The sequence below is a fragment of the Microcoleus sp. B3-A4 genome, from assembly GCF_036705385.1.
GTDB lineage: Bacteria > Cyanobacteriota > Cyanobacteriia > Cyanobacteriales > Microcoleaceae > Microcoleus.
Genome location: NZ_JAUBUI010000039.1, coordinates 1 through 56,952 on the forward strand (window position 1 = coordinate 1; position 56,952 = coordinate 56,952).

Genomic DNA, 56,952 nt, shown 5'->3' on the forward strand with positions numbered 1-56,952 from the left:
TGGTCATTCTTTAACGTTATATGCTTGCATAGCAAGCATTCTAACGTATTTTCACCGTATTTTTTGTTTAAGTCCCGATAGTACCCTATCTTTGTGCCCGTGGCGTCCAGCAATGTTTGAGATTTGAGATTTTTAATTTAATCTCAAATCTCAAATCGCTAATTATTTAATAGGTTGAGGGGTAACTCGGGCGCTCTATCCATCCTACTAATAATCATGACCCCTAGTTAAATCCCTTTCACGAATCCTTGACGATGGGTGTGTTGGAACTATTATTAACTGCTGACAGTGTATACGGCGATTCCGGTTCGGGATATAACTTAGAATATTTGCTATCGTAATGCCTGACCTCAAAATAGTTTAAGTTGGACGGGTGAGGCTTATATATGGAGAAACATTCCAAAAGACAAAAAGTTGCGGCACTCTCTAAAGGCCCGACATTCACTACTTGATTTTTGAAGATGCGACCGGATTTTATCCACTGTTTCATCTGCTTTCTTGACAAACAGTAAAATGCGGAATGAGGATTGCTAAACTCAGCAAATTTTACACCTTCTATCTGTACACTAGATAGCTGATTCCACGATAGCTGCGAATCTATGGTCAAATCAATATATCTCTTGGTTCCTTCATACATTTCAAAACGGTTTGGGTAAAGAATAGCCTTCTCATACCCGCTTTGTAGGTTAAACTTTTCTAATTTTTCTATAACGAAAGCATCGTACAAAACAATGTCATCTTCTAGGAATAAAAACCAGTCAAATTTTTCTACTCTTTCGACAAATTCTTCCTGAAGTCTAAACTCTACAAACATGGGGTCGCATTCAGGGCCTTCTTGTATCTGAATGCACTTAATTTGATATTCAGGTAAGTAGGCTGTAACGTGCCTGTTCGGTAGAGTTTGGATAGTAATACTCAGGTCGCAATGAGCAAAACTCGTTAACAGTCCATCTATTGTGTGCCTGAGTCTCTCTATTTTTGCTGCGGCTTTTTCTGGATTTTTAGATTCTTCAACTGATGTAATGTGTGCGACAGCCGCAAAGACTTTGGGGCGTTTTTTTTCGGGCTGTTCGTTTTCTTTGAATAAATTTATAATGCGATTTCTTTGATAAAAAAACATCAGTTTAGTATACCTCGTCGCCACTCGCGATATTTGTTGTAGCAGAGCCATTTGTAAGAAGATAAAGTGCATTACTTTGCTTCTTGTATTTTGTTCGGCTGACATAGAGACAATCTCCTTTTTGTTTTTTTTGTTTACTGAAATAGTTGATTGATTGGGACTAAATCCATCGGTGATATTTTATCGATTGGCAGACCCAAACCAAAAGCCACTCTGCACCAAAGTATAGTTGCCAGTACCCCTACAAACAGCCCTGTTAATTGAATATCCTGCCAAAAACAAGTTAGTCCTTCTTTCCACAAACCGTAGTTAGTTACTGCATAGGTAGGAAGGTCGCCGAGAGCTACAGCAATCACGGCACCTAAATTACCTTTTAAGTAGTATCCCAGCGGTATACTTATACATAGATTAACAAAAGTCAGCAGATTGCCAATAGCTGGGTACTGAGACTTTCCTACGGCTAGCAGACAAGAACCCATCATATTGTGGAGGGTGGTGTGCCAGATACCTAAAGCCAAGATTGGCATCATCCAAGATGCAGCCTCATACTCTTTCCGATACAGTATTAAAATTAACTGATCTCCCAAGCTCACAAAAATTGCTAAACCTACGGCTAATGGTATTAGAATTAGCTTGCGGTTCTTGAGTATCTTGGCGCGCAACTCCTCCCGCGGCAACTCTGCCAGCATAGAAATTGAGGGAAAAATCACCCGGCCACTAATTGCGATGATGACTTGGCGCGGCATATCCCCCAGGGTAAAAGCGATGCCGTAAATGCCCAACATTGTTAAAGTAAATATTTTCCCGAGAATGAGTCGATCGGCTTGAGAACACAGAAAAAATAAAATCGTAGACAAAAATATCCATTTGCCATAAGAAAATATTTCTTTTACTGCTTCTTTATCCCAAGCAAAGCGGTTTGACTTGCCGGGAATCAAAAAATGGCTCCATACTAACTCCACTACAGCTCCAGTCCAGCCGCCTGCAACGATCGCCCAGATGCTGCGATCGAAGAAAGCCCACAAAATCATCACTGTAGTAGAAATTATCTGTGTACCCAACTCAAAAAGCACTACTTTCTTAACGCTCATTTTGCGTTCTAGGGTGGATACGGAAGTCGATTTAAACCCTCCTATTAGGGTATTTATACTTATGGATGGAATCAACCACATCAGACGGGGTTCTTCATAGAATTGAGTAACTGGCCAGGTTATTAGAATTAAACACAACCAAACAAACAAGCTGCGAATAACTTGCATTGTCCAAGCAGTGTTGAGAAATTGAGGATCGTCCCCGCGCTTGTTTTGAATGATACTTGGGCCCAGACCTATGTCTGTGAATAAGTTAATGCCTATGATGAAAACGTAGGCTAGACCCATTAGACCAAATAATTCAGGCAAAAGCAGGCGCGTCAGGATTAGGTTGCTACCAAATCGGATAATTTGACTGCTTCCATAACTTGCGATCGTCCACGCAGCACCTTTGATAGCTAATTTTTTTTCTGATGACATATACTCAGAATTTATTTCCTAATTACGAGTGTAGTGGCTGAATTTGTTATTTGCAACTCCTCCAGGATGCTGCTGCCACTTTTATTGCTGACTTTACTCTATCTTCATATGTATACCCAAGTTAGAGCTGGACTGTCCCTCTCGCAATAAATGTAAAATTTAATCTGATACTTACTCCCCATCTAATAATCATAAGGGTTTTTTGGTTCGGGAATTGGTTTGAGGGAGGATGCTTGAATGATTAATTTGCGCTTGCCTTGAAGTTCTTCTACGATCGTTTCTCCTTCTATTTCTAGCCAACTGTCTGGGGCAAAGGTGGTGCGACTTTGACCGATCAGTAATTTTACGGGTAACCCGATCGGATAGGCGTCTGCCGCGCAGCAGGTAATGATAAAACGCCCGATCCACATATATTGTTCTGCTAGGTTAGGGGGATGAATTACAAATCCTTGAACTTTGACTTTTTGACCTCTGTATGTATCCGGTTCGGGGTTGAAATTTAACAGCCGCACCCATTCGACGAGCGATCGCTGTTCTGGTTTTGTAGTATTGCGAAATTCTTGGGGTTGCAGTCTGGTGATTGGCAGGGATTCGGTGAGGCCTCGTTCTAATGCTGTCTGGCTGGTAAAAGTGCGTGGCGTTGTTAGTAAACCTATTAATGCGACGCTCAACATTAAGGTGCTGCCGATGCTGGGGGGAAACAAAGTAACGTGTTCAACTTCTGTAATTCTGAGAGAGTTATTTGCGGGTGATGTCCGCGATTGCTTTGTGGTGCGATCGAGTTTTAAGAGTTCCCAAGTTTTTAAACCGCCAATAACCATTAAGCCGATTCCTCCAGCTAAAGTCAAGCCAAAGTAATTGGGGTGAATGAGAATGCTTAATTTGCCTGTGATCCAATATTTAAGAAGAAGTATTCCCCACGCTAAAATAGCTAGGGCATCCAGCCAGGGGCTAATTTTTTTAAGATTCATTTTTTAAGAGTCATTGAGAGTTTGAAACTAGAAAGTTGCAGGAAGAGAAAAGGAAGAAGAAGAAATAAGGAACAAGGAAGAGGGGAAAAATAGCTATCTGTAGATTGATTTCCGTGCCGCAGCTCAAAATAATTAAAAATCGAAAATCGAAAAGGGTATTACTTGTCTGTCCCCGCTCATTTATTAACCTAAATGCAAGTTTACAGCGAGGGTCATTAAAAAGGTTAACTGAGCTGCCAAGACAATGATGTAAACTACGGCTCTACTTTTAAAAATTGACAGCATTAAACCGATGCCTTTGAGGTCAATCATCGGGCCGAAAACGAGAAATGCTAACAGCGAACCGCTGGTAAATGTGGAAGCAAAAGATAGGGCAAAAAAGGCATCTACTGTAGAACAAATCGATACGACTGCGCCTAAGAGCAGCATGGCTAGAATCGAGGAAACGGGGCCTTGGCCGAGGTTGAGAATTAGTTCGCGGGGGGCGCCAACTTGAATGATGGCTGCGATCGCACTTCCGATTACCAACACTCCTCCCAATTCGCGCAACTCCTGTACCATAGTATCTAAAAGCAGGCGCAGACGCTCTTTAGAAACGCGGTGGAACATGGAGGAACGTTTCGAGGTTTTTTCTGTTTGGTCTGTTTGTAATGGCTTCCAGTCGTCTTGTAGCAAGGATTCGATCGGCACCGCTCCACCAGGCTGACCCAGCATAAAAGTTCCCGACTGCAACAGCAGCGGAGTGTTGGTTTGGACGAGTTTTTTTTCGGAAAACTCTGGTTTTGGCAGGGGGATAGCGCGGGCTACAGAGGGTTGCAGCAGAGGCCGCAAGTCTTTTTGGGTGCTGAACACCCAGCCTATAATTGTGGCTGTGATTAGGGAAAATACCACCCGCAAAACTACAATTTCTGGCTGATCGCGAAATGCCGTCCAAGTCGCCCAAATTACCACGGGGTTGATGGTGGGGGCCGCGAGCAAAAAGCCGATCGCCGCTGGTGCGGGCACTCCCTGCATCAGTAGCCTGCGGGCTACGGGCACGTTACCGCACTCGCACACGGGAAACAAAAAGCCGATCGAACTGCCCATCAAAGCCCCCAGTAGCGGGTTTCGCGGGATGCGGGATACGAGTTTGCGTTCGTCTACAAACCCCAGCAGCAAACCTGAGAATAAAACTCCCAGCAGCAGAAAAGGTATTGCTTCTACTAACAAGCTGAGAAAAAGGGTAAAAGCATTGTTTAACTGGTTCGTGAGGGCGGGTTGCATCGATCACCTACTGGTAGATTGCTATTTAGTTATACGTCTTTGGTAGAACTCCTTGTAGATCATACCAAACCATAGCACTAAGTTAAGAGCCAGTTAATTTTTTTTAGCCTTTTTTTTGCTGGATTTTGTAGACCTTCTAATTTAATCAATGCTGATGCCTTGAATGATTTGGACTGGTTAAACTTGTTTAAATTTGACTGAATTTTTCTTCATATCCGCCTCGTACAGCCAGTCAATAATTGACTCTGCAAACCGTCGCAGATTTGATGGATCTTTCGGTTAACAATAATTGATTGTAGAACAAATGCCAAGGCAGATTTTGCAGATTGCGGGCGAGGCTAACTTTTGGGAACATCTCAATGAAAGCAGTCAAGCCCAAAATTGGAGTTAGGAGCCAGGAGCTAGGAGCCAGGAGGAAAGACTCAGAAGGAAGGAGGAAGAAGAAGTGTTTTTACAAATATGAGATGCTCCCTAACTGTTTTATATAACTATTGCTATAAAATTGGTTTGTAGCGATGACTTTAGTTTTCACTACAAACCTATAGGGGGCGCACTGGCAGGTGTGTCGCTGGCTGAACGTTACGGGGGGTTGCGAGTACCGGATCGGGGAGATGGGATGAAATCGCCTCAAATGCCCTAGCTTGAAAGGCGTCCCGCCATCGCGATTGCAAGCTAAAACTCCGGGACGCGATCGCCCCAATTTCTGCTTTTAACTTGTCTCCTGACGGCGTGCATCGGGTGGGCGATCGGGCAATTCCGATTTTCCTCTCTTGTCCATTAATTATATTTTTATATATTTTTCAGTTGAATAATTTTATTAACACAAGGTTAAAAAAATAACTCAAGGTTAATGAATAATTAAATAGTCGAACCAAGCGTTAATACCCCTCAAGTCAGTCTAAAATAAAGTCAGGCATAGCCAGGGCGCATTTATCTCGGTGATACTTAATATTGCTTCATACTTTAAGTGGTAAAATCCCATTTACTACAGTCAGTTTTTTGTGTAATTAAAAAAGCAGTTTGTCAGGATGATCCCGGTCAAAGCACTCAGCAACTTACCTGCTGACCTTTGGTAGCTGAATGTCTGCTAGCAAATATAACCCCAAAAAAGCGTACTGATGAATTTATGTTGAATACCTCCTGCGTAGAAAGACCAGTTCGACCCATCTCCGAGGCTGACCTAGGAGCACTTTGTTTAGACTCTACTCTCCAAGAATTGTCGCTTTACGATTTTCAGGTAGAAGCGACGGATTGGGGAATGCGAATTTCTCAGATGTTAGAAGCTAATCCGCTGTTACCGGGAGTCATTGTGACCCATCAAGGTGAATTTGCCGGTATGATTTCCCGGCGGAGATTTTTAGAATTTATCAGCCGTCCTTTTGGGCGAGAGTTATTTTTAAAGCGACCTGTGAGGGCTTTGTACCGCTTTGCCGAAACTGAGAGTTTAATTTTTCCCAGCAATACTTTAATTGTGGATGCAGCAAGGAAGTCGCTGTTGCGATCGAAAGAACTGCTTTACGAACCTATTGTAGTTCAAGTGTCGCCTCAAACTTATAGTTTGCTAGACGTACACGAACTGTTAGTAGCCCAATCCAACATTCACGAACTAGCGACAAAATTGCTGAGGCAGCAAACTCAATCTCAACTAATTCAAACCGAAAAACTAGCCAGTTTGGGGCAGATGGTAGCTGGAGTCGCCCACGAAATTAGAAATCCCGTCACCTGCATCAGCGGAAATATCGGCTTTTTGTCTAACTACTCGAAAGATATCATGGACTTGCTGTCTGCTTACGAAGAGATTGTGGGTGACAGCGAAAAAATTGACAAACTCAAAAAACACATAGAATTTGATTTTTTGCAAGAAGATTGGGTGGAAATTCTCAAAAGTATGAAAGTTTCATCGCAGAGGCTGACCGAACTCGTCACCAGCCTGCACACCTTTTCTCACATGGACGAAGCCCACTTGAAACAAGCTAACATCCATGAATGTATTGACAGTACGCTGCTAATTATGAAAAACCGTCTCAAGTACAGCATTGAAGTAGTTAAAAGCTATGGTGATTTGCCTTTACTCAAGTGTTACTCGGGTCAGTTGAGCCAGGTATTTATGAATATCATCAGCAATGCGATCGACGCTTTGGAAGAGGTAAAAGAAGAAAAAGATTTTGTGCCTGCGATTACTATTGAAACCGAGGTAATAGACAGTTCTGACGGAGACTGCGTGAATTCGGAATTAATTCAAAATTATGTTATGGGCGATCGACAAAATTCAAAACAGCTATCCTGCGCCACCCAAAACACCGGTTTCAGCCCAGAAGCAGGGGAAAAAAATCCAAATAACGCTTGGATAGCCATCAGAATTGCCGATAACGGGCCGGGAATTCCGCCAGAAATTCAGCGGCGGATTTTTGAGACGTTTTTTACTACTAAACCCGCAGGCAAAGGTACTGGTTTGGGGTTGGCAATTACCCATCAAATTGTTACGGAAAAGCATAAAGGCAAGTTGAATTTGCATTCAACTCCCGGTACGGGTACGGAATTTGAAATTTTGTTGCCATTGATTTGAAGGCCTGGGGGACTGGTCGATATCGATTTACCGTTCAAGCGGGGGCGGGTTTATTAGACGAGCAATTTTAGCCGGAGATTGTTTGTAAAACCCGCCCCTATTAATCGGTTACGCTCGAAGCTGAACTGGCATCACCAAGAATGTAGCATTGACTCCACCCAAAGGCTGGAAAATTACGGGGGCTAAAGCACCGTTTAATTGCAGTTGAATTTCTGGGGATTGAGCCGTTTTTAAGATATCAATCAGATATTTCACGTTGAAAGCAATATCTATGCTGTCTCCAGAAATTTGTGCGGGCATTGACTCTTTACCGCAGCCGACATCTTTAGCATCTACAGACAAAGTAATTTCCTGATTCTCCTCGTCAATGCTGCATTTGAGAATATTATTTTTTTGGTCTGCAAAAACGGCAATTCTTTCTACTGCGGCTAAGAACGATCGCCTTTCTAAAGTAATTTGTCGCTCAAAGGAGGGCGGAATCAACTGCCGGTATGCGGGATACTGCCCTTCCAAGGTGCGGGTGGTCAGCCGTTGGTCTGCCCATTCAAACACTACTTGACCGTGTTCAAAATGGAGAGTGACAGGTTCAGTCCACTGGCGCATCACCAGCATTCTTTCTACTTCCCGCAATGCTTTAGCGGGGACTGTCACCTCAAATTCTTCTTGCGTTTCTTCGCCTTCAGCTTTTTCATTGGCAGTTTGAACTACTGCCAATCTGTGGCCGTCTGTAGCTGCAAATTCCAGGCAATCTTGCAATACCTTTAAATGCACGCCTGCAAGTACCTGTTTTGCCTCGTCGGGGCTAGTAGCAAATAAAGTTCCTTTGAGTCCTTCTATCAAGGCTTCCGGCGGCAATTTGAGGATTGTTCCGGCTTCGATTGCGGGCAATTCTGGGAATTCTTCCGGGCCCATGCCTCTAACTTGGTAGCTGCCAGAACTGCAAGTCAGATATGCTACGGTGTCCCCCGCTTCGTCTTCTAAAGTAATCTCTCCATCCGGGAGTCTCGAAACAATATCGTTAAGCAATTTAGCGGGTATTGTAAAACTGCCGCCGCCACTCACTTCTGCTGCGAAGCTGGTACGGATGCCCAAACTGAGATCGAAAGCTGTCAAGCTAACCCGCTGATTTTCCTCATCGGCTACTAAGAGCACGTTGGCTAGTACCGGATGTGTCGGGCGGGAGGGAACGGCCCGACTTACCAACGAGAGGTTGGCGTTGAGGTCACTTTGGGTGCAAACCAATTTCATGGTAGGAAGGTTAATTAACCGGATTTGAAACAGAAACAAATCGTATCACAGAAAGCCAGCGGGTCGGTTTTTCTGGGTGTAGGGCTTAAGCATGGGGCGCTTATTCCCGGTTTCTACGCAAAATTGTGTCTGTAAAAATGAGAAATCTTCCTAGAAACCGGGTTTCCGATCTCAGCGCGCGTGGCGAACTATCTGTGTAGGGTACGCAGGGATCGCCAGTGTTTTTTAATTTATTGAATTATTTTTGTATCGATCGCCCTGTGGAAACTGTGGAAAAAAAAGCTAACTCCTGGCGGGGCGTCACTTATAGGTAATAAATACCTGTGGAAAACTTGTGGAAAAGCTGGTGCGGTCGATCGCCCATTTTGCTACAAAAACTGTTTCGGGCCAAGCAGTAATGTTTTCCACAAAATAAGGGCTAATTTTCCACAGGTTTTTCCACAGGCAATATCGAATCCGGTGGCATCGAAAGTGTGGGTTGGTTTACGCTCACTATTCTGCACCGGTGCGTCGCTCAAAGATTGTGGATACTATTTAAGATTTAAGGGTGGCGACGCACCCTACGATACTGACAACAGTGATTGTATGGTGCGTCAGCCGGCTGAATATTTTGACAGCAGAGTGAGAATATTTCCGGCTGACGCACCCTACGCCATGAGTGAATGTGTGAAAAGAGGTTCAAGTTTTACGGCTGACAACATTAATTCGATCGCTCAACTGACGCAAAGTTTGGGCCAAATTCGGGTCAGTGTTCCGCAACTGAGCAATTTTGTCACAACTGTAAAGCACAGTCGTATGGTCTTTTCCGCCGAACACTTCGCCAACTTTCGGCAAACTCAAACCAGTATGCTGCCGAATTAAATACATCCCTATTTGACGGGCGAGACTAATTTCTCGCCTCCGGGAAATGCCTTTCAAATCTTCAACAGAAACATCAAAGGCCTCGGCCACAACTGCAATTACTGCATCGGGAGTCGCCTCTACGCTTTCAGTTTGCGGGTTCAAAACAGGGGTGATATTCTCCACAGTCATCGGTAAACCGGTAATTGAAAGATATGCTACCGCCCGAATCAAAGCACCTTCTAATTCCCGAACGTTGGAAGTGTAACTAGAAGCAATGTATTCAATGACATCTCGCGGCAGACGCATATTTTCATACTCGGCTTTTTTCTGCAAAATTGCCATCCGAGTTTCCAAGTCTGGCAATTGAATGTCGGCAATTAATCCCATTGAAAATCTGGAACACAAACGCTCTTGCAGGCGGGGGATTTGCTGTGGCGGACGGTCGGAAGCTAAAACTACTTGATTCCCGGCTTCGTGCAAGGTATTAAAAGTGTGGAAAAATTCTTCTTGAGTGTATTCTTTGCCTTCAATAAATTGGATATCATCTATTAATAAAACATCGGCTGCTCGATAATGATCGCGGAAAGTTTGCATACTATCTTTCCTAATTGCGGCGATTAAATCGTTAGTAAATTTCTCAGTAGAAACATAAAAAATCTTGGCGTTGGGGTCAATTTCCAAGCGATAATGACCAATCGCCTGCATCAAATGAGTTTTGCCCAAACCGACGCCACCGCACAAAAATAGGGGATTGAATTCTCGGCCCGGAGACTCCGCTACGGCGAGGGAGGCTGCGTGGGCCATGCGGTTGTTAGAACCGACGACAAAGCGGGAAAATACGTATTTCGGGTTTAAATTGGCGGGTTTGGGGGGGTGAAGCGAGTGGCTTTCCACATCGGCGATGGCGGAGGGCCAAATCATGGCGGAATCGCTGCTGCCGCCTGTTTCGTTTCCTCCGGCAATGGTCAAGTAAATGTCTACGGGATAGCCGAGAATTTCGTAGACTGCATCGGCAATGGTTTTGACGTAATATTTTTGCAACCAATTGCGAGCAAAGGGGTTGGGGGCGCTGACAATCAAACAGTTATTTTCGAGTTGTTCGGCCCTGGCAGTTTTGATCCACGTCTCAAAGCTAGGTCTGCTAAGTTGTACCTGGAGACGTTCAAGTATCTGATTCCACAGACTTTCGAGGGGAATGTCCACTGCTTACCTCTGCCGATCGGCATTCAAGATATTAATTCTACAGTCTAGAGAGTTTAGTCCTCAGATGCTAAAGTTTAAGGGAGTCTGCCGTAGCTTGCGGGGCGGGACGCCATCGCCCAAAATTTTTGCGGCTCTGCAGCCCAAACCAGGTATCGGGGAGCTGTTCAGCAAATATTTAGATTTGGCAGGAAAGCCTAAAAACGTGGCAATGAAGAGTTCTACTGGCAAATTTTGGAAGCAACCGGCAATTTACATATTGCTGCTGGTAACGGGAGCCGGGGCCGCCATGTTGGGCGATCGTCTGACGGTTTCTCAATTTCGTGGAAATTCTGGGGATTCGGGACAAAGGGCGCTGGAACCGAAATTGCAACTGCCTCCTAATACAAAGAATCAAGCTAGCAAAGTCTTGCCGCCTGCTTCTTTGTCGGGCGACGGGACTAATGTGAATTTTATTGTGGCTGCGGTGGCAAAAGTTGGCCCGGCAGTGGTTCGGATCGATGCTTCGCGCCGGGTGAAACCGGGAAATAGAGGGGTGTCGCCGGAAGATTTTTTTGGCATAGAACCGAATTCGGGTGGCCGGGGCGGGATCGAACGCGGCACTGGTTCGGGTTTTGTCATCGGGGCCGACGGCCTGATTCTCACTAACGCTCACGTTGTAGAGGGAGCCGATACGGTAAATGTAACTCTCAAGGACGGCCGCAGCTTTCAGGGGCGGGTGTTGGGGGCGGATAAGGTGACGGATGTTGCTGTGGTGAAGATTGAGGCGAATAATGTGCCTGTGGTGACGATCGGCAATTCGGATAAGCTGTTGTCTGGGGAATGGGCAATCGCCATTGGCAATCCTTTGGGTTTGGACAATTCCGTAACTGCGGGGATTATTAGCGCTACGGGGCGATCGAGCACTGATGTGGGCGTGCCCGACAAGCGGATCGGTTTTATTCAAACAGACGCTGCAATTAATCCGGGGAATTCCGGCGGCCCGCTGCTGAATGCTTCGGGCCAAGTTATTGGCATGAATACGGCGATTATTCAAGGTGCTCAAGGATTGGGGTTTGCGATTCCCATTCAGGCGGCCCAACAGGTGGCGAAGGAACTGATTTCGACGGGGAAAGTCGAACACGCTTATTTAGGCATTGAAATGGCGACGCTGACTCCAGATGTTAAGGAGCAAATTAACAGCAACGCTAACAGCAGCCTGCGAGTTGCAGTCGATCGGGGTGTGGCTATTGTTAGCGTTGTTCCTAATTCTCCCGCAGCAGCAGCCGGTTTGCGGGCTGGAGATGTGATTCAAAAAATTAATAATCAGCCAATTATTCAGTCGGAAGCTGTTCAGGAGTTCGTGCAAAATGCTAAGGTTGGCGGTCAGTTGCAAATGGAAATCAACCGCAACGGGCAAATAGTTAATTTGACTGTTAAACCGGGGAGTTTGCCGATTCAAAAAGTTGGATAATGTGTTGATGGTTGACAGTTGGCAGTTGACAGTTGACGGTTGTTACCAATTACCAATGACTAATTAATATGACAGAAATCTTGCAAATTTCTCAATTAGGAAATCCCGTACTGCGCCGCCAGTCGCAAGTTGTCGAGAATATTAAGGACGATCGCATTCAACAGTTGATTGACAGCTTAATATTTACAGTACAGCAGGCAAACGGAGTGGGGATTGCCGCCCCTCAAGCGGCTCAGTCCGATCGTCTGTTCATCGTCGCATCCCGCCCCAACCTGCGCTATCCCCAAGCACCGAACATGGAACCCACAGCGATGATTAATCCCCGGATTGTGGCTGCATCAACAGAGACAGTCAAAGACTGGGAAGGCTGTTTGAGCATTCCGGGGATTCGGGGATTGGTGCCAAGAAGTAGGGCGATCGAGATAGAATACACCAGTAGAGATGGCAAACTCCACCGACAAGAATTGACAGATTTTGTGGCCCGAATTTTTCAACACGAACACGACCATTTAGATGGAATCGTGTTTTTAGACAGAGTGGAAAATACCCACGAACTAATCACAGAGGACGAGTACCAAAAGCAAATTGTCAACTTACTATAACACTTGATATAATTGCTAGTAGTAACGCCAGTGATGTTGTCAATAGGAGGGCGAATGTCTATCAATTTGGAAAAAGGCGGGAGAATCAATCTCTCTAAAGAAGCACCCGGGCTGAAAAATGCCGGGATTGGTTTGGGATGGGATACCAATGCTACAGACACAGGCGCAGCATTTGACTTAGATGCTTCCGTGTTTATGTTGGGGGCTACTGGCAAAATTCCCGGCGAAAAATACTTTGTTTTCTACAACAACAAGGAGTCGCCGGACAGTTCTGTAATACATCTGGGAGATAGCAGAACTGGAGAAGGATTTGGCGATGATGAAACCGTTACAGTCGATTTAACCAAAGTCGATCCGGCGGTGGAAGAAATTGTGTTTGTGGTAACTATCCACGAAGCAGAATCGAGAAGGCAAAACTTCGGTCAAGTGCGGAATGCTTTTATCAGGATTTACGACACTACTACTAGCACAGAGGTAACTAAGTACGATTTGGACGAGGATTTTTCTAGGGAAACTGCGGTAGAGTTTGGCAGACTTTACAAGAAAGACGGCGAGTGGAGGTTCCAAGCTGTAGGACAAGGCTATAATTCAGGTTTGCAAAGCTTTGTAGATAAGTATGCCGCATAAAAAGGCGATCGCTACTAGCTAAATAAATCGAGGGGAAATTCGGAAGCAGGAATATTTCCCTCGATTTTAAGCCCGACTCATGAGGTGACCAACCAGATGGGAATTCAATTAAAGAAGGGCGAAAGATTTAATCTTTCTAAAACATCTCCAACTTTAACAAAAGTTGCGATCGCCCTGGGATGGGAAATAGCAACTGAACGAAGTTTCTCGGACTCAAACCCGCAAGGCTGCGATATCGATGCCTCGGTTTTTGCATTAGGTTCCGACGGCAAAATTCCCGATGAAAGATACTTTGTCTTTTATAATAACTCGCAGTCGCCGGACGGAGCGATCGCCCATTCGGGAGATAATCAAACTGGTCAAACTCAAGGAGATGACGAGACAATTTATGTAGACTTAGAAAAAGTAACGGCTGCTGTTGAGGAAATCGTTTTTGTGGTCACGATTCACGACGCACAAGCTAAACATCAAAATTTCAGCCAAATCAGAAATGCTTTTATCCGATTGTACGATCGAACAACCGGCAGCGAATTAGCGCGGTACGATTTAACAGAGGCTTTTTCTGAAGAAACCGCGATCGAGTTTGGGCGGCTGTATAAAAAAGATGGAAACTGGAGATTTCAAGCAGCCGGACAGGGATACAAAGCAGGATTGCAGAGTTTTGTTGACAAATATCATTCGGAAATCAAAAACTCAAAAAATTCCGGAGAAATGCCACAAATAAAGCAAGTCACCCTGCCTAAAATAGAGAGGAATGAAGCCAGCAAAAAAACTCCAAAAGCTAGAGCAATCAAACTCGAAAAAACAGGCGATTCGCACAAAATAAACCTCAGTAAATTAGGGAGTTCGGAGTTGGTGGTAGTTAATGCCAATCTCGACTGGGAAGAACTAGAAAATAGGAGTGAAGTTTGGGGAAAACAGCAGGGAGAAAATGGCACTCCAGATCTCGATCTTGGTTGTATGTACGAGATGGCTAACGGCGAAAAAGGAGTAATTCAAGCATTAGGAAAAAACTTCGGCTCAAAAACGTCTTCACCATACATTTTTCTCGATAAAGATGACCGCACCGGTGCAACAGAGGGAGAAAATATGTATATTCTTAGACCGGATTTGATTAAACGGGTGCTGTTTTTTGGTTTCATCTACTCAGGGGTTGGCGATTTTGAAACTGTGCGGGGACGAATGTTCTTCAAAATTAGCAACGGCGAAGAAGTACATATCGAACTCGACAACCCAAATAGAAATAGAAGTTTTTGTGGGGCGGCAATGATTCAGAATACAGGTTCCCAGATTGTAATTGTCAAAAAGGAAAGATACTTTAAGGGGCATGAAGAAGCCGATCGCTACTACGGATTTGGATTTAATTGGCATAGAGGTACTAAGTAGAGGTGGCAGTCGAGGAGAACTCATGGTGTTAAATAAAATGCTAGATTGGGAGTAAGCTTTGATCTCGAACGTCAACCTTAGAAAATCACAAAACTATGGCTATTAACTTGACAAAAGGACAATCGATAGTTCTCAGCAAAAGCGAATACGACTTATCCCGATTAACAATGGCTTTGGGCTGGGATGTTGCACAAGCTAAAAAAGGTCTTTTCGGTCGAAGCAGCGGTGCCAATTTTGATTTAGATTCCTACGCTATGCTGCTGGGAGAAAATGGTAAAATAAAGAACTACAAAGAGGATGTAATTTATTATTCTCATTTGGAGTCAAAGGACAAAACAGTTGTTCACTCAGGCGACAATCTCACGGGGGCTGGAGACGGAGACGACGAACAAATAGTGGTGAAGCTGAGTTCTTTGCCAGCAGAATATCACAAAATTATTTTGGGCGTAAATATTTACGATGGAAAAGAGAGAAAACAGCATTTCGGCCTGGTAGAAAATGCTTTTGTGAGGGCTGTAGATGCCGCCGGGAAAGAAATCGCTCGCTATCGCTTGTCAAATGACCCATCTTATGAAGGAAAATTAAATATGTTGATGGGAGAAGTTTATCGAGAAGGCGGCGAGTGGAAGTTTAAGGCTTTGGGAAATCCTTTGGCTGAAGATATGAACGGTGTTGTCGGTTCGTTTATGCGGTGATCTTAAAAATGTTTTTTTAACCGCAGGTAAACGCAGATAAACGCAGATGAAATTCCATCTGCGTTTATCTGTGTTAATCCGCTGATATCTGCGGTTAAAACCTCCCCATGTACTTATTAGACATCTGCTGCCAAAAACCTACTCCAATCAATCTTTGACCGGCCGCATTGTCGGGAACATGACGGCATCTCGGATGCTTTGAGTATTAGTTAAAAGCATCACCAATCTGTCTACGCCGATACCCATTCCCGCACAGTTAGGCATTCCCAAAGATAGCGCTTGAATAAAGTCTTCATCCATTGGATGCGCTTCGTCATCGCCCGCATTTTTCTGCGCCAACTGTTCCTCAAACCGCTTTCTTTGTTCTTTCGGATCGTTCAATTCTGAGAATCCGTTCGAGTATTCTGTACCGTTGATAAATAGCTCGAAACGTTCTACAAATCCGGGCTTGCTGCGATGTCCTTTTGCTAAGGGACTGACTTCAACAGGATAGTCGATGATGAATGTAGGTTGAATTAATTTGGGAACAACTAATTTGTCAAAAACTGCATACAGCACGTAACCTAAACTCTGTTGTTCTAACTTAGACAGGTGCAATTCTAACTTGGTTGCAGATGCGATCGCACTTTCTAAGTCCAAACTGTCAAAATCCAGCCCAAACTCGTCTCTGACAGCTTCTACCATCGTTTTCACTTGCCAGTGTTTGCCTCTGAAACCGGGATACTTTTCGCTGTAGTCGAACTTGCGTTCTAAACTAATCGTTTCCCCCTGGTTTTCAATTTCTTTGACATCCCCAAATACCGCCGCCGCCGCGAAACACATCACGTCTTCAACAACTCCTAAAATGTCGAAAACATCAGCATAAGCTTGGTAAACTTCTAAAGAGGTAAACTCAGGATTGTGGGTGCTGTCAATTCCCTCGTTTCTAAATGCTTTCCCTAGCTCAAATACTCGCTCGAAACCACCGCAAATTGCTCTTTTTAAGAATAATTCTGGAGCCACTCGCAAATACAAATCTACCTCTAAAGCATTGTGGTGAGTGATGAATGGCTTAGCAGCAGCACCGCCGTAAATAGCTTGCAGTGTTGGCGTTTCTATTTCGTAAAAATTGGCTTGCCAGAGATAGGAACGGATGCTTTGGACGATGCGGCTACGCAGCATAAAACGGTTGAGCGCATCTTGGTTGCTTGCCAAATCCATTTCGCGGTGACGGCGGCAAACTTCGGGGTCGTTAATTCCATAATAAGAATCGGGAAATTGAATGGTAGCTTTTGATAAAAGCTTTAATTCCCTCACTAAAATAGAAAGTTCTCCCCTGGGGGTGCGGCAGCCGATACCTTCGACGCCGACAAAATCGCCGACATCGAGCAATTTTTTAATTTGTTCAAAGCTCAAACCGACTTCGCCGGTGACGATTGCTTTCTCGATTTTGAGTTGAATTTTGTCTGTGGCGTCTTTTAAATCGATGAAACCAATTTTGCCGCTGTCTCGCTTGGAAGTGATGCGGCCGGCTAATCGCAGGGAAATTTCTTCGGGGTCACTTTGTCCGTTTTCGAGTTCTTTTCCCGGCTGACTAAATATTTCGCGAACTTGCTTGGCTGTGTGCGATCGCGCGTAGGATTCACTGGGATACGGTTCTATGCCTTGCGATCGCAGTTCGTCTACTTTTTGACTGCGGACTTCGGCTTCACTGAGAGTCATTAGTTATTGCCTGATTAAAATTACAAATATCTGACATCTTGCACTATTCTGGCGATCGTGCGATCGGGTAGGCTAGAAGAGCTCAACCCTACTCCCCACAAGAAAATTCACTCTTTGTGGAACAGGAATCTTGCCTGTTCGTGACAAAGCTGCAAGATGTCAGAAACACCAAACTCTATCATAACAGGGTGGTTTTGAGAGCCAATTTGCCAAATAATATTAAGTTACAGCCTCTTGTAGCCCGATCGCACAGACCGGCACTCGCCCCAGAAATATCTCCGATAACAATTTGCGATCGACTGCACAAAGCGACCGAAACATTAAAAAATTAAGTTGTCTGTCGATCGCAACAGGTGAGATGATATGTAGTGCAGCCTCACGGCAGTTCCACAGAAACTGAACAGCAGAAACGCGAGCGATCGAACTCGGCTCATCGCACCTCTGTCAGAATCGACCACACACACTCTCTCTTAACATATAAAAACCATAATTATGGCTGTTGCAACCCAATCACTCGAAGAACTCTGCATCAACTCTATCCGCTTTTTGGCCATCGATGCGGTAGAAAAAGCAAAATCAGGACACCCGGGACTGCCGATGGGCGCTGCCCCTATGGCTTTTGTGCTGTGGGATCGGTTCATGCGGTTCAACCCCAAAAACCCCAAGTGGTTTAATCGCGATCGCTTCGTCCTCTCCGCCGGCCATGGCTGTATGCTACAGTACGCCCTCCTGTACTTGACCGGCTACGATAGCGTCACCCTCGACGACATCAAGCAATTTCGCCAGTGGGAATCCAGAACCCCCGGACACCCCGAAAACTTCATGACCGAAGGCGTAGAAGTTACCACCGGCCCCCTGGGACAAGGAATTGCTAATGGCGTCGGTTTGGCAATGGCAGAAGCTCACCTCGCTGCTAAGTATAACAAGCCCGACCACACCATTGTTGACCACTACACCTATGTAATTTTGGGTGACGGCTGCCACATGGAAGGCGTTTCTGCCGAAGCTTGTTCTTTGGCCGGACACCTCGGACTCGGCAAATTAATTGCCTTGTACGATGACAATCACATTTCTATTGAAGGCGACACAAGCTTGGCCTTTACTGAAGATGTGGGCAAGCGTTTTGAAGCTTACAACTGGCACGTTATTACAGTAGACAATACCGCTCTAGACGAAGATACTAACCTAGAAGCAGTTCACAAAGCTATTGAAGAAGCCAAAAAAGTCACGGACAAACCGTCCATGATTAAAGTCCGTACCGTCATTGGTTACGGTTCTCCCAACAAGCGCAATTCCTACAGTGCTCACGGTGCTGCTTTGGGTCCCGATGAAGTGAAAGCAACTCGCGATTTCTTGAAGTGGGAACACGCACCGTTTGAGATTCCTGATGATGCTTTGTCACACTTCCGCAAAGCAGTCGATCGCGGTGCTCAAGCTGAGCAAGAATGGCAGAAAGCTTTTGATGCTTATAAAGCAGCATATCCTGCAGAAGCTGCAGAATATGAGCGCACGGTTGCCGGCAAACTTCCTGAAGGTTGGGATAAAGTTTTGCCGACATACAAGCCGGAAGATAAGGCAGATTCGACTCGGAATCATTCTGGAAAATGTTTGAATGCTTTGGCAGGTGTCCTACCTGAATTGATCGGCGGTTCCGCTGACTTGGCATCTTCTAACATGACTTTGCTCAAGGGTGAAAAAGACTTCCAAAAAGGTCAATACGAAGGACGTAACCTGCGGTTTGGTGTGCGGGAACACGGCATGGGTGCGATCGCCAACGGTATGCTGTTGCACGGCGGTTTAATTCCTTACTGCGCCACTTTCTTGGTATTTGCTGACTATATGCGGGGAGCAATTCGCCTCTCTGCACTCTCGGAAGCTGGAGTTATTTATGTAATGACTCACGACTCCGTAGCCTTGGGCGAAGACGGCCCCACTCACCAACCCGTGGAAACCATCGCTTCTCTGCGCGTAATTCCCGACTTGTTGGTAATGCGCCCTGCGGATGGTAACGAAACATCCGGCGCTTACAAAGTGGCAGTTGAAAGCCGCACTCGCCCAACTTTAATGGCTTTGTCGCGCCAAAATCTGCCCAACTTGGCTGGAAGCTCGATCGAAGGAACAGCCAAAGGCGCTTACATTTTGTCTGACGACGGCGGCACTCCCGACATCATTTTAATCGGCACCGGCGGCGAAACCTACCTCTGCGTTGATGCCGCTGAAAAATTGCGCGCCGCAGGCAATAAAGTGCGCGTAGTTTCGATGCCTTGCTGGGAATTGTTCGACTTACAAGATGCCGCTTACCGCGAATCTGTACTGCCGAAAGCTGTTACTAAACGGTTGGCAGTTGAAGCAGCTTGTAGCTTCGGCTGGGGACGTTATTTGGGTTCCGAAGGCGACAGCATCAGCATCGACACATTCGGCGCTTCTGCACCGGGCCCCGTTGCTTTAGAAAAGTTTGGCTACACCGTTGATAATGTGGTAGCTAAGGCTCAGGCGCTGTTGGGTTAATAGCAGCAGCATAATTTTGGGTGGGGCGGGCTTTGAGCTCGCCCCATTTTTTATAGAAGAAGGAAGAAGTTCGGCAACGGATTCTGTAACGGATGTAACAGATGTAACCGATGGATGGAAGAAGGCTTTAGTTATCTAGGAGAGAAGGCTTTAGTTATCTAGAAGATAAGGAAGAAGGAAGGAAAAGCTAAAATCTAAAATCTCAAATCGGAATATTGGGTTTCACTTCGTTCTACCCAACCTAGAGCTCGCTACAGCTTGCGAATCATTGAGAATTGCTATATTAAGAGTTACGGAAGAAAAACCAGTTTCTACGACAATATTCGGTTTGGCAACAAGGCATCTAACCAGAAACCGGGTTTTTAGCCCCCGGTGCGTTCAAGACTGTATCTTTCAAAAATTTGAGATAGGTTATAAGTCATTGGGTTAAATTACCAATTACCAATTCCCGTTTACCAATTACCAATTACCAATTCTCGATTACCCATTCCATTTATGATGATTTGGAAATTTTTAAATCACCTGTTATTCACGGGGAATTATATTCCTCAAGGCTACTGTTACCTTTGGCAACGAGAGCTAGTCGCGCTCCACATAGTGTCAGACTCTATAATTGCCCTGGCCTACTATTCAATACCGCTATCCCTAATTTATTTTATCGGTCAGCGAAAAGACTTGCCCTTTCGCAATATCTTTTGGCTGTTTGCAGCCTTTATTATCTCTTGCGGAACTACTCATATAATGGAAGTTTGGACGCTTTGGCATCCTGTTTATTGGGTTTCAGGCTGTCTGAAAGTTATTACCGCCGCGATTTCTGCTTACAGCGCTTTTGCATTAATTCCTTTACTTCCCCAAGCATTAACTCTCCTCAGTCCAACTCAATTAGGGATGATCGATTCAATACTGCAAAAAGAAATTATGGAGCGCCGAGAAACGGAAGCTCGCTATCAAACTTTAACTGAAGCTTCGCCGGTGGGAATATTTTATGCAGATGCTGTAGGAGACTGCTTGTATGTCAACGAGCGCTGGTGTCAAATTTCGGGAATTACCTGCGATGAAGCTTTGGGCAAAGGGTGGTTGCAAGGCATTCATCCAGACGACCGCGATCGGGTTTTTACTGAATGGTATAGCCCCACGCAGGAGAAATTGCCGTTTAAATCTGAGTACCGCTTTCAAGGCATTAATCACACTCAAATCATTTGGGTATTCGGTCAAGCTGTCGGTCAAATCGGAGAAAATGGGGAGGTGAAAAGTTATGTGTGTACTATTACTGATATTACAGAACGCAAGCAGGTAGAAGAGGAAAATCGACGGCTCAATGAAACTCTGGAGCATCGAGTTGCTGAGCGCACTGCTCAAATTGAAATTTCTAACCAGACATTGCAAAAAGAAATAGCATACCGCGAAAAAATTGCGCTCACTTTGTTGGAATTGACGCAACTGCAAAATGGAATTCTTAATAGCGCTAACTACACAATTATTTCTACAGATCCCGACGGTACAATTAAAACATTTAATCGGGCGGCAGAGCAACTTTTAGGTTATTCGCTAGAAGAAGTGGTCGGAAAAGTCACGCTAGCAATAATTCACGAGCCTCTGGAACTCGCTCAAAGAGCTGAAGTTCTTTCTCAAGAATTGGGAGTGAAAATACAGCCGGGAATTCAAGTATTATTTGCCTTGCCGTGCCGGGAAATCGCTGACGAAAATGAATGGACTTACATTCGCAAAGATGGTTCGCGGTTTCCGGTACTGCTTTCGGTGACTGCCTTATTTGATAGTAACGGAAATATTAACGGTTTTTTGGGTATCGGTCAGGATATTAGCGATCGCAAACAAGCTGAAAGAGAGCTGCGTGACCTAACCAGTGCCATGCAAAATGCGGTGGAAGGCATTTCACGGCTGGATATTGAGGGGCGCTACGTGAAGGTTAACCGAGCTTACGCTCATAAATGCGGTTACGAACCGGAACAAATGCTTGGCATGGAATGGCAGCTCACCGTACATCCGGACGATGTTGAGATGATGCTTTCAGCTTATCAGGAAATGCTAATTTCTGGCAAAGTAGAAGTTGAAGCTAGAGGAGTCCGAAAAAATCGCTCGTTTTTTTACAAGCAATTAACGATGGTAAAATCTTGCGACGCACAAGGGATATTTAACGGTCACCACTGTTTTATGAAGGATATCACTGAGCGGAAACTAACTGAAACTGCTTTGCAGGAAAGCGAATTTAAGTACAGGCAAATAGTTGAATTAGCAGAAGAAGGTATTTGGGTAATTGACAGAAATGGCCTCACGACTTACGTAAACCACGCAATGGCGCGAATGCTAGGTTATAGTGAATTAGAAATGTTCGGTCGGCCGCTTTTAGATTTCATGGACGAACGGGAAAAACCACAAGCTATTGAAAATGTCGAGCGGCGCAAGCAAGGTATTGGTGAACAACACGAATTTAAATTCAAAAGCAAGGACGGCAAAGATATTTGGACTGATATGTCTACCAGTCCAGTCATGGACTCTCAGGGTAATCTGCTGTCTTGTTGCGCCTTGGTTTACAACATTACAGGCCGCAAAGAAGCAGAGCAGCAAATGCTGCAACTTACAGAAGATTTGAAGCGTTCCAACGAAGAATTAGAACAATTTGCTTATGTGGCTTCCCACGATTTGCAAGAACCGCTCCGAGCCGTTACCAGTTACACTCAATTGCTGGCCCAGCGCTATCAAGGAAATTTGGACGATCGCGCAGATAAGTATATTCATTATATTGTCGATGGCGCCACCAGAATGCAGCAGCTAATTAACGATTTGTTGGCGTATTCGCGCCTGGGAACGAGGGGTCAGGAGTTTGAGCAGGCCGATTGCAAGGCTGTGGTTAAGCAAACTATGTGCAATTTGCAAATTGCGATCGCCGAAACAAAAGCTGTAATCACCTGCGACGCGATGCCAACCGTGATGGCGGATGAATTTCAACTGGTGCAATTATTCCAAAATTTGCTCGCCAACAGCATCAAATTTTGTCGCCAAGATATCCCGTTGATTCATATCGCTGCCTGCCGACAAGAGAGCGAATGGGTGTTCAGTGTCAGCGATAACGGCATTGGCATCGATCCGCAGTATGCCGAGCGCATTTTTATCATTTTTGCGCGCCTGCACTCCCGCCGCCAATATTCCGGTACTGGTATAGGTTTGGCGATGTGCAAGCGCATTGTTGAACGCCACGGCGGTCGGATCTGGGTGGAATCTCAAGAGGGAAAAGGAGCGACTTTTTACTTCACTATTCCTATAATTAGTAGCTGAAGCCTCCAAGTTCAATTTTGTTTTTATACTTTAAAGGATACGCCGGTTATGAGCGATCGAAGCACTGTTAGACCTATAGAGATTCTGCTGATTGAGGATTCTCCCAGCGATGCCGATTTGGCAATAGAAGTCCTCAGTCAGGGTAAAATATTGAATAACTTGCATTTTGTGGAGGATGGAGTCGAAGCAATCAAGTTTTTGCGCCGAAAAGAACCCTATCTTAGGGTACCTCGTCCCGATTTGATTTTGCTCGATTTGCATCTGCCGAAAAAAAGCGGTATTGAAGTGCTAGAAGAAATTAAAACTGACCCAACCTTAAAATTAATTCCTGTAGTGATTCTCAGCACTTCAGCAGCTCCCGAAGATATTTTTAAGTCCTACTCCCTCCACGCCAACTGTTACATAACCAAGCCGGTAGACTTCGTAGAATTTACTAAAGTAGTCAGGTTAATTGAGGAATTCTGGCTGGCAGTCGTCAAACTTCCTCTAAATTAAACGAACAGATGCTTTGCTTGTGAGCGCTCTAAAAACTTTTAACCTATGGAAATTTGGCGGGTGGATGATTTGCTCAGCGAGGCTGAATGGACTTTATAAAAGCTGGCGACAAGCCAATTTTTAATCATTTGCAAATAGTATAAGATATGGTATAAGCAATAATTTTATGGAATAAGCAGGCTTTTCTGTTCCCCTTCTCGTCCCAATTTAATTCTGCTTAACTTGATTTTGCCTAAAAAGAACAGTTGGAAATGTTGATTTAAATCAACTCAGCACTCAAGTTAAAAATAATTCCGGTGGTAATTATGACAACCTCAGCAGTCGATGAAGAGATGCTCAAGTTTTATGCCATGTCAGCCCGGTGCTACATCACTAAGCTTATCGATTTTAGTCAAGTCGCTAAGCTGGTGAGATCGATTAAGGATTGGTGGCTGGTGGTGATAGTTCCCAAATAATAATTTTCAAGTTGAAAATGGCATGGGAAAGCGGAAAAGTTTAACCTAAGATTGGTAAAGTAAAAATTTTACTGTCAAAAACGTCTAAGCTATGTGGATTAAAATTCTGTTAGTAGAAGACAATCCGGCTGATGCTGATTTGCTTGCAGAACTGTTAGAAGTATCTGTGGGCGTCGAGTGGGAACTGGTGTCTGTTGAGTTCCTGCATGAGGCGATCGCACAACTGTGCAAACAATCCTTTGATGTAGTTTTGCTCGACCTTTCTTTGCCCGACAGCCGCGGTTTGGAAACGCTCACTCGCCTGCGAGAAGTTGCTCCTGATGTGCCAATGGTGGTAATGACAGGCTTGGACGATGAGGCGATCGCCCTCGAATCAGTTCGCTTGGGAGCTCAAGATTACATTGTTAAAGGTCAAATTACTACTCAATTATTAGTGCGGACGATCCGCTACGCGATCGAACGTTCTCAAACCTTTCAAATGCTGCGGGAAAGCGAGCGCCGCTTTCGGGCGATTTTTGACTCATCATTTCAGCTAACCAAGCTGCTGACTCCCGAAGGAATTGTGCTGGAAGTGAACGAGACAACCCTCGATTTTGCCGGATTGCGATCGGAGGGTATTGTGGGCCGCCCGATGTGGGAAATGGCGATTTGGGCCCAGTCGCCACAGGTTTCCGAACAATTGCAATGCGCGATCGGCAAAGCAAGTCGGGGCGAGTTTTTCCGCAGCGAAATCGACTTGTTAGGCAAAAGTGGCCAAATTATGACAGTTGATTTCTCACTGAAACCTGTTAAAAATGAAACAGGACAAGTTTTGCTGCTGATTGCCGAAGCCCGTGACATTAGCGATCGCAAACGAGCAGAAGCGGAAATTCTCAAAGCCCTCGCACGAGAAAAGGAACTTTCAGAACTGCGAGCTAAATTTGTCACAATGGTTTCCCACGAGTTCCGCACACCTTTGACAACCATTCAATTTTCCGCTGGATTGCTGCAAGATTACAGTTCTCAGTGGCCCCAAGATAAAAAATCTACTCATTTTGTGCGGATTCAATTAGCAATTAAACGCATGACAGAGTTATTAGAAGATATCCTCGTAATTGGCAAAATCGAAGCCAATACCTTGCAGTTTCAACCGGTTTCCTTAAACCTCGAAAAATTTTGCCGTCAACTGGTAGAAGAGCAGCAGCTCAACGACAGCAACCAACACCCGATCGCCTTTCAATATGAAGGCGGCAACTGCGATGCTCAAATGGATGAAAAACTGCTGCAGCAAATCTTGGGAAATGTCCTCTCAAATGCCATCAAATATTCCCCTGTCGGCAGTACAGTTTCCTTGCACCTCAACTGTCAAAACAAAGAAGCTGTTTTCCAAGTTCAAGACCAGGGCATTGGCATTCCCCAAGCCGATCGAGAGCGGATATTAGAAACTTTTTACCGAGCTACAAATGTCGGCAATATTTCGGGAACAGGTCTCGGTTTAGCAATTGTGAAGAGGGCTGTGGAACTTCACGGCGGCCAACTCGCGATCGACAGTCAAGAAGGAAAAGGCACAACTTTCACTATTACCTTGCCTCTAATTTGCCCTCCCAATCAATAACAACTGAATTATCAACTATACATATCCGCTACTTAACAATTAATTAAGCGCCTAACAAACAAACTTATCAAGTGTCTGAACCCAGAATTTTCCAACAAACTACTGACTAAAAGGAGCTATCACCGTGGCTAAGATTTTGGTAATAGAAGACGAAGAAGCGATTAGAGAGAATATTTTAGAGTTGCTGGAAGCCGAGAATTTTGAAGGAATAGGAGCGATTAACGGCAAAGTCGGCATCAAATTGGCGATCGAAAAAATCCCGGATTTAATTTTGTGCGACATGATGATGCCGGAAGTAGACGGTCACGGCGTCATCAAAGCTTTGCGCTCCGAACCCTTGACTGCCACAATTCCGTTTATTTTCCTCACAGCCAAAGCCGATAAAGTTGACGTTCGCACGGGCATGGAACTGGGAGCTGACGATTACATTACTAAGCCGTGTACGCCGCAAGAACTCCTCAAAGCCATTGCTATTAGACTTGAAAAACAAAAAACAATTAGCCGACAATCTCAAAAGACGCTAGACGAATTACGCACTAATATTAGTATGTCGCTGCCCCACGAATTGCGGACTCCTTTGAATGCAATTCTGGGTTTTTCTGAGCTGATTCTGTCAGAATATCAGGTATTAGAGGAATCAGATATCTTAGAGATGATCGGTCAAATTCAAACTTCCGGTCATCGCTTGTATCGACTGATTCAGAACTTTTTGCTGTATGCAGAACTGGAGATAGCAGCCACAAATCCCGAATTGCTAAAGGAGATGCGAAATAGCGAATTTAGCTGTGTAAAGTCTTTGCTGAGTCAAAAAGCGCGGCAGCAAGCAAAACACGCTAATAGAACAGAAGATTTACAATTAAACTTGCAAGATTCTTCGGTAGCTATGGATTCTGTCAGACTCGCAAAAATTGTTGAAGAACTATTGGACAATGCCTTCAAATTTTCCTTAGAAGGAACGCCAGTTTTATTAAGCACTTTCGTCGAAAATCAGACTTTTATTCTGTCTGTCAAAGACAAAGGCCGCGGCATGACTACCGATCAGATTGCACAGCTAGAAGCTTACAGGCAGTTCGATCGCAAACTTTACCAACAAGCAGGTTTGGGATTGGGCCTGGCTATTGTTCAACGCCTTGTAGAATTGCACGGAGGAGAATTTAAAATAGAAAGTTTGCCGCACCAAGAAACAATAGTTTGCGTTTCTCTGCCTGTCTAAAGAATGATTAGACCAGTTTAAAAAAAAATGTAACTGTAGGCAAACTCCAACCATTATGGAATAAATTATTCCCAATTCTAAACTCTCAAATTTAAAATTGTATTATGGAGGAGCGCTCGCCGGTTTCAGACACCGCTTCATATAAATTTGAGCTACCTTATCCTGAGGGTTGATTTCCAGGCACGCCGAAAACAATTTTTTAGCTTCAACTAACCTGTCACTATTGTAAAGTATCAAAGCTTGCTCAAACATTGTCTTTGTCTCTAACTTTTTCTGTCGTAAGTCTGGCGGATCTGCCGCAAATACTTCATAAACTGTTACCATTCGTGATTTACCTTTAACTGCTACGCGATCGATCAACCTGAAATCATAAATATCGTTCAACTGCATAAAAGTATTGTGAGTAATTAACATCGACACTCCATACTCTTTCGTCAAAGTTTCCACGCGGGAGGCTAAGTTTACCGCATCACTAATCACCGTGCTGTCCATCCGACTTTGACCGCCAACCGTGCCTAACATCAAAGAACCCGTATTGATTCCAATGCCAATTTGCAGCGGCGGGCGATCGGGTTGATGCCGACTAATATTATACTCGTTAAGCTGTTCTAGCATAGCAATTCCAGCTTTCACAGCATCGTCCGCACTGCCATCAAACAGCGCCATTATCGCATCGCCAATGTATTTATCAATAAAACCAAAATTGTTAGTAATTGCAGGTTCCATCCGCGACAAATAAGCATTAATAAATTGAAAATTTTCTTCGGGATTCATCGTTTCAGAAACCGAAGTGAAATCGCGAATATCTGAAAACAGCACCGACATTTCTTTCTGTACCTGATCGCCTAATTTTACTTCCAGAATACTTTCATATCCCAGAAAGTGGAGAAATTCGTGCGGCACAAACCGCCCGTAAGCATCTGTTAATTTTTCTTCCGCTGCTAAAGCTTTTTGTAACTCGTCTGTGAATTGCCGGCGCTCGGTTTCTACCTCTTGACGCTCTGTGATGTCTTGAAAAGCTGCGATCGCGTAAACTATGTTTTTCCGTTCGTCGTAGATTGGAGTCGCCCAAACCTCGATCGGCACAATCCGATCCGACCCATGAACTTCTAGATCGTCCATACGCACAAATTCTCCCCGCAACGCCCGAACAATCGGTTGGCTCTCCCTCGGATACAATTGATTAGTTGCAGCGTCGTAAAATTGATAAGCTTCAGGAAATTGGTCAGTACCCCCATCAAAAATTAAACCTTGGGCTAGTATCCTCTCCCCCCAAGAATTCATGTAAAAAGGTTTACCCTTACCATCGACAACAAATATTCCCACTGGCATCGCTTCCAGGAATTGAGTCAATCGGCTTTCGTTTTCTGACAGTGCCTCATTTAACTTTTCTTGGGCTGCCAAAGCTTTTTCTAAATCATTAGTAAACCTGATTCGTTCCACTTCCACGTGTCTTTGCAAACTAATATCCTTAGCAAAACCCTGATAGTAAAGCACTTCACCGTTAGCATCATAAACTGTGCGCGCATACTCAGAAATCCAGATAATGCTGCCATCTCGACAGTAAACCTGAGACTCAAACTCACACAGAGTACCGTGCTGTTTCATCAGCGCCAGAAACTCTTGACGGCGGTTCGGTTTCACGTACAATTGCTGCTGAATATCATTAATGCTTTCTATCAATTCTGATGCGGAATCGTAGCCGTAAATTTCTGCAAGAGCAGGATTCGCACTGATAAAATGTCCGTCCGGCGTCGTCTGAAATATACCTTCGAGAGCATTTTCAAATATCCCGCGATACTTCTCTTCAGCTTGAATTAGCGCCGCTTCAGCTTCTTTGCGTTCACTTATGTCACTAAAAGCAATAATCGCATAGGAAATTTCGCCTGTAGAATCATAAATTGGAGTTGCCCAACTTTCTACAGGAGTAATCTTATTAGCTGTACGAATTTCTACACCCTCAGTCCGCACATTTTCGCCGCGAAGCGCCCGCATAATTGGCAATTCTTCCACAGGACATCTCTGATTAGTCCCGGCTTTATAGAATTGATAAATTGCTGCTTTTTGCTCTGAATTAATATGCGGCACAGTGCCTTTGCCAAATACATCTCGCGCCTTCTGGTTAGCGTAGAAAGATTGCCCGTTTGCATCAAGTACACATACGCCCAATGGCATAGCTTCTAGATATTGGGTCAAGCGACTTTCGTTTTCATGGAGTTTGGCAATCAGCATTGCCTGCTTGCGGTTTAATTTTACCAACTCCTGATTCATTTCCTGAAGTTCTATTTGTTTTTTAGCTAACTCTTTATCTTGAAAATATTTATATATTGCCTCAGTAACAGTTAACTTTAAGTCATCAGATTGCCAAGGTTTAGGTATATATCGGTACAATTTAGCATAGTTAATAGCATTGGCTACCGCTTCCAAATCTGCCTGCCCCGTCAGCATAATCTTGAGAGTGTTCGGCGAAATAGCATGAACGCTGCTTAATAGTTCGTCTCCTTTCATACTAGGCATGATATGATCCGAAATAACCAAAGGAACTTCATACTGTTCTGCTAAAAGTTCGGACAGCAACTCTAAAGCTTCTTCGCCACTTTGGGCCGTTTCAATTAAATATTTATCTTCAAAGGCTTTTAGCAGGTCTATTTCCAGACTATCGAGTATAGTCTGCTCATCATCGACACAAATAATGACTGGTTTTTTCATAAATTTGCCAGACCAGACTTGATAGCTTCAATTAGTTCTTGATTTTGCCAGGGTTTTTCTATGAAAGCATGAAGATTTGCTTGAATTTTTGTTCGTTCGATGGCTTCTTGGTCTGCTTGTCCCGTCAGCATCACTGTCACAATTTGCGGATATTTTTGATGAATTTTAATTAGCAACTCATCTCCTTTCATTCCGGGCATCAACCAATCAGAGACAATCACTAGAATCTTAACCTCAGCTTCAGATAGCTCTTCAATAACCTCTAGGGCTTCGGCGGCACTTTCAGCAAATTCCCAAAGATATTTACCGTTAAAAGCCTGTTGCAGTTCAATTTCCAGACTTTCCAACACTCCTACTTCATCGTCAACACACAAAATTGCTGGTTTAGACATCGCTAGTTTCCTTCTTTAGTTTGGGAGGGTGAAGCCCGATGGGTAAGCACACCGTTTTCCAAATTCTACATTCCGCGCGGGTAGACTGCAAATTTTTAGCCCCCGACTTCAGTCTGCGACGCTTTACCTACTCAGTTAAATTAATCGGCAAAGAAACTGTAAATGCTGTATTACCGGGTGCCGACTCGACATCAATTTTACCCTGATGTTTTTCAATTATTTTTTTGACAATATCCAATCCCAGCCCGCTGCCTTCTCCCGCAGGTTTGGTAGTAAAAAAAGGCTCAAAAATTTTCGGAATAATTTCCGGTTGAATCCCCTTACCGCTGTCAGTAATTTTTACCAGGACGCTGGTATCTTGTTGTACCGCGTCAATCGTTAAAGTTCCTTGATTGTCCATCGCTTGTAAGGCATTGTGAATTAAATTTGTCCAAACTTGATTGAGTTCGTCGGGATAACACAGTACCACAGGCAATTGATCTTGATAATTTCTGACGACTTCCACACCCTGCTTGATTTGGTTTTGATAAAGAGTTAATACAGTTTCAATTCCCTGCGTAATATTCACCTGTATTTTTTCCCCATTTACATCGTAACGCGCATAATTTTTCAGGGCAAAGACGACTTTTGCAGCGCGTTCAGTAGCGGTAGCGATGGTTCGGGCGCTTCTGTGAATGCTAGCAAAGTCGAAGGCTGTTTTTATAATATTTTCGCTGTCCGGGTCTTTGATCAAAGGCAAGAATTCTTGCAAATTTCCCTGCAATCCAATATTGATTAAAATGCTAGCAAGGCTGTCAGCATTGTCAATGCCTTCCGACTCTAGTTGCTGCTTCACGGTTTTTTTCAATCCCCGTTTTTCTCGCGTAGATAAAGAGTAAGTTTGTTGGCTGGAACGGTACATCAAACACAAGAAATCGTGCTCGCGTTCTGCAGACAGTTCTTTAAAAAAAACTGGCAAACTTTCGAGATTGTTATCCAAAAAGCTGGTAATATTTCCAATTGACGACCGAATCGCGCCCAATGGCGTATTAATTTCGTGAGCAATGCCCGCAATCAGTTGCCCTAATGCGGCCATTTTTTCTGATTGCACTAATTGATTCTGAGTAGCTTGCAGTTGGTCTAAAGTAGCTGTCAGTTCATCGTTTTTCTGTTGGAGCTTTTTTTGCAACAAACACATCGCTAAATGGGTTTCTACCCTCACTAGAACCTCTTCCACCTGAAAGGGCTTGGTAATATAATCTACCCCGCCCACCGCAAAGGCTTTGACCTTATCTAGTACGTCATTAATCGCGCTAATAAAAATCACCGGAATGTCGCGAGTGCGTTCATCCGCTTTGATTTTTTCGCAAACTTCATACCCATTCATTTCGGGCATCATAATATCCAGCAAAATCAAATCTGGAGGCATACCCTTTGCCGCCGAAAGCGCTAACTCGCCGCTAGGTACGGGGCGGACTTTATAGCCCTTGCCATTCAAAATTCCGGCTAGCAGTCGCAAATTAGCTGGGGTGTCGTCAACTACTAAAATATTACCGCGATCGGTGCTAGCAAGGTCGTTATTCATGTGATATTGCTTGAGATATTAACTTTAAAATTTTGTCGTACTCGAAATTTTCTATACAATTGGCGATCGCACCAGCCGTTACTGCATCCTTTAATCGAATTTGCTCGATCGCGCTATCAATTACATCCATATCTGCATTTAGTATAGCCAGCTTTAAATCTGATACCAGCGACTCAGGCAATCTCACGAAATCAGCCGCAGTCAGTGCGCGATCGCCCTCTTTGATTGCCGATAAATTAGTTTGACCCGGATCTTCATAAATATAGCGCACTCCGATATGTTTTTGCATAGCATCAAAAATATCGGCTTCCCGGAAAGGCTTCCTCATAAAAGCATCGCAACCCGCCGATAAAATAACTGCCCGTTCTTCCTCCAAAACGCTCGCAGTCAGCGCAATAATCGCAGTAGCTTGACCTTTAATAGTACCTTTAATGTATTGCGTAGCTTCGTAGCCGTCCATCACAGGCATTCTCATGTCCATCCAAATTAGATGCGGTTCCCAACTCTCCCAAATCTCAATAGCTTCTTGACCGTTAGTAGCTTCTTTTAGTTCAAAACCCAGAGGATAGAGGATTTTAATTAACAGTAGACGATTGAGCGGTTTATCGTCTACTATCAAAATTCGATAGGTGTGTTGGTTGGGAACTAGGCCAATAACGTTCCGGCTGGGTTTTGGGCTTTCAATATCAGCCGCATCAACCGCAATAACTTGAATGTCAAACTTAAAATTAGTCCCCTTGCCCACAGCAGAAGAGACGCTCATTTTCCCGCCCATTAATTCCACAAATTTGCGGCTGATTGGCAATCCCAAGCCTGTACCTTCTTGCGAATCTTTCCCTGTCTTGGTTTGTACGAAAGGTTCAAAAAGAGCGTCTAATTCATTGGTAGCAATACCGGAACCAGTATCTTCCACTTCAAAATGAAGGAAGAAGGAAGAGGTAGAAGCTGAATCGTCATTTGGCGTGGCAATAATCTGGTTGTTCGAGTGACTGAATTGAGAGCTTTTAAGACCATTAAGTGCTGGAGTTTCTGTATTTAGTGATAGTTCGGGGTGAGCCAACTTTCCCTCTTCTACCTGCTGATTTCGGCCTAATGATTGCTTGCTAACTCTGACGGCTACACCCCCCTCATGGGTAAATTTAAGAGAGTTATTGAGCAGATTAATTAAGATTTGTCGCAACTTTACCTCGTCGGCTTCTACATATTGCGGCACGTCGGGACTGCGGTCAAAAACTAACTGCAACTGCTTGTCATCTGCTTTGAGTTCAAACATATCTTCCAAGTCGTTTAGCAGGCGATAGAGGTCAAATTTTTTGGGATTGAGGGTGGTGCGCCCGGATTCAATTTTAGATAAATCGAGCACGTTATTAATCAGGGTGAGCAGGTGTTCTCCGCTGCTGCTAATTATGCTAATATTTTCTTGATGTTCTGGGCATAGAGTTTGGCTGCGAGTCATCAGTTGGGAAAAGCCGAGAATTGCATTGAGAGGCGATCGCAATTCGTGGCTCATGTTAGCAAGAAAGGTGCTTTTAGCCTGATTCGCTACCTCTGCTTTGTCTTTAGCTACAGCCAATTCTGCCGTCCGTTCTTGCACTCGGTTTTCTAAAGTTTCAAAAGATTGTTGCAGTTGTTGAGCCATGCTGTTAAATGACTTGGCTAATTCCCCCAATTCGTCCGAACGTTCACTTTCTACGGTTGTGTCCCATTCACCTTTAGCAATATTTTTTGCTGCTGCATTTAAGCGCAAAATAGGGTTTGTTACCCACCGCGAAGTCAGAATGCCGATCGCCACAGCTACTCCTAAAGCTGCGAAACAAAGCAAAACCGCTGTGCGGGTATTGGCATCTATTTCTTTGGTGAAATCTGCTTCGGGAACAACTAAGACAATCAGCCAGTCTAAACCTTTGCCGTCTTGGAACGGCAAGACTTTTAAAAATTGTCGCTTGTGATCTATTTCAAAGCTCAATAACTCTGATTTTTTAATTTTGTCTAATTTTTTAAACTTTGCAGTCAAATATTTAGCTGTCGCTTGAGTAAAACGGTTGCTGCTTTCTTCTACTTTAAACAATTGTCTGTCATTACCTTTAGTGCGAAACGGTTTTTCTGTTGTGGAAGTTGCTAACAAAGTACCCTGGCGATCTATAATAAATGTTTGACCGGATTTGCCAACTTTGAGACTGTGGAGAAATCTTCCAAGATGGTCGAGACGCAAGGCAGCAAATAATACTCCCTCTAGCTGATTTTTTTCGCTGTATACTGGTTGGAGAGCGCTGATAATTAAGGTCGGCTCTAGCAAAGAAACATAAACCGAACTCCAAGTAAGTTTACCTGCTTTTACGGCACTTTTATACGCAGTATTTTGCCTATTGTCAAAGTTTTTGACAATGGTGGCAACTGTAGTGCGATCGCCTCGCTCGTTTGTATTGTAAGAATAAAAGTTTAACCCAGTAGATGTTTCTATCACATTAATCATTCGGGAGCCGTTAGACAGTTGTTCACCGGATCTATAATCTCCCTTATTGTTGCCAACGGAGGTAAAATTGATATAGGGATATAATTGTACTTGCCGCAAAAGATATTTCTCCCAAGCTGATAAGTTTTCCATCTTTAACAAGCCGAGCTTGACAGCATCAAGCTTGGTTTGATTGATTTGATGGGGAGTGGTCAGGTAAACTTGCAGGTTTTGCTCGACACGCAAACTCACCTCGCTCATTAACTGACTGGCAAGGTTATTAACTGCTTTTTGTCCGTTTCTAAAAGACAGATATCCTACAAGTCCCACGGCTCCCACGATTTGCAGTACAAATGGAACTATGAGAACAGTTCGCAGCGGTAATTTGTCTAAAAGTTTAGAAACCATAATATTGAGAGGTTTGATGAACTTAGTCTAAAACCGTATTTGCACAACCGGTCTTAATAGCAGCACCATTTATTTACTGGCGCTTAGGTAGGGGGAATTGATGCGGGCTATTTTAGCTGTGGTAGATGCTCGACCCCGATCGAATGTGAACCTAATGTTTACTCGATTAAAATCTATTATTTTACCCATTGTCGTATTATTGTTACCATTTAGGTAAAAGTTGCAGTCTCTGGCTTCGAGAACAGCCTGATATTGGATCGCGCGGGCGAGTTGAACCCGCAGGGGTCAAGCGGTTTGGAGGCTGGTCAGGAAATTTGCGATCGGCACTCGCCATTTTCCGCAAGACGTGTTATACTGTAAACAGTCGAGGGCACGTAGCTCAGTGGATAGAGCATCAGGTTCCGGTCCTGAGGGTCGGGGGTTCAAATCCCTCCGTGCTCATTGAAATTTATTGAATGACTGACTTTGAGACCGAGGACAAATTTTTGTCCTCGGTCTCAATTATTGTGATTTAAGCGTCACTGTCAAAAATCGAATCGCCACTGTACTGGCATATCGCAGACTGATTGCGCCCCTGTTGCTTGGCACGGTATAGTGAACGATCGGCGATCGCAATCAAGTCAGCCGATGATAGTTCCGAAATCGGAATCAAGTTGGCAATACCCATACTAATAGTAACTACATCGCTCACATCAGAGGTTTTGTGAGGAATATGTAAAGCTTTAATAGCAGCGTGAATCCGTTGAGCCACCGAACTCGCTCCTTCAATATCGGTATTAGGCAAAATGATGGCAAATTCTTCTCCGCCGTAACGCGCCACCAAATCTGCCGGACGGTACACTACCTCTTGCACAGTCTGAGCAAGTTTGAACAAACAATCATCCCCCATTTGATGACCGTAGCAATCATTATAACGTTTGAAATAATCCACATCAAACAACAACAGAGAAAGAGGTTTTTGTTCCCGGTATAGCCGCTGCCATTCATGCTCTAAGCGGTCATTAAAACAGCGGCGATTAGCAATTTGAGTTAATCCATCAATATTGACCACTTTTTCTAAGAGGTGAGTAGCGCGGGCTAGTTCTTCGTTAGAGAGTGCAAGTTGTTGATTAATTTCTCTCATTCGCGCTTGGGCCTCCTGCCTTTCTGCCAATTCCTTTTGCAACTTGTGAAAAATATCCGCTTGTTTAATGGCGATCGCTAACTGATTAGCAATCTGTTTAACAAGATCAATTTCAAATTCTTCCCATTGCCGAGGAGCAGAACATTGATGAATACATAACAACCCCCACAAATCTTGTCCATTGAGCAACGGCGCAACTAAATTAGCCCGAACCGGAAATTGTTTCCAAAGAGCGCGGTAACAGTGCTGAAGGTCAATCTTATTGATATCTTGAACTACCTGCATTCTCCCTTCTTGATATGAATCAATCTCTTGTTCACCAGCACACGGGTTGTTAAATTGATTTCTGCTTACCAATTTACATCCTTCGCCTACGGATTCTGAAACAAACTCACCATATCCAAATTTACTCTCAGGAGCAAACTTAAATATGCCGACGCGCTCGGCATCAAGAAACAGGCGAATCTCCTGCGAAGCAATCTCAAAAATTGTAGACAAATCAAGAGATTGACGAATGTGTAGAGTAATTTCTTGAAGTAATATCGCCTTGTCGTACTGTTTCCGCAGAGCTATTTCCGCTTGCTTTTGCGCGAGAATAGCTGCCTCTGCTGCTTTTTTTGCTTTAATAATTTCACCTTCGTACAGGATACGCTGGCGGATACAGAGCAAGATGCAATCGTTGACGAAGCTTCCTCCCTTCTCCCGACGCCTAGCGTTGATCAGCATAGGTATATCACTACCCTGCTTTGACCTTAATGAGAAGTAAATTTCCTCTACTTTACCTTCAAGCTTCAATAGGGGGAAGAAATGGGTTTGAAAAAAAATCCGGCTGGCCATTGGCAGAATAAAGTCCATTCTCCGTTCCCGCAGTTCATCGGTTTCGTATCCGAGTAATTGCAGTAATGTGGCGTTGACCATTAGGATCGTACCATCGTCAGCAAACGAGAGGAATCCACAGGGTGACGTGTTGAGTAGCTCGTCTATCTGGTAGGTCATGTTTGCCATACAAATCAGGTAGTATGAGATGCACTCAAATACTCCTTAATCACGTCGATCGTCTCTTGTGGATGACTCAGGTGCGGGCAATGTCCCGTAGCTTTCATCAGCCGTAGCGTACTTTTAGGCAGGTGGCGGTGGAGATAATGTCCTACCTCGGTGGGAGCTACCATGTCCTCACTACATTGTAATATCAGTGCAGGTACTGGGGCCTTCGGTAAATCACTGCGATTGTCAGAGTAAAAAGTCACCTCGGCAAAGCGACTTGCAACCACCGGATCGGTGGAACAAAAACTTGCCTCCAGTTCCTCACTTAACTCAGGACTCTCGTGATTCTGCATCACCATTGGCGCCATAAAGCTTGCCCAACCAAGGTAATTTTTATCCATGATATCGAGGAGATCCTCAATATCTTTGCGCTCAAACCCTCCGTAATAATTTGGTAAATCATTGATGTAGCAGGGTGAAGGCCCTACGAAAATCAGGCGATTAAAGTAATTAGGAGCTTTTATTGAGGACACAAGGCCGATCATACTGCTGACAGAATGACCGACAAAAATCACATCCGTCAACGCCAATTCTTCACAGATATCGAGGACATCCTGAACATAGCCATTGAGGTCGCTGTACCGTTCGTAACTGTAAGCACTAATATCAGACTGTCCAGAACCTACATAATCAAATAGGATGATTTTGTAGTCCTTCTCGAAGGCCGGTGTTACGAAACGCCACATATTTTGATCGCACCCAAATCCATGAGCAAACATCATCGTCTGGGTGCCTTGTCCAAACACTTTTATATTATTCCGCCGTAAAATTTTTTGAGTCATTTGATCGACACGAGGATTAAATTGATTATAAGACTTTTGCGCGCCTTTATGAGGATTGCTCATCCCAAAGAGTGGTAGACAACAATTCAGGATGTCGGATTAATTGAGTGGCAACCTCAGCACTGACAGGCTGGCCAAACATAATATAACTCTGCCCGATTTCACACGCGATCGCTTGTAACTATTGCAATTGCGCTGGGGTTTCAATTCTTTCGGCAATTGTGCTCACATTTAAGCCATGTGGGATTACAACTATGGGTTGGGCAATTCCGCGAGCGATCGGAGCGCTGCCTAAATTGCGGACAAATGAGCGAGCAATTTTGAGCTACTTCACCGGAAAATTTTTCAGGTTGTTAAAAGCAGCATAGCCAGTCGCAAAATCATCGACATAAATCTCAATATTATGCTCCGATCATTGGCTCAAAAAATTGTAGGTAATGTCAACATTAAGCATTATTGCCGTTCCCGTAATCTGTAGCTATGGATATTTTGGCTTCATATCGCTTCGCTCAACAATGCGATCGCTCTTAGCGATTAAAGTCAGTTGGCTGAGTTGACGTGCCGACAGATTCACCGCGAGATTAGGAAGAATTAGTCCTGCTGCTAGCCACTGCTGATATTGCCAGCAAGGTTGCTCTAAAATCCATTTGCTCTTCGGGCAAAATCAATCCAGTTTTTTCGGGGATGGGAATACATCGATGGCGATGAATCCAACCTAGTTCAGGAGAATATCCCCCTACTATAACTTTAGCACCAGCAAGGCTACCTGTTTGCCAATCGAGCTGAGGTCGATCGTACAGCAAGTATTGGCTTTCCAAGCACAATTCAAGAGATTTGCGATCGCCAGGGTCTTGGATTTGGTCCAAGGTATTGTGGTTGTGTAAAAATTATAGGTATTGGGCCCGAACCCTTAAAGTAATATACGGAAATATCTGCATTCTTGAGCAAGCTATCGAACTTCATTTCATCGTGTGGAGATAGGGATATGCCAATACTGGTGATGAGATGTAAGGAATGATTTTGGAGAAGAAAATTAGCTTTAATATTTTTGTAGAGGTAATCCCCCCGAGTTTCCCTAATCTAGGGGTAGTAGGGATAGGCACGATGCGGCACTAAGCTGCTAGGCCAGAAAGATTTTCTGTTAGATTCGAGAATCGGATAGAGAGAGGATTTTATGATTTTTGAGATATCATTGAAATATACAATTTAGAGGGACAACAGCTTACCCCTAGATTTTTACCAAAACCTATTTAGTGGGATTGCTATAGCAGAAGGCGCTGATGCAGAAGGCAATAAAACCTCCTATTCCAGCAATTAAGAACCTCCAAAACATTGTCGCGGTTGCTATAAATTTTTACAAACTCCTCAAATTAAAAAAGTTGGGTTTCCTAGCTCAACCCAACCTTCTTTTAATAAAGAATGACTGTTAAATCTCAAATATCCTCATCGTCTTGGCCTTGCACACCTTGCAGAATCCGCGATAGCTCACTCTTTTCATTAATCGTAATCCGACTCGGAGAACCGCTGATAATCCGTTCGTAACCACGGAACGAATCTTTAATTTGGGGCCCTCTTTCAGTAATCGTGTATTCCCGGATTCCTTTGTCGTGCCACGAACCGCGCATCTTAAACACATTAATTGCCCGCGACATTTCTCCTCGAATCTCTACATACTGCAGCATGATAATCGTGTCAGTAATCGTAGAAATATGGGAGTCCGTAATAGAATGAGCACCCATAAACTGGTCGCTTGTATTTGTGAAAAACCCGGTTATTTCTTCCTGCTTCGCAAAACCTGTCACTCCGATCACAAATTGCCTGAAAGCATTATTGCTGACACCCCTAGCTAAGGCCGACAGCGAGTCTATAGCAATTCGAGAAGGTTTGAACTCAGCAATTTCTGATTTAATAGTCTGCAAGTGGTCTTCCAAACCTGCGGATTCCGGGTAAGTACACAGCAGCTTCAGCAGTCCTTTCTCTTCCATTTCCTCAAAATCAATGCCCCAAGAATAAGCATTGCGGAACAACTGAGCACGCGACTCTTCATAGGCAAACAGCAGCGCCCGATTGCCGTTCATACAAGCATTCTGCAAGAACTTGCTCACCAACAGCGTTTTGCCGGTTCCCGTTGCACCCGTAGCCAAAATAATTGAGTCTTTGAAGAAACCGCCACCGCACATCTCGTCGAGAGTTTTATCCCCGGAAGAAACCCGCACGTTTGAAGACTTTTGAGTTAATCGCATCGCCCCCAACGGGAAAATATTAATTCCGTCATTAGTCATAGTAAAAGGATATTCGCCCTTCATGTGAGTTGTACCCCGCAACTTCAAAATTTCCATGGTGCGGCGGCGGCGTTCCCCTTCCAAAACGTTGCGAACAATCACCACATTATCCGACACAAACTCTTCCACTCCAAACCGAGCGACGGGGCCGTATTCTTCCACCCGTTCCGTAGTCATAACTGTAGTTGCTCCGACTTGTTTGAGGCGCGCAACTAAGCGAAAAATTTCTCGGCGCACCACCGATGCAGCATCGTACTGCTGAAATACGGCGGTCACGGAATCTATAGAAACCCGCTTGGCTTTGTACTTGCGAATGGCGTACTGGATTCGCTCGATTAAGGCAGATAAATCAAAATTCCCTACGATATCTTGACCTTCCGGGTCCGGGGAAGCGTCCAAAATAAATAGCTTGCCTTCCTCGATTAACTGTGCCAGATCCCAACCGAAACTGCAAGCATTTTTAATAATATCTGCTGGAGATTCTTCAAAAGTTACGAAAACTCCAGCTTCGTCAAAATGGGTAATTCCGTTATAGAGAAATTGTACGGCAAATAAAGTTTTTCCCGTTCCTGACGTGCCGCTGACTAGGGTGGTTCTGCCGAGCGGCATTCCGCCGTGACTGATGTCATCGAAACCCTCAATCATCGTGCGAATTTTTTCAACTCCTGCCGTTCCCAATCCTTCTCGTTGAACCGTTTGACTAATTTCATTCATGTCGATTTTTGTCAACTCTCAGTATTCTTTAGTTGTCACTCATTAACCGCCGATCATGAGTCTTTGTACCCAGCTTTTAGTTTTGGCTCTTGCTCAATAACTAATGACTGCTGACTGCTGACTAATGACCCCCGCCCAAAAACCGATACCGTGCCACGTACTCCTGTCGTGGAAAGATAAAAATTTTAGACTTTTGTTCAACCTCCCAGATTCATCTGTTGAGTAAATCTAAAATATAAAATCGTTCGACTGAGCGCGACTCGACGCTTCGACTGAGCGCTCGCCGAACGTTTCACGCCAAACCGAAGTCTCAAATCTAAAATCGACTGACTCTCACCTGATTATCTTATGAATTCAGGTCTTCTTCGCGAAGTTCTTCATAGAGCAAATCTAATCCTATCAGAACTTTCTCGCGATCGGACAAATCGCCAATAATTTTTCGCACCGGCGGCGGCAGGATTTTGGCCAGCGTTGGGGTTGCCAATATTTTGTCCTCTTCTGCTAGCTGAGGATTTTTGAGAACATCTATGACTTTCAGCGCGTAGACGCCTTGAAATTCTTGTTCTAGGATGTCCTTTAGGGTTTTCAAAGCTCGCACGGAGTTGGGAGTATTCCCCGCAACGTACAGCTTCAGAACGTAGGTTTTCTTCAGAGGACTCATGAACTTTTTTAAATGTTGAGTATTAGTTGCCAGATGTTAGTTGTAGTTGTTATTTGTCTTAAATCCGCTGTTCTTTGTTATTTTATAATAATTTCCGGCTCGCCCTCGCGCGGGCGTTTGTCGGCTCCTTTCTTTTTTGTTAGATTCTACCTTCTACCTTTTCTTTCTTAAATTATGCCGAATCCCTTCTACATTCTACCTTGAGAGGTCTCTTTCGGAATCGATCGCCGATACATCTCGCACATATGAGCGATCGCATCAATCAGAGTCAAGCGGTAATCGAGCAATATTTCCTCGCTGCGCCCTTCTATTTTTAGCTGTTTAGCAAACTCGTCTATCAATTCCATGTGAATTTCTACAATTTGAGTCACGGGAACGTCAGCAAAAAAAGCCAAATTCACAAATTCATCTATTTGATTGTTGACCGCAGTATCTTGAGAAAAATAATTCAAAAGGATGTCGCGATAACTCGACTTGAGTTGCTCCAAAAACTTTTGTTTCTCAGATCCCGGCAGATTTTTCAAAAAAATCTGGGAATTTCTTTTATAATACACACCTAAGTATCCTAATCGCTCCCGTAATTTTTCCGCCAGCCGCCGCTGCTGTCGGCTGAGCAAACTTTGAGCAGTCAATTGGGCTGTCGCATCGACCGTTACGGATTCGTAATTGACAGGAACCGGAGTTGAAAGTTTCAGAAATTGTGCGATCGCCCGATCGATACCCGCAACTATTTCGCTCGATCGAGCGATTGCCAGTTGCACCTCACCAGGGTGATAAAAAAAAGCACAGCTTTCGTCTTGACTCTTGTTGGCGGTACTGGGTGCGGCCTCAAAACCATCTGAATATGGTGCTTCGGGCCTGCCATCTACCTGCGCGTGAGGCGAAAAAATCACAGCAGGCAAAAAGATCGATCGTTCTTGCAGCTTACCCAGAAGCGATCGCAGATCCCCATCCACCTCCAAAACCAAACAATCAAGGTGATAATTGTGCTTGAGGAACCCCAAAAACTCCCCTGCCGACTTAATGTGCGTTAAAGCATAGCGATCGCCCCTCAAAAGCTCGATCGCAGAGGCTGCGATTTCCTCAGAGCGGACAAAAATACCGATAGAAAGTTGAGGAAGCAAAGCTGTAGGTGCACCACCTAAGTTGCCTGAAAGTGCTGGATCGCTCAGAGTTGATATCTCCTTTACAAAAAACTTAACATTTTAACAATCATCTCAATATTTATTTTAACCAATCTTAACCGCAAAATAAGTGATGCGCTTCTAGCAGAGAAAGAATCAAAGTGTACTCCTTGGTTGTTGTGTCAAGCACCCTGAGCGTGATTTCTGCAATTAAGCTTAAGCCTTAAAATAATTGCTAGTCGCCTCAAATCAGGCGTAGGCATCGAACTCCCCGGTCTCGGTGCAGATACCGAGCCTGATAGCGAACTGATATAAAACAAATAAGATACAGAAATTCGCAGCTACATTGAGCATCAAAAATATTACTGCTCTCGCGAGCAGACTCTCAGGTTTGTTATGCCACTCACCACCCCCAGTATCAAAAATTTTATCGAGCCAGTGCCGCTGTGCCTCCAAACGGCTGCGCTAGAATCGCTGCAGTCAATTTTCAGCTCCTGCAACTGCGATCGAGTCGCAGTAGTCAACGAACAGCTACAGCCGCTGGGATTAGTGTACCTCCGCAGCCTTTGGGCTTGGGGAGCCGATCGCACAAACGACGGGCAGCAACCTTTGTCAGAAAGCCCGATCGCGATCGAACCAGTCAGGGCATTACCCGCTGCTATGAGCGTCAGCGAATTCTGGCAGTACCTGCAAACAGATGAACTGAACACCCCAGCCCGGTCAAACCGCCAAACCGCCGGCATTTCATCAAACAACCCGATCGCCCTGACAGATGCCAGCGGTCAATTTTTAGGAATGCTAGACAGCCTGAGCCTGCTGCAATTCGCCGCACTCAACAGCAGCTCGCTCTGCAGCCTCACAGAGCAGGCAACAGCCGTCAAAGAAATCGAATTAAGGCCGGTTTCCGAAGCCATCGCCACGGTTTTAGGCGCTCAAGTGCGCTTTCTAGAAGCAGGATTGAAACCTTCGGAAAACCTGAACTCCTTAGTCCAACTGTTGGAAAAACTGCCCCTGCCCCTGAGATTGCAAACCCCTACCGCACAAATAGTCAGCCAAAACGCAGCGTGGCGGATTTTGCTGGGAGCAGGCCCAGAGCCAGTTCCAGAACCAGCAGCAAATTTGGGTAAACACTCGCCCCGCAAACCAAGCCATTTAACAAGCGAATACAAGAGCGTGCAGTTAGAGGCCATCACCAAAGAGTGCAGGAGCCTAGTAGGAGCAAGTAGATCGGGCGATTCCCTGCGGGATAGCTTCGCTTCACGCGATTCAACCGCAGCCACCAGTTGCCCGCTGCCCCTGTACGCTGCAGCCTCCCCCTCCACCTTAACCGCTCCAGCTTGGTGCCCCACCGCCGGCAAACCAGACACCTATATTTGCGACTGCCCCGTACAAAAAGGTCAAGAACGGATATGGCAATTTGTCAAACAACCGCTCTCAGACCAGCTAATTTTAGTAATGGGACAAGATGTCACCGAAGAACATTTAGTCGCCAAAGAACTAGCAGCGAAAAATGCAGATTTAATCCACCTCAACCGACTAAAAGACGAATTTTTATCCTGCATCAGCCACGAACTAAAAACCCCGCTCACCGCCGTCCTCGGTTTGTCCAGCCTCCTCAAAGATAAATTGATCGGAGAACTAAACGACCGCCAAACACGCTACGCCAAACTAATCCATAAAAGCGGGCGGCATTTGATGACAATTGTTAACGACATTTTAGACTTGACCCGGATGGAAACCGGGCAGCTAGAACTAATTCCCGAACCTGTCGAAATAGCATCAACCTGCCAAAGAGCCTTTGAACAAGCAAAACAACTGCAACAGCAAGAAGAAAAAAACCCTCCCGGCGCGAGCAAAACGGACGGTACAGCAAACGCAGAACCCTCCGCCCAAATAGAATTTACACTCGAAATAGAACCGGGACTGAGCCACTTAATTGCCGACGAACTGCGGCTGCGGCAAATGCTGGTTAACCTGCTTTCCAACGCCCTAAAATTCACCGAAATCGGCGGCAAAATCGGATTGAAAGTAAATGTTTGGGAAGGCTGGATCGCATTCACTGTTTGGGACACTGGCATCGGCATCCCGGCAGACAAACAGCACCTGATCTTTCAGAAATTCCAACAGCTAGAAAGCCCCCTCACCAGGCGCTTTCAAGGAACCGGACTGGGACTGGTACTGACTCAACGGCTAGCTCGGCTGCACGGCGGGGACGTTTCGTTTATTTCCTCAGAAAACCAAGGCTCTCAATTTACCCTGCTGCTGCCACCAAATCCTCCGGGAAACAGCAGCGAAGAAGTCCCGGCACAGGAAACCGCTGAGGAAGAATTATTACAACCCCAATATCCGACTCTGACCGCCAATTCTCGCTCTCGTTTAGTATTAATAGTCGAAGCAGTTCCCAAATATATCGAAGATTTAACCAACCTCATCTCAGGTTTGGGCTACCAAGTAATAGTCGCCCGTTCCGGCACCGAAGCGCTGGAAAAAGCTCGCAGGTTCAGTCCCGAAGCGATTTTCCTCAACCCGCTGCTGCCGCTGCTGTCGGGTTGGGACGTGCTGACGCTGCTCAAGAGTGACCCGGATACCCGATCGATTCCGGCGATCGTCACGGCCACCAGAGGGGAAAAAGAACGCGCCAGTGTCAACAGAGCAGAAGGCTTTTTGAGCTTGCCGGTGGAAGAACCGGCTTTGCGGCGGCTGCTGACAGACTTGATCGGCCACAGTAATGCTAGTACAGGCAAAGTGAAGAGTTCTTTAACCGTGTTGTGGCTCAGCCCGCAAAACAGTTCCTTTCAAGGTTCCGCTTTACTGCTCAACCCCAACTACTGCCGGGTTTTAGAAGCAGACGACCTCGGCCAAGCAGAACTCGTGGCCAGAATTTGGCGGCCCGACGCGATCGTCTTGGACGGTACAAGTGAACTGCAAAACCCATTAGCTTTTATCGAACAGTTAAGCCGGTCTCGAAATTTGGGTTCTCTCCCCTTGGTGACTTTAGACCCTCCAACTACGCAACTAGCAAATCAAGTCAAAGGATTGTCGGTATTTCCCTGTTTAGCCACTAGCAGTCCCGACGACAGTGAAACTTCACCTACCGGGTTGGTACCAAGTGCTTTGTGGCAAGTGATTCAAGTTGCTGCTGGCATGAGTTGGAAGCCCAGCATTTTATTTGCCGACATTTCGACTTTACCCGATTTGCACCGAACTTCTGGGGGGAACCCGACGGAAGAATTGGAACATTGCGATCGATCGACAAATGCCGAGATTCCCCTCCCCAATTCCCAGTTTTCTACTCCTAACTTTCAAGCTTTGATTCAGTACATCCACACCGCAGGATTTCGAGGGTCGATCGCTTCCTGCTGGACAGAAGTTTTGCAGCAGTTGCAATATCAAAGCGTTGACTTAGTTTTGCTGTGTTTGCGAGATGCCCCCTCAGAATCCCCCGCTATGTTGCAGGCGCTATCGAACTTGCGCCAAATGGCAGTAAAACTGCCAATTTTAGTCTGGGATTATCGCTCTACAGTAAATTCGGAATCCGAGGCGATCGACTTTCTACTGCAAGAAGTATCTGCCAAAATTTTGCCTTCTTCCTTATCGGCAGCACAATTATTAGACAAAATTCAACAGACTTTATTAACTCACTCAAGTTCCTGAAAATGAAGAATTTACCAGGTTGGTAGTGAGGAATTCACTCCTCTCTAAACCTGTAAAGACTAACTATTATTTCTGAGTGAGAACCGAGTTGGGGAATTCTTTAACGGAAAACCGCGAAGCGTTATTTATTAACTCATTCAAGTTTCTAATAACTCATGATTTTGCCTATTTGTAATGAGGTTCTCAGTCGTCTATAAAACAGTGAAGAAAAACGGCGACCCTGAGTGTAAACATAATTTGAGAAATATTTAAATGAAAACCCCGAAGTGTAGCGAGTTAAGAAGCAATATCAAAACTCAAAAATATGAGTTATTATAGGCGATCGAGAAACCCTTATATTTTTTTCTGGGGCTGTACAGTGCCTAATCGCATTCCTTTAATATCTCTGCTACTCGCACTCGGTTTGGGGGCAATGCCCGAGCCTGCTGTTGCACAGGCACTCCTGCCTTACACCCTGCAAATCGACTCGGCCCAACTCGAACAAACGGCCTTGAGCCTTGCAGAAGAAGCCGTCCAGCTAGCCAGACTCCAGCAGTACCAACTCGCCGTCCCCAGAGCCGAACTCGCCACACAGTTAGCTCCCAAGAATGCTCAAACTTGGACTTTGTTAGGCAGCTTGTACCTTCAAGTCGAGCAGTTTGACAAAGGCATTGAAGCTTTGGGGCAAGCTCAATCTCTGTCGCCAGAAAATCCCTCAATTAAATTTGTCTTGGGAGAAGCTCACTTTCGGAAAGCGAACTACGAGAAAGCAGCCGAATATTTGCAAGCAGGGTTAAAGTTAAAACCAGATACTCCAGGTGCATTATTCGATTTAGGCAATGCTTTTTATAAGCTGAAGCGGTTCGATCAGGCGATCGCCCAATACGAAAAAGCCTTTGCTTTAGAAAAAAACCTGTGGCCTGCTATTAACAATATCGGATTAGTCAAATACGAAATGGGAGATGTTGATAGCGCCATCAAACGCTGGGAACAGGCGATCGCGATCGACGACAAAGCAGCAGAAGCAATGCTAGCTCTAGCAGTAGCACTCTACGGCAAAGGCGACAAAGCAAAAGGCTTAGCGATGGGAGAAGCAGCTCTGAAACTCGACAAACGCTATGCTACCGTAGAATATCTCAAAGAAAACCTCTGGGGCGATCGTTTAATCGCAGATACCCAAAAGTTGCTAGCCACTCCTGAAATGAAAGCAGCACTGGCTAAAATTCAAGACACCCCACCCCCTCCCCAAGTGTCGCCTTAATTGTAGTTAAGTTGGTAGTGAGGACTGAAGTCCTCAAAGCCTTTTTTAACTGATAACCAACTATCTTATTCAGGACTAAAACCAAAAAATAGTTGAATACGTTATGGGTAGGGGTAAGGTGCGCGCACAGCGCACCCTACAGATAGAGTTGGTGCGTAAGTTCTATTATTGCCACGAAGCAGTTGCTGCCTTCAATTCTCCAATCTAAAATCTAAAATCTAAAATCTAAAATCGCATGACCCCCCTAAGCTGGACAGAATTAGAAGCCCTCACAGACTTTGAAGTCGATCGCGTCAACGGGCCAACCAACGCCCAATCCCGCTTGCGCCTCTTCGGCAAAACCGAATCGGATGTGCGAGTCACCCTGTACCGCGATAACCATGCTTGGTGTCCCTACTGCCAAAAAATCTGGCTGTGGCTGGAAGAAAAACAAATCCCCTACCGTATTGACAAAGTTACTATGTTCTGCTATGGGGAAAAGGAAAGCTGGTACAAGCGTAAGGTGCCATCGGGAATGCTACCGGCGATCGAACTAGACGGCCGCATCATCACCGAAAGCGATGATATCTTAATCGCCCTCGAACGAGTCTATGGCCCCTTGGGTTTGGGCATGGAAAACCCCGCAGTAATACCCCTGCGGCGGTTAGAGCGACTCCTATTTAGAGCCTGGTGCTCTTGGCTGTGCTACCCAGCAAGTTCAGCCAAAGTAGAACTACACAACCGCAACCAATTTATCAGCGTCGTCACCCAGGTAGAAAAGGCCCTAGCTAGCACTCCGGGGCCTTATTTCCTCGATGAATTTGGCACTGCGGATGTGATCTTTACGCCCTACGTGGAACGGATGAATGCCAGTCTTTACTACTACAAAGGCTACTCGATGCGGGAAGAAAACCCGCGCTTTGCTGACTGGTTTGCGGCGATGGAAACCCGCCCTACCTATCGCGGTACTCAGAGCGATTTTCACACCCACGTCCACGATTTACCGCCTCAGATGGGCGGGTGTTATGAAAACGGCGAACCTCAGATGCTACTCAATAAAGCCCGCGTGGATAATGGGCCTTGGGCTGGACTCCCGGATGTGATGTATGCAGAACCGGAAACCTCCCGCGCTGAAGCACTTCATCGCGTCATTAAGCACCAGCGCAACATCGTTCGAGTCAATCCTGCTGATGACAAGTTATTCGATGAGGCTTTGCGTTGTGCTTTAACTTTGATGATGACTGGCGAAGTTTGTAAGCCGCCGGCTGGTTCTGATGCGGCTTTGCGGTATTTGCGCGATCGGGTGAATGTGCCCCGCGATATGTCCATCTACGCCGCCAAGCGATTGAGGGAAGCGCTGGAGGAAACGGCGGCTTTGGTGGGTGATGGCCAAGGTTCTCCGATTCTGCTGAAGCATCGGCGAGATCAAGATCCGGCTAATTTTGTGTAGAATTCTGGGCATATCGGAATCAGACGGAATCGGCGTTGCTGCTGCTCTACTTCATCAGCTTGCTATCTGCTTGATCGATGAAACTAAAGGTTGATGTGATTTTTAATCCGGTTCTGTTGGAATAGGAAGATACTGGGCTGGTGGAGTTGGCGATCGCACTTGAAGATGAGGTTGTCTATATTTTTAATGCTCGTCAACAGAGATGGAATACTCACTTTTTTTGGAATGGTGTCGAAGCGATTGGGTTAACGGCGGTCGAGCAACGGTGCAAGCCCTTGATTTGAATCAGTCAACTATGTTGGCAATGCGGGCAGAAAAGGAATTACAGGGTCGTCATCCTCCCCCGGAAGATATCAATCCCGTAGATACTGATTTGTAGGTAATTCTTTTGACTCTAGAGATATCCCCTATGACTGTATTTTTGCCTAGTCTTGCTGATTCTGTGATTCAAGGACTACACCAACCCGGACAAAAGGAATTGCTGGATCTAGTGTGAATTTCAAATTTGGCAACCGGAGGGCGGTTTGCCGGAGACGAAGGCGGGGTTATACGAGTTTGTGGATTCGGTGTATCGCTGGAAGGCGAATGAAGAGATTTTAAACTAAACCTTATTTGCTTAAAAAATACTATACAATTATAAAAATATTGACTTATGGAGAGCAGAAATATGAGCATTGTTCCACGCGGAATGACAGTCACTGAGGCTTATCGGCTCTATCGGTCAGGTAACTTGTTAGTAAACAGAAAATATCAAAGAAAATTAATTTGGTCGGTTGACGAAAAAGAAAAACTGATTGGAAGCCTTTTAAATGGATATCCAATTCCTTTAATTTTACTAGCAGAACGTCCTCAAGTTCATGGAAGTGGAAAGTATGAGATTATAGATGGTATGCAGCGACTTAATGCTATTTGTGGTTTCATTGAAAATTTATTTTCATTTAACGGAAGCTATTTTGATCTTAACGAGTTCTCCTATGCCAAACAATTAGCTGAGGAAAAAAGATTTGAATTTGAAGAAAATTCTGATAAGTTAGATAGAAAAGAATGTGCAGATATTTTAGATTATCAGCTTGCAGTAACCATTTACACTGCAATGGATGAAAGTGATATAACAGAGGTTTTTGGAAGAATAAATTCCGGTGGTAAGCATTTAAGCAATCAAGAAAGACGGCAAGCAGGTGTAACAACATCATTTGCAGAAGTGGTTCGTACAATTGCTATGAAGTTGCGGGGGGATGATAGTCAGAAAACGCTTCACTTATTTGATATGCCCCAGATTAGTATTGATTCTAAACGGAATAATCAAGGTTATGGGATTCAAGCAGAAGAGACTTTATGGTGCAAGCAAGGAATCCTTAGTATAGCTGAACTGCGTGATAGTAAAGATGAAGATATGATAGTAGATATTGCCGCATCAATATTACTTGATGAACCCCTACCAAGAAGCAAAGAGCGGCTAGATAGTCTGTATGATGAAGAGAGCAATGACTTTCATTCAATAGAAAAGAATCTTGCCAGGTACGGAGCAAATAAACTAGAAGAAGACATTGTAAAAACCTTCTCCGTTTTTGGAGAAACTCTTGAGACATATAGTTCGGATAATAAGTGCTTACAAAATCTCGTAAATCGAGGCATTCATAATCCAATACCGCAGGCATTCTATACAATATTTATGGCTTTTTTTGAATTAGTAATTGAATCAGAGCTTCTACCTGCTGACCCTCAAAAAATTATGGAATCCCTCAGAAATCTTCAGAAGAAGTTAGATCTAAGCAATCGCTTCGCAGCGACAAAAGATCGCATAAATAATATCAATCAAACGAAAGGACTGATCCAAAGTTACTTCGTGAAGAAAGATAAATCAGCTCTGGGAGACGGTGCTGAGTTGATTCAAATATTCAGAAATTCTTTAAGTCGTTCTCGTATAGAAACTGCAAAGTACGAGTGCAAGCAAGGTTTGCTTGATCTGTCACAAAATAGAAACCTAAATAATGATTTGCTCCAGAGACTTGTGGAAACAATGTGCGGAATTGCCAACTGCGATCCAAACACTGATGGATATATATTCCTTGGAGTGGTCGATAAAAAGCAAGACGCAGAAAGAATTAAAAATTTAGATGGGATTAATCCTATTGAAATCAATGATAGATACGTTGTAGGAATTGATAGAGAAGCTAAGGTTTTAGGTAAAAAATTAGAGGATTATGTTGGCATATTAATTAATGCCATAAAAATATCTGATTTGACTAATCCCTTAAAGAGTCAGATTCTGATGAAAATTGATACTATAAATTACAAGGGACATTCTGTGATTAGAATTAATGTTCCACCTCAAAAACAGGTTTCGTTTGTAGGTGAAAAAGCTTTTATGAGAGAGGACTCTTCAACTGTAGAAGCTAAAGGACCAAAACTAATGGCTGTTTTTCAACTTTTCCAAAAGTAGTTTACGAAGATGGGGCATGAGATGGTAGCAGCAAATTCGATAACCGCGATCGCCCCGCCGCCGACATCTACCTGCAACTCGTCAACAAACACCACTCCCCCAAATTCACAGAAGGCAAAAATGGCGCAACCACAGGCGGATTGCCCCTACCGACCTCAAAATCTACTGGCAATTCCTCGACGGGGAGAAATACCCCATCCTCATTTTCTACGAAGACGCGATCGCCGCTACCCAAGGTTTTAGCCAAACTTTTCTGGATGCCCTCACACGCTTTGACGCTACAATCTGCCTCATCACCGACTCATCCCCTCCCATTATTCCCACTTTCTCAACTCAACACCCCCACCCGATCCAATCTATACTTACCTGGCTGCAACGCACCCTATTACAAAACTAGCCGATAAAAGTTAGCCTTCAGATTTTATATTACTCCCAGTAATTTTCCCAATCATCCTTAAAAGCTTGCTGCAATCTCTGCATATACGCATCAGTCTTAATCTTCACCATCCACAGATTATTAGCATTGTGGCTTCCCTTGCACACAACACCTTCATCCACACCGTATTTCCCCTTGCGAAGATCATCCATAAACTTGCCCGTCAGTTTGCCGCGATAAATCACTCGCGCAATATTTAATTTACCAAAATCCTGAATAAACCGATCGGGAACAACCATACCGCCCTCAGTTTCCACATCAAAAAGAACCAGTTGTTTGCGATCGTCCTTTTTGTGCTTTCCCGCAAACGAGTTAGCACCAAAAAACTCTGTAAACACAGTAATTTCCGGGCAGTGATACTGTTCGTTCTCTCGAAATATAGACTCTAAGGGACTAGCAAAGTCTCTTTTAAATATTTCCGGTGCTTCTTCTAAACCTGGATGTGCAGCATTAAATTCTGCAATTCCCATCTCATCCAAATCAAATCTACTGCGGCGCGTACCAAAAGCATACCAACCAAGTTCAATTTCCCAAACCCAATGCAAATTAGTGCCATCGTACTTCTCAAAAGCTACACATTGTTCGTTAGGGCAATTTTTACTATCTGGAATTTTGGGATAGGCAAGAAGCATGATATCGATTCCGGTTGCACCGGAATGCTTGTTGACTGTTGACTGTTGACTGTTGACTCGGGGTCCAAAAACCGAACTCCTGGAGTATTGCTATCTATATATTTGAAGGGGTAAAAAGTTAAGCTGAAAAACTTAACTTTTTACTGATTGATATTCAAGTAGCCTCAACGAACACACCGCTGCGAGCAAACTCCTCTTCTTCAGGAGTGAATACAGGAGGTTCATCCACAAGGTCAGGGTCAAAGTAGTATGTCTCTTGTAGGAATTGTCCCGTGACGATCGCCTCGTCCAACTCCTGGATGTAATCTTGGGCAACTAAGCATACCTCCTTGATGCCTTCCTCATCCCTCTTATCCAACAGCTTATGCAATATTGCTCTCACCCCTGTCAGTCGTGCTGCGGGCTTCAGGATACCGTAGAGGCGGTACATCCGATCGGTGGCAATGCTGATTTGTTTGAGGGCTTTGGCTCGTGCTAGCTCAGACTCAATGCTGGGCCAATAACGGGTGGTGTACAATGCTTCCTCATCCTTTTGATACCACTCTTCCGATCGCGCAATTGATGAGGATACAGTGTTGTGCAACTTCCAGAAGAATAAGCGCAGAGAAGGGCCATCTACTACGGTGGACAGCTTTGCCTCCATTGATACCTCAAAGCTATTGAGACGCGGGTCGCGCCCCAGCACGAGGTACTCCACAGGGTAAATTTCCACCTCCTTATTCTGCACAACGTAGGCGTTGAGGTGGTGGCGGCAGTAGGGGCAGGGATACATACTGGCAAACAGGTTGAAGAAGTGCTTGAAGATGGTCACCAGAGTTTTTTGCTGTTCTGGGGTCTTGGTAGAGACTATCTCAGCCGTAGTGTGCAAGAAACGCCACACCGCAGGGCCAATATAGTAAGGGAAGCTGACCCGCATTTGTGAATTCTTTACTTCAGTGCGATCGATATACACATCGATGAACGCCACATATTGCGAGAGTTCGCCAGACTCCCGCCCAGACTCTAAGCGTTCGCGCCGTTTCTGTATCCCATTGAGGTAGTGGTGCGTCAAGCGCCATGCCTGTTGAAGCATCAGCTTCTGTTTTGGAGCGCATTTGGGAAAGCCTTCTGCAACATCCGCCCCATAACGCCCAAATTCCCCTGACGTTTTAGTCGCTTCGTACCACTCGTTTAAAGCTGCTTCGTCAGGCACCGTGTTGAAGGGAATGTCTGCTGCGGTAATGACGCTGAAGGCAGCCAGCAACTTCGGCATAAAGTCTTCATACCAATATGCTACTGGCATCATCGCACCATCTATTTCCTCTGATGCCTCCGAGAGGATGACGCGGTTCCACTTCTTCAGGTACTCTTTGGGATCTCCCTCGGATTTGGCTGGTGGCGCTGCCATGCTCTCACTCAGCTCGATGTTTCGCAGTCGGTTGAGTTCGTTGATGGCAAGCACACCCTCGGCAATGTCACGCAAGTTGAGACTATCCTTTTTGATGGTCATTGCCAACTCGACTGCGGCCCCAAACTTCTCCTTGGCGGTGGCCGACTTATCCCGCGCCTGCAACATGGCTTGTTCTTGGGCCAACATTTCAGGAGTTTTTTCTATGGTTTTCCAGTTCTTGATGCGATTCTCTAGTCGGGCATATTCATCTTCGAGCGATTTAACTACAGCATCCAGTAGAGGGTTGCACGCCGACTCTACTACACCCAATCCTTTATAAAGGGCGATCGTACTCCTGACAAATCGCACAAAATCAGCAATTTTGTATGGCAAGTCTCTCACGCACAGGTGAGTCTCGTGGTTGGCGCAGAAACTCTCGCGGAAGCTGCGGTAGGCTGCTCCCTGGATCAGACGAAACAAACCAATCTGCATCTCCAAGCGGGACGTACCGCGCTTCTTCTCAGCTTGTGGGTGTTGGGCGAGTAGTTCTTTTAGCCGCGCTATTTCTCGATTGCAACCGGTGGGTGGTTCTTGTAGATCTTCTAGATTAGGTTCAATAGTGGGAGAAGCTGTCTCGTTGACAGGAGTGGCTATACTTTCGAGCGCAGCGGCTGTACTATCTGAAATCTCGGTTGTTTGTGTACTGACAACCGGAATCGGCGAGTCTCGATCTCCTGTTGCGATCTCTGGCCCATCGGGTATTAGCATGCAGAATTCCTCAAAGTCAATTAAGGCATTGCCGTCATGGTCTGCCTCTTCGATGATCTCATCGAGCTCTGGTTCTGTCAGCCCAAACGGGCTCATCACATCCTGCATCTCGTTTTTAGTGATTTGACCGCTACCGTTTTCATCAAATACACTAAATGACATTTTGAGACGACTCTGGCGATCGCCTTGCTGGGACATCATCAGGATTTTGAATTCCTCAAAATCGATACTGCCAGACTTGTCTACGTCCACTTCTTCGATCATGTCGCGCAGCTCGGTTTCATTAGGACTCTGGCCTAGCGATCGCATCACTTGACCGAGTTCTTCTGATGAAATAGCACCGCTCCCGTCCGCGTCCAATACTTTGAACACTTCCCATAACTTTGCCACCTCTTCTTCAGTCATGGTTTTTTTTTCAAACTCCACAGAGGTCATACTAAATTCTCCCTAATTTTTTTTATTTTATGTCTATTAATTATGGCCAATATAACTAGGTAAGCACCAAAAAACAATAATATTTTCTAAGCTTTTGTAGGGGCTTGTTTAGCCTAGGATCTATACTAAGAGAGATGTTATTTGTGCAACACCAGGTCTACCATGTATTTTTTACTTTAATCCACTTACTTTAATTGCGGATGAATTACGCAACTGTTACAAATGATACTATAACTCAGCATAGTTGCCAGCGTTATCGCAATGATTGGGCGTTTTTGTTGGTAAACTAAATAGTTAGAAAGCCATCAGGATTTAAGTGGAGCAAGAGTTGTGGCTCTTGACATTTGACAGCTTAAAGTAAGTTGATAAACAGAAAATTGCCCTAATATCTCGAAGATAGATAGGGTAGCCACTTGGCTCAACTTTGTAATTCTGATGAAGCGCGGATTTGAGCGGATTTGAGCTGAAGCGGTTATAGTACGATCGCATAGACTCAAGGGCGAGATCCTTTTGCATCAGGATTGAAGTTAAAAGTAGACGTAATATTCGGTCATAGTTGAGTGAATTTAAATCATCTATGATAGCAATCCTATTTCATTTGTGAACAATTTTTCTGCCCAGTACGCGATCGAGTCGAGGAGGGGGTTTTAACGATTTCCCCCCTTCCCCTTCTAGTTAAAAATCTCTCAGTTGAGCAGTTTGAACCGGAACTTCTTTAATCTGGGCACCGCGGCGCACCTTCAGTTGCAGAATTTGACCGATTTTGCTGTTTTCCACCAAATTTTGCAACTGTTCGGGTTCAGTGACTGCCTCACCGTCAATTTGAACGATGACATCCCCCTTGCGAACCCCTGCTGCCTCAGCAGGCGTATTTGGCACAACTCGCATCACTAACACCCCTTTGACTTCGGGCACAATTAAAGGAGCATTGGGGTCAGAATTATTCTCTCTGGCCATTTCAGGAGTCAAAGCAATCATCTGAATCCCCAAAAACGGATGGCTGACTTGTTCTCCCTTGGCTAACTGCGCGTAGATTGCCTTGGCTTTGTCGATCGGAATCGCAAACCCAATACCCATTGCGTCGGCTCGAATCGCCGTGTTGATGCCAATCACTTCTCCTCTGCTGTTTAACAGCGGGCCGCCGGAATTGCCGGGATTGATGGCGGCGTCGGTTTGAATGAAATCGAGCCGCTTGTCGGGAATGCCGACGGCTGCACTGGAGCGTTTGAGGGTGCTGATAATGCCCAAGGTGACGGTGTTGTCAAATCCCAGGGGGTTGCCCACGGCGATCGCCCAATCTCCCACTTTCACCGCGTTGGAATCTCCCAAGGTGGCCGTCGGCAGGTTTAATTGCTTGGTATTAATTTTGACAACAGCCAAATCTGTTACTTCGTCAGTACCTTGCACTTCTCCTGGAAATGTCCTGCCGTCGTTTAAGGTGACAGTCACTCGATCGGCTTTGTCAACTACGTGAGCGTTGGTTAAAACAATCCCGCTTTTGTCAATGATGAAGCCGGAACCTTGACCGCGCAACCGTTCTTGTCTGGGGGTCATGCTGCGTAAATCTTCTCCCAAAAATCTGCGGAAGAAGGGGTCTTCCATTAAAGGGTCGATATTGCGGCTGACAGTGCGCTCGGTATCAATGCGGACAACTGCCGGCCCGACTCGATCGACTGCAGCCGTCACAAAACTGGCCGTATCCGCCGGGAGTTCCCCGCCCCGCAGCGCTAACAGTTGCGGATTCGGGGGGGTGGCGGGGGAACTCTGGAACTGTAAGTTGGGCGGATTTGTGCCATCAGCGGCGGCAGCGGGTGCAGCATTGATACCGAACGCACTCAGGGCGATCGTCATTCCTAAAATTAGGGCGAACCAACGAGCACCGATTCGAGGTGTGGGGCGAAAAAACTTAAATAGTCGCATAGCGTCAATCTTTGTTAGTCTGGGTTAGTCTGGTAAACGTGTGCGATCGTGCGGACTCAATAATCTGCCACTATGAAGATCCTAAATATATTTTGACAGTTACAATACATGAGTCAGGAACCCGCACCAACTCAACATATTCAGAATTCTAACTTTTAAAAATTCCCTCGTAACCCCAATGATTCTATCTGATACTTCTACTGACAAATCCTTGCCCTCAAATTCCCACCACCATCACGACGATAAATCAGTCCACCCTCACCATCACGATGAAGAATCGATGCGGCGGCTGGTAAATCGCTTGTCTCGGATTGAAGGGCACGTCCGCGGCATTAAAACAATGGTCCAAGAAAACCGTCCCTGTCCCGAAGTTCTCGTGCAAGTTGCAGCAGTTCGAGGCGCGCTCGATCGCGTGGCGAGAATCATTCTTGATGAACATTTAACTGAGTGCATTGCCAGAGCCGCTAAAGAAGGCAATATCGATACGGAAATCGAAGAGTTGAAAGCAGCTTTGGATCGGTTTTTGCCTTAGCCGCTGCCAATTTTTACGGCTCTCCTGAACTTATGGTTATAAGTTTATCTAATCAGACCAGCAAGCTAATACGCGATTCCTAAAATTATTAAAA

42 protein-coding genes and 1 tRNA gene are annotated in these 56,952 nt (G+C 44.9%); 21 read left to right on the forward strand and 22 right to left on the reverse strand.

Annotation, left to right across the window (positions count from 1 at the left end):
* Positions 1 to 238 precede the first annotated feature (238 nt).
* The 4 genes from QUB33_RS16610 to QUB33_RS16625 all read right to left on the reverse strand — a co-directional run bounded on the left by QUB33_RS16610 (position 239) and on the right by QUB33_RS16625 (position 4,865).
* The gene (locus QUB33_RS16610; protein ID WP_333351669.1) at positions 239 to 1,225 is read right to left on the reverse strand and encodes a hypothetical protein; all 987 of its coding nucleotides are present in this window, start codon (positions 1,223 to 1,225) and stop codon (positions 239 to 241) included.
* A gap of 29 nt (positions 1,226 to 1,254) precedes the next feature.
* Complete coding sequence (locus QUB33_RS16615) at positions 1,255 to 2,631, reverse strand: oligosaccharide flippase family protein (RefSeq protein ID WP_333351670.1); 1,377 nt, start codon at positions 2,629 to 2,631, stop codon at positions 1,255 to 1,257.
* Between the two features lie 182 nt (positions 2,632 to 2,813).
* Positions 2,814 to 3,602, reverse strand: a complete 789-nt coding sequence (locus QUB33_RS16620) for a TIGR03943 family putative permease subunit (protein ID WP_333351671.1) — start codon at positions 3,600 to 3,602, stop codon at positions 2,814 to 2,816.
* A gap of 183 nt (positions 3,603 to 3,785) precedes the next feature.
* On the reverse strand, positions 3,786 to 4,865 hold the full coding sequence (locus tag QUB33_RS16625) for a permease (RefSeq protein WP_333351672.1): 1,080 nt from the start codon (positions 4,863 to 4,865) through the stop codon (positions 3,786 to 3,788).
* A gap of 1,126 nt (positions 4,866 to 5,991) precedes the next feature.
* On the opposite strand from QUB33_RS16625, the gene QUB33_RS16630 reads away from it, so the two are divergent.
* Complete coding sequence (locus QUB33_RS16630) at positions 5,992 to 7,431, forward strand: ATP-binding protein (RefSeq protein ID WP_333351673.1); 1,440 nt, start codon at positions 5,992 to 5,994, stop codon at positions 7,429 to 7,431.
* Between the two features lie 108 nt (positions 7,432 to 7,539).
* On the opposite strand, the gene dnaN is transcribed toward QUB33_RS16630, so the two are convergent.
* Positions 7,540 to 8,679 carry a DNA polymerase III subunit beta gene (dnaN, locus tag QUB33_RS16635; protein ID WP_190660964.1) on the reverse strand — a complete coding sequence of 380 codons (1,140 nt, stop codon included), beginning with the start codon at positions 8,677 to 8,679 and terminating at the stop codon, positions 7,540 to 7,542.
* Positions 8,680 to 9,357: 678 nt separating this feature from the next.
* Entirely contained in the window at positions 9,358 to 10,725 is a 1,368-nt protein-coding gene (gene dnaA, locus QUB33_RS16640; RefSeq protein ID WP_333351674.1) for a chromosomal replication initiator protein DnaA, read from the reverse strand.
* A 208-nt stretch (positions 10,726 to 10,933) separates the two neighbouring features.
* Between dnaA and QUB33_RS16645 the strand changes: the two genes are divergently transcribed.
* The 5 genes from QUB33_RS16645 (at position 10,934) to QUB33_RS16665 (ending at position 15,485) form a co-directional block, all read left to right on the forward strand.
* On the forward strand, positions 10,934 to 12,175 hold the full coding sequence (locus QUB33_RS16645) for an HhoA/HhoB/HtrA family serine endopeptidase (RefSeq protein ID WP_333351704.1): 1,242 nt from the start codon (positions 10,934 to 10,936) through the stop codon (positions 12,173 to 12,175).
* Positions 12,176 to 12,243: 68 nt separating this feature from the next.
* Positions 12,244 to 12,777, forward strand: a complete 534-nt coding sequence (gene def / locus QUB33_RS16650; protein ID WP_333351675.1) for a peptide deformylase — start codon at positions 12,244 to 12,246, stop codon at positions 12,775 to 12,777.
* Between the two features lie 54 nt (positions 12,778 to 12,831).
* A complete protein-coding gene (locus QUB33_RS16655) occupies positions 12,832 to 13,404 on the forward strand; it encodes a TerD family protein (protein WP_333351676.1) in 573 nt (190 codons plus the stop codon).
* Between the two features lie 96 nt (positions 13,405 to 13,500).
* A complete protein-coding gene (locus tag QUB33_RS16660) occupies positions 13,501 to 14,790 on the forward strand; it encodes a TerD family protein (protein ID WP_333351677.1) in 1,290 nt (429 codons plus the stop codon).
* 95 nt (positions 14,791 to 14,885) lie between these two features.
* Positions 14,886 to 15,485: a TerD family protein gene (locus QUB33_RS16665; protein ID WP_333158968.1), complete on the forward strand. Its 600-nt coding sequence runs from the start codon at positions 14,886 to 14,888 to the stop codon at positions 15,483 to 15,485.
* A 147-nt stretch (positions 15,486 to 15,632) separates the two neighbouring features.
* Here the strand turns inward: QUB33_RS16665 and lysS are convergent, their stop codons facing one another.
* The gene (lysS, locus tag QUB33_RS16670) at positions 15,633 to 17,186 is read right to left on the reverse strand and encodes a lysine--tRNA ligase (protein WP_333351678.1); all 1,554 of its coding nucleotides are present in this window, start codon (positions 17,184 to 17,186) and stop codon (positions 15,633 to 15,635) included.
* A 116-nt stretch (positions 17,187 to 17,302) separates the two neighbouring features.
* Between lysS and QUB33_RS16675 the strand changes: the two genes are divergently transcribed.
* Positions 17,303 to 17,518: a hypothetical protein gene (locus QUB33_RS16675; RefSeq protein ID WP_333351679.1), complete on the forward strand. Its 216-nt coding sequence runs from the start codon at positions 17,303 to 17,305 to the stop codon at positions 17,516 to 17,518.
* On the opposite strand, the gene QUB33_RS16680 is transcribed toward QUB33_RS16675, so the two are convergent.
* Positions 17,507 to 17,644, reverse strand: coding sequence for a hypothetical protein (locus QUB33_RS16680; protein WP_333110366.1), 138 nt, complete (start codon positions 17,642 to 17,644; stop codon positions 17,507 to 17,509). The two genes, QUB33_RS16675 and QUB33_RS16680, sit on opposite strands and share 12 nt — an antisense overlap.
* A gap of 34 nt (positions 17,645 to 17,678) precedes the next feature.
* On the opposite strand from QUB33_RS16680, the gene tkt reads away from it, so the two are divergent.
* The 6 genes from tkt (at position 17,679) to QUB33_RS16710 (ending at position 26,745) form a co-directional block, all read left to right on the forward strand.
* Positions 17,679 to 19,694: a transketolase gene (tkt, locus tag QUB33_RS16685; protein ID WP_333351680.1), complete on the forward strand. Its 2,016-nt coding sequence runs from the start codon at positions 17,679 to 17,681 to the stop codon at positions 19,692 to 19,694.
* Positions 19,695 to 20,189: 495 nt separating this feature from the next.
* Positions 20,190 to 22,988, forward strand: coding sequence for a PAS domain S-box protein (locus QUB33_RS16690; RefSeq protein ID WP_333351681.1), 2,799 nt, complete (start codon positions 20,190 to 20,192; stop codon positions 22,986 to 22,988).
* A 48-nt stretch (positions 22,989 to 23,036) separates the two neighbouring features.
* The gene (locus tag QUB33_RS16695) at positions 23,037 to 23,483 is read left to right on the forward strand and encodes a response regulator (RefSeq protein WP_333351682.1); all 447 of its coding nucleotides are present in this window, start codon (positions 23,037 to 23,039) and stop codon (positions 23,481 to 23,483) included.
* Between the two features lie 305 nt (positions 23,484 to 23,788).
* Positions 23,789 to 23,938 (forward strand): hypothetical protein, encoded by a 150-nt coding sequence (locus tag QUB33_RS16700; protein ID WP_333351683.1) that lies wholly within the window; start codon positions 23,789 to 23,791, stop codon positions 23,936 to 23,938.
* A 91-nt stretch (positions 23,939 to 24,029) separates the two neighbouring features.
* Complete coding sequence (locus QUB33_RS16705; RefSeq protein ID WP_333351684.1) at positions 24,030 to 25,532, forward strand: ATP-binding protein; 1,503 nt, start codon at positions 24,030 to 24,032, stop codon at positions 25,530 to 25,532.
* 124 nt (positions 25,533 to 25,656) lie between these two features.
* On the forward strand, positions 25,657 to 26,745 hold the full coding sequence (locus QUB33_RS16710; RefSeq protein WP_333351685.1) for a response regulator: 1,089 nt from the start codon (positions 25,657 to 25,659) through the stop codon (positions 26,743 to 26,745).
* A gap of 102 nt (positions 26,746 to 26,847) precedes the next feature.
* On the opposite strand, the gene QUB33_RS16715 is transcribed toward QUB33_RS16710, so the two are convergent.
* From QUB33_RS16715 to QUB33_RS16730, 4 genes are all read right to left on the reverse strand, one after another.
* Positions 26,848 to 29,454: a PAS domain S-box protein gene (locus tag QUB33_RS16715; RefSeq protein ID WP_333351686.1), complete on the reverse strand. Its 2,607-nt coding sequence runs from the start codon at positions 29,452 to 29,454 to the stop codon at positions 26,848 to 26,850.
* Positions 29,451 to 29,846 carry a response regulator gene (locus tag QUB33_RS16720; protein ID WP_333351687.1) on the reverse strand — a complete coding sequence of 132 codons (396 nt, stop codon included), beginning with the start codon at positions 29,844 to 29,846 and terminating at the stop codon, positions 29,451 to 29,453. The genes QUB33_RS16715 and QUB33_RS16720 overlap by 4 nt, the downstream gene beginning before the upstream one ends.
* A gap of 127 nt (positions 29,847 to 29,973) precedes the next feature.
* Positions 29,974 to 31,410, reverse strand: coding sequence for a response regulator (locus tag QUB33_RS16725; protein WP_333351688.1), 1,437 nt, complete (start codon positions 31,408 to 31,410; stop codon positions 29,974 to 29,976).
* Positions 31,403 to 34,270, reverse strand: coding sequence for an ATP-binding protein (locus QUB33_RS16730; protein WP_333351689.1), 2,868 nt, complete (start codon positions 34,268 to 34,270; stop codon positions 31,403 to 31,405). Before QUB33_RS16730 ends, QUB33_RS16725 begins: the two co-directional genes overlap by 8 nt.
* Positions 34,271 to 34,638: 368 nt before the next feature.
* Here QUB33_RS16730 and QUB33_RS16735 point away from each other — a divergent pair.
* Positions 34,639 to 34,711, forward strand: a tRNA-Arg gene (locus tag QUB33_RS16735).
* 70 nt (positions 34,712 to 34,781) lie between these two features.
* On the opposite strand, the gene QUB33_RS16740 is transcribed toward QUB33_RS16735, so the two are convergent.
* The 6 genes from QUB33_RS16740 to QUB33_RS16765 form a co-directional block, all read right to left on the reverse strand.
* Positions 34,782 to 36,398 carry a diguanylate cyclase domain-containing protein gene (locus QUB33_RS16740; protein ID WP_333351690.1) on the reverse strand — a complete coding sequence of 539 codons (1,617 nt, stop codon included), beginning with the start codon at positions 36,396 to 36,398 and terminating at the stop codon, positions 34,782 to 34,784.
* Positions 36,399 to 36,403: 5 nt separating this feature from the next.
* On the reverse strand, positions 36,404 to 37,282 hold the full coding sequence (locus QUB33_RS16745) for an alpha/beta hydrolase (RefSeq protein WP_333351691.1): 879 nt from the start codon (positions 37,280 to 37,282) through the stop codon (positions 36,404 to 36,406).
* A gap of 518 nt (positions 37,283 to 37,800) precedes the next feature.
* Positions 37,801 to 38,085: a hypothetical protein gene (locus QUB33_RS16750; RefSeq protein ID WP_333351692.1), complete on the reverse strand. Its 285-nt coding sequence runs from the start codon at positions 38,083 to 38,085 to the stop codon at positions 37,801 to 37,803.
* A 567-nt stretch (positions 38,086 to 38,652) separates the two neighbouring features.
* The gene (gene kaiC / locus QUB33_RS16755) at positions 38,653 to 40,215 is read right to left on the reverse strand and encodes a circadian clock protein KaiC (protein ID WP_333351693.1); all 1,563 of its coding nucleotides are present in this window, start codon (positions 40,213 to 40,215) and stop codon (positions 38,653 to 38,655) included.
* A 346-nt stretch (positions 40,216 to 40,561) separates the two neighbouring features.
* A complete protein-coding gene (gene kaiB, locus QUB33_RS16760) occupies positions 40,562 to 40,876 on the reverse strand; it encodes a circadian clock protein KaiB (protein WP_006632119.1) in 315 nt (104 codons plus the stop codon).
* 188 nt (positions 40,877 to 41,064) lie between these two features.
* Positions 41,065 to 42,000 (reverse strand): circadian clock protein KaiA, encoded by a 936-nt coding sequence (locus QUB33_RS16765; protein ID WP_333351694.1) that lies wholly within the window; start codon positions 41,998 to 42,000, stop codon positions 41,065 to 41,067.
* A 396-nt stretch (positions 42,001 to 42,396) separates the two neighbouring features.
* Here QUB33_RS16765 and QUB33_RS16770 point away from each other — a divergent pair, with 396 nt between their 5' ends.
* The 5 genes from QUB33_RS16770 (at position 42,397) to QUB33_RS16790 (ending at position 50,766) form a co-directional block, all read left to right on the forward strand.
* Positions 42,397 to 45,654, forward strand: coding sequence for an ATP-binding protein (locus tag QUB33_RS16770; protein WP_333351695.1), 3,258 nt, complete (start codon positions 42,397 to 42,399; stop codon positions 45,652 to 45,654).
* Between the two features lie 358 nt (positions 45,655 to 46,012).
* Positions 46,013 to 46,894 (forward strand): tetratricopeptide repeat protein, encoded by an 882-nt coding sequence (locus QUB33_RS16775; RefSeq protein ID WP_445299530.1) that lies wholly within the window; start codon positions 46,013 to 46,015, stop codon positions 46,892 to 46,894.
* Positions 46,895 to 47,129: 235 nt separating this feature from the next.
* A complete protein-coding gene (locus tag QUB33_RS16780; RefSeq protein ID WP_333351697.1) occupies positions 47,130 to 48,323 on the forward strand; it encodes a glutathione S-transferase family protein in 1,194 nt (397 codons plus the stop codon).
* A 202-nt stretch (positions 48,324 to 48,525) separates the two neighbouring features.
* The gene (locus QUB33_RS16785) at positions 48,526 to 48,702 is read left to right on the forward strand and encodes a hypothetical protein (RefSeq protein ID WP_333351698.1); all 177 of its coding nucleotides are present in this window, start codon (positions 48,526 to 48,528) and stop codon (positions 48,700 to 48,702) included.
* 288 nt (positions 48,703 to 48,990) lie between these two features.
* The gene (locus QUB33_RS16790; RefSeq protein ID WP_333351699.1) at positions 48,991 to 50,766 is read left to right on the forward strand and encodes a GmrSD restriction endonuclease domain-containing protein; all 1,776 of its coding nucleotides are present in this window, start codon (positions 48,991 to 48,993) and stop codon (positions 50,764 to 50,766) included.
* A gap of 67 nt (positions 50,767 to 50,833) precedes the next feature.
* Here QUB33_RS16790 and QUB33_RS16795 read toward each other — a convergent pair whose 3' ends face one another.
* Positions 50,834 to 51,013: a hypothetical protein gene (locus tag QUB33_RS16795; RefSeq protein WP_333351700.1), complete on the reverse strand. Its 180-nt coding sequence runs from the start codon at positions 51,011 to 51,013 to the stop codon at positions 50,834 to 50,836.
* Between QUB33_RS16795 and QUB33_RS29690 the strand changes: the two genes are divergently transcribed.
* Positions 50,969 to 51,163 (forward strand): NACHT C-terminal alpha/beta 1 domain-containing protein, encoded by a 195-nt coding sequence (locus QUB33_RS29690; RefSeq protein ID WP_445299531.1) that lies wholly within the window; start codon positions 50,969 to 50,971, stop codon positions 51,161 to 51,163. The genes QUB33_RS16795 and QUB33_RS29690 overlap by 45 nt on opposite strands.
* A 29-nt stretch (positions 51,164 to 51,192) precedes the next feature.
* On the opposite strand, the gene QUB33_RS16800 is transcribed toward QUB33_RS29690, so the two are convergent.
* From QUB33_RS16800 to QUB33_RS16810, 3 genes are all read right to left on the reverse strand, one after another.
* On the reverse strand, positions 51,193 to 51,834 hold the full coding sequence (locus tag QUB33_RS16800) for an RNA ligase family protein (protein ID WP_333351701.1): 642 nt from the start codon (positions 51,832 to 51,834) through the stop codon (positions 51,193 to 51,195).
* A 154-nt stretch (positions 51,835 to 51,988) separates the two neighbouring features.
* Entirely contained in the window at positions 51,989 to 54,376 is a 2,388-nt protein-coding gene (locus QUB33_RS16805) for an EF-hand domain-containing protein (protein ID WP_333351702.1), read from the reverse strand.
* A 705-nt stretch (positions 54,377 to 55,081) separates the two neighbouring features.
* Positions 55,082 to 56,326 carry an HhoA/HhoB/HtrA family serine endopeptidase gene (locus tag QUB33_RS16810; protein WP_333351703.1) on the reverse strand — a complete coding sequence of 415 codons (1,245 nt, stop codon included), beginning with the start codon at positions 56,324 to 56,326 and terminating at the stop codon, positions 55,082 to 55,084.
* 178 nt (positions 56,327 to 56,504) lie between these two features.
* On the opposite strand from QUB33_RS16810, the gene QUB33_RS16815 reads away from it, so the two are divergent.
* On the forward strand, positions 56,505 to 56,858 hold the full coding sequence (locus tag QUB33_RS16815) for a metal-sensing transcriptional repressor (protein WP_006632109.1): 354 nt from the start codon (positions 56,505 to 56,507) through the stop codon (positions 56,856 to 56,858).
* Positions 56,859 to 56,952: the final 94 nt, after the last annotated feature.

Excerpts from the sequence above, each read along its gene's own strand:
- QUB33_RS16610 (WP_333351669.1), bottom strand. The coding sequence starts at position 1,225 with ATGTCAGCCGAACAAAATACAAGAAGCAAAGTAATGCACTTTATCTTC.
- QUB33_RS16615 (WP_333351670.1), bottom strand. The coding sequence starts at position 2,631 with ATGTCATCAGAAAAAAAATTAGCTATCAAAGGTGCTGCGTGGACGATC.
- QUB33_RS16620 (WP_333351671.1), bottom strand. The coding sequence starts at position 3,602 with ATGAATCTTAAAAAAATTAGCCCCTGGCTGGATGCCCTAGCTATTTTA.
- QUB33_RS16625 (WP_333351672.1), bottom strand. The coding sequence starts at position 4,865 with ATGCAACCCGCCCTCACGAACCAGTTAAACAATGCTTTTACCCTTTTT.
- QUB33_RS16630 (WP_333351673.1), top strand. The coding sequence starts at position 5,992 with ATGTTGAATACCTCCTGCGTAGAAAGACCAGTTCGACCCATCTCCGAG.
- dnaN (WP_190660964.1), bottom strand. The coding sequence starts at position 8,679 with ATGAAATTGGTTTGCACCCAAAGTGACCTCAACGCCAACCTCTCGTTG.
- QUB33_RS16645 (WP_333351704.1), top strand. The coding sequence starts at position 10,934 with ATGAAGAGTTCTACTGGCAAATTTTGGAAGCAACCGGCAATTTACATA.
- def (WP_333351675.1), top strand. The coding sequence starts at position 12,244 with ATGACAGAAATCTTGCAAATTTCTCAATTAGGAAATCCCGTACTGCGC.
- QUB33_RS16655 (WP_333351676.1), top strand. The coding sequence starts at position 12,832 with ATGTCTATCAATTTGGAAAAAGGCGGGAGAATCAATCTCTCTAAAGAA.
- QUB33_RS16660 (WP_333351677.1), top strand. The coding sequence starts at position 13,501 with ATGGGAATTCAATTAAAGAAGGGCGAAAGATTTAATCTTTCTAAAACA.
- QUB33_RS16665 (WP_333158968.1), top strand. The coding sequence starts at position 14,886 with ATGGCTATTAACTTGACAAAAGGACAATCGATAGTTCTCAGCAAAAGC.
- lysS (WP_333351678.1), bottom strand. The coding sequence starts at position 17,186 with ATGACTCTCAGTGAAGCCGAAGTCCGCAGTCAAAAAGTAGACGAACTG.
- tkt (WP_333351680.1), top strand. The coding sequence starts at position 17,679 with ATGGCTGTTGCAACCCAATCACTCGAAGAACTCTGCATCAACTCTATC.
- QUB33_RS16690 (WP_333351681.1), top strand. The coding sequence starts at position 20,190 with ATGATGATTTGGAAATTTTTAAATCACCTGTTATTCACGGGGAATTAT.
- QUB33_RS16695 (WP_333351682.1), top strand. The coding sequence starts at position 23,037 with ATGAGCGATCGAAGCACTGTTAGACCTATAGAGATTCTGCTGATTGAG.
- QUB33_RS16700 (WP_333351683.1), top strand. The coding sequence starts at position 23,789 with ATGACAACCTCAGCAGTCGATGAAGAGATGCTCAAGTTTTATGCCATG.
- QUB33_RS16705 (WP_333351684.1), top strand. The coding sequence starts at position 24,030 with ATGTGGATTAAAATTCTGTTAGTAGAAGACAATCCGGCTGATGCTGAT.
- QUB33_RS16715 (WP_333351686.1), bottom strand. The coding sequence starts at position 29,454 with ATGAAAAAACCAGTCATTATTTGTGTCGATGATGAGCAGACTATACTC.
- QUB33_RS16720 (WP_333351687.1), bottom strand. The coding sequence starts at position 29,846 with ATGTCTAAACCAGCAATTTTGTGTGTTGACGATGAAGTAGGAGTGTTG.
- QUB33_RS16725 (WP_333351688.1), bottom strand. The coding sequence starts at position 31,410 with ATGAATAACGACCTTGCTAGCACCGATCGCGGTAATATTTTAGTAGTT.
- QUB33_RS16730 (WP_333351689.1), bottom strand. The coding sequence starts at position 34,270 with ATGGTTTCTAAACTTTTAGACAAATTACCGCTGCGAACTGTTCTCATA.
- QUB33_RS16740 (WP_333351690.1), bottom strand. The coding sequence starts at position 36,398 with ATGGCAAACATGACCTACCAGATAGACGAGCTACTCAACACGTCACCC.
- QUB33_RS16745 (WP_333351691.1), bottom strand. The coding sequence starts at position 37,282 with ATGAGCAATCCTCATAAAGGCGCGCAAAAGTCTTATAATCAATTTAAT.
- kaiC (WP_333351693.1), bottom strand. The coding sequence starts at position 40,215 with ATGAATGAAATTAGTCAAACGGTTCAACGAGAAGGATTGGGAACGGCA.
- kaiB (WP_006632119.1), bottom strand. The coding sequence starts at position 40,876 with ATGAGTCCTCTGAAGAAAACCTACGTTCTGAAGCTGTACGTTGCGGGG.
- QUB33_RS16770 (WP_333351695.1), top strand. The coding sequence starts at position 42,397 with ATGCCACTCACCACCCCCAGTATCAAAAATTTTATCGAGCCAGTGCCG.
- QUB33_RS16780 (WP_333351697.1), top strand. The coding sequence starts at position 47,130 with ATGACCCCCCTAAGCTGGACAGAATTAGAAGCCCTCACAGACTTTGAA.
- QUB33_RS16785 (WP_333351698.1), top strand. The coding sequence starts at position 48,526 with ATGGAATACTCACTTTTTTTGGAATGGTGTCGAAGCGATTGGGTTAAC.
- QUB33_RS16790 (WP_333351699.1), top strand. The coding sequence starts at position 48,991 with ATGAGCATTGTTCCACGCGGAATGACAGTCACTGAGGCTTATCGGCTC.
- QUB33_RS16800 (WP_333351701.1), bottom strand. The coding sequence starts at position 51,834 with ATGCTTCTTGCCTATCCCAAAATTCCAGATAGTAAAAATTGCCCTAAC.
- QUB33_RS16805 (WP_333351702.1), bottom strand. The coding sequence starts at position 54,376 with ATGACTGAAGAAGAGGTGGCAAAGTTATGGGAAGTGTTCAAAGTATTG.
- QUB33_RS16810 (WP_333351703.1), bottom strand. The coding sequence starts at position 56,326 with ATGCGACTATTTAAGTTTTTTCGCCCCACACCTCGAATCGGTGCTCGT.
- QUB33_RS16815 (WP_006632109.1), top strand. The coding sequence starts at position 56,505 with ATGATTCTATCTGATACTTCTACTGACAAATCCTTGCCCTCAAATTCC.